At 44.7% G+C, this 44371-nt stretch carries 50 protein-coding genes, 1 other RNA gene, 1 pseudogene and 1 riboswitch (1 of these 53 running past the window's edge); of the genes and pseudogenes, 43 read left to right on the top strand and 9 right to left on the bottom strand.

Annotated elements, in window-relative coordinates; translation table 11 throughout:
• The 11 genes and pseudogenes from BM278_RS05805 to BM278_RS05750 all read left to right on the top strand — a co-directional run.
• A pseudogene (locus tag BM278_RS05805) lies at window positions 1-180 on the top strand (UPF0236 family protein); the annotation flags it as partial.
• 223 nt (window positions 181-403) lie between these two features.
• On the top strand, window positions 404-2665 hold the full coding sequence (locus BM278_RS05800) for a DEAD/DEAH box helicase (protein WP_090948425.1): 2262 nt from the start codon (window positions 404-406) through the stop codon (window positions 2663-2665).
• 14 nt (window positions 2666-2679) lie between these two features.
• Window positions 2680-3945, top strand: coding sequence for a ribonuclease H-like domain-containing protein (locus BM278_RS05795; RefSeq protein WP_090948424.1), 1266 nt, complete (start codon window positions 2680-2682; stop codon window positions 3943-3945).
• Window positions 3946-4292: 347 nt separating this feature from the next.
• Entirely contained in the window at window positions 4293-4526 is a 234-nt protein-coding gene (locus BM278_RS05785) for a CotD family spore coat protein (protein ID WP_090948423.1), read from the top strand.
• Between the two features lie 224 nt (window positions 4527-4750).
• Window positions 4751-5047: a cell division regulator GpsB gene (gene gpsB, locus BM278_RS05775; RefSeq protein WP_090948422.1), complete on the top strand. Its 297-nt coding sequence runs from the start codon at window positions 4751-4753 to the stop codon at window positions 5045-5047.
• 118 nt (window positions 5048-5165) lie between these two features.
• Window positions 5166-5566, top strand: an RNA gene (rnpB, locus tag BM278_RS05770) — RNase P RNA component class B.
• 153 nt (window positions 5567-5719) lie between these two features.
• On the top strand, window positions 5720-7447 hold the full coding sequence (locus BM278_RS05765; RefSeq protein ID WP_090948421.1) for a putative bifunctional diguanylate cyclase/phosphodiesterase: 1728 nt from the start codon (window positions 5720-5722) through the stop codon (window positions 7445-7447).
• A gap of 88 nt (window positions 7448-7535) precedes the next feature.
• Entirely contained in the window at window positions 7536-8687 is a 1152-nt protein-coding gene (locus BM278_RS05760) for a THUMP domain-containing class I SAM-dependent RNA methyltransferase (protein WP_090948420.1), read from the top strand.
• Between the two features lie 281 nt (window positions 8688-8968).
• Window positions 8969-9139 (top strand): hypothetical protein, encoded by a 171-nt coding sequence (locus BM278_RS18685; protein ID WP_167359586.1) that lies wholly within the window; start codon window positions 8969-8971, stop codon window positions 9137-9139.
• 227 nt (window positions 9140-9366) lie between these two features.
• Window positions 9367-11307 (top strand): ATP-dependent DNA helicase, encoded by a 1941-nt coding sequence (locus BM278_RS05755; RefSeq protein WP_090948419.1) that lies wholly within the window; start codon window positions 9367-9369, stop codon window positions 11305-11307.
• A gap of 94 nt (window positions 11308-11401) precedes the next feature.
• The gene (locus tag BM278_RS05750; protein WP_090948418.1) at window positions 11402-12910 is read left to right on the top strand and encodes a carboxypeptidase M32; all 1509 of its coding nucleotides are present in this window, start codon (window positions 11402-11404) and stop codon (window positions 12908-12910) included.
• A 39-nt stretch (window positions 12911-12949) separates the two neighbouring features.
• Here the strand turns inward: BM278_RS05750 and BM278_RS05745 are convergent, their stop codons facing one another.
• From BM278_RS05745 to BM278_RS05735, 3 genes are read right to left on the bottom strand one after another with little or no spacing between them, the layout of a single operon-like run.
• Complete coding sequence (locus tag BM278_RS05745; RefSeq protein ID WP_090948417.1) at window positions 12950-14599, bottom strand: b(o/a)3-type cytochrome-c oxidase subunit 1; 1650 nt, start codon at window positions 14597-14599, stop codon at window positions 12950-12952.
• Complete coding sequence (locus BM278_RS05740; protein ID WP_003250058.1) at window positions 14600-15070, bottom strand: cytochrome c oxidase subunit II; 471 nt, start codon at window positions 15068-15070, stop codon at window positions 14600-14602.
• A gap of 29 nt (window positions 15071-15099) precedes the next feature.
• Entirely contained in the window at window positions 15100-15249 is a 150-nt protein-coding gene (locus tag BM278_RS05735; protein ID WP_013400667.1) for a cytochrome c oxidase subunit 2A, read from the bottom strand.
• Between the two features lie 390 nt (window positions 15250-15639).
• A riboswitch (purine riboswitch) is annotated at window positions 15640-15741 on the top strand.
• A 126-nt stretch (window positions 15742-15867) separates the two neighbouring features.
• On the opposite strand from BM278_RS05735, the gene BM278_RS05730 reads away from it, so the two are divergent.
• Together BM278_RS05730 and BM278_RS05725 are read left to right on the top strand one after the other, a co-directional pair.
• Entirely contained in the window at window positions 15868-16455 is a 588-nt protein-coding gene (locus tag BM278_RS05730; protein WP_090948416.1) for a xanthine phosphoribosyltransferase, read from the top strand.
• Entirely contained in the window at window positions 16452-17759 is a 1308-nt protein-coding gene (locus tag BM278_RS05725; RefSeq protein ID WP_090948415.1) for a nucleobase:cation symporter-2 family protein, read from the top strand. Before BM278_RS05730 ends, BM278_RS05725 begins: the two co-directional genes overlap by 4 nt.
• A 371-nt stretch (window positions 17760-18130) precedes the next feature.
• Here the strand turns inward: BM278_RS05725 and BM278_RS05720 are convergent, their stop codons facing one another.
• Window positions 18131-19348, bottom strand: a complete 1218-nt coding sequence (locus BM278_RS05720; protein WP_090948414.1) for a S8 family peptidase — start codon at window positions 19346-19348, stop codon at window positions 18131-18133.
• Window positions 19349-19902: 554 nt separating this feature from the next.
• Between BM278_RS05720 and BM278_RS05715 the strand changes: the two genes are divergently transcribed.
• The 13 genes from BM278_RS05715 (at window position 19903) to BM278_RS05655 (ending at window position 28827) form a co-directional block, all read left to right on the top strand.
• The gene (locus BM278_RS05715) at window positions 19903-20976 is read left to right on the top strand and encodes a type III polyketide synthase (RefSeq protein ID WP_090948413.1); all 1074 of its coding nucleotides are present in this window, start codon (window positions 19903-19905) and stop codon (window positions 20974-20976) included.
• 8 nt (window positions 20977-20984) lie between these two features.
• Window positions 20985-21542: an isoprenylcysteine carboxyl methyltransferase family protein gene (locus tag BM278_RS05710; RefSeq protein ID WP_425272963.1), complete on the top strand. Its 558-nt coding sequence runs from the start codon at window positions 20985-20987 to the stop codon at window positions 21540-21542.
• 90 nt (window positions 21543-21632) lie between these two features.
• Complete coding sequence (locus tag BM278_RS05705) at window positions 21633-25316, top strand: dynamin family protein (RefSeq protein WP_090948411.1); 3684 nt, start codon at window positions 21633-21635, stop codon at window positions 25314-25316.
• Between the two features lie 178 nt (window positions 25317-25494).
• The gene (locus BM278_RS05700; RefSeq protein WP_090948410.1) at window positions 25495-25686 is read left to right on the top strand and encodes a hypothetical protein; all 192 of its coding nucleotides are present in this window, start codon (window positions 25495-25497) and stop codon (window positions 25684-25686) included.
• Window positions 25679-25957: a YpbS family protein gene (locus tag BM278_RS05695; protein ID WP_090948409.1), complete on the top strand. Its 279-nt coding sequence runs from the start codon at window positions 25679-25681 to the stop codon at window positions 25955-25957. The genes BM278_RS05700 and BM278_RS05695 overlap by 8 nt, the downstream gene beginning before the upstream one ends.
• A gap of 113 nt (window positions 25958-26070) precedes the next feature.
• On the top strand, window positions 26071-26211 hold the full coding sequence (locus BM278_RS18680; RefSeq protein WP_090948408.1) for a hypothetical protein: 141 nt from the start codon (window positions 26071-26073) through the stop codon (window positions 26209-26211).
• A 91-nt stretch (window positions 26212-26302) separates the two neighbouring features.
• Window positions 26303-26818, top strand: coding sequence for a peroxiredoxin family protein (locus BM278_RS05685; RefSeq protein ID WP_090948407.1), 516 nt, complete (start codon window positions 26303-26305; stop codon window positions 26816-26818).
• A 127-nt stretch (window positions 26819-26945) separates the two neighbouring features.
• Entirely contained in the window at window positions 26946-27077 is a 132-nt protein-coding gene (locus BM278_RS05680; RefSeq protein WP_082798099.1) for an FbpB family small basic protein, read from the top strand.
• Between the two features lie 55 nt (window positions 27078-27132).
• Window positions 27133-27276, top strand: a complete 144-nt coding sequence (locus BM278_RS05675; RefSeq protein ID WP_090948406.1) for an acid-soluble spore protein N — start codon at window positions 27133-27135, stop codon at window positions 27274-27276.
• A gap of 44 nt (window positions 27277-27320) precedes the next feature.
• Window positions 27321-27554 (top strand): small acid-soluble spore protein Tlp, encoded by a 234-nt coding sequence (gene tlp, locus BM278_RS05670; RefSeq protein ID WP_090948430.1) that lies wholly within the window; start codon window positions 27321-27323, stop codon window positions 27552-27554.
• Window positions 27555-27671: 117 nt separating this feature from the next.
• Window positions 27672-28088: an acyl-CoA thioesterase gene (locus tag BM278_RS05665; RefSeq protein WP_062755979.1), complete on the top strand. Its 417-nt coding sequence runs from the start codon at window positions 27672-27674 to the stop codon at window positions 28086-28088.
• A gap of 14 nt (window positions 28089-28102) precedes the next feature.
• The gene (locus tag BM278_RS05660) at window positions 28103-28426 is read left to right on the top strand and encodes a hypothetical protein (protein ID WP_090948405.1); all 324 of its coding nucleotides are present in this window, start codon (window positions 28103-28105) and stop codon (window positions 28424-28426) included.
• Between the two features lie 20 nt (window positions 28427-28446).
• Window positions 28447-28827: a hotdog fold thioesterase gene (locus BM278_RS05655; RefSeq protein WP_208601756.1), complete on the top strand. Its 381-nt coding sequence runs from the start codon at window positions 28447-28449 to the stop codon at window positions 28825-28827.
• Between the two features lie 113 nt (window positions 28828-28940).
• On the opposite strand, the gene BM278_RS05650 is transcribed toward BM278_RS05655, so the two are convergent.
• Window positions 28941-29228 carry a HesB/YadR/YfhF family protein gene (locus BM278_RS05650; protein ID WP_090948403.1) on the bottom strand — a complete coding sequence of 96 codons (288 nt, stop codon included), beginning with the start codon at window positions 29226-29228 and terminating at the stop codon, window positions 28941-28943.
• A 140-nt stretch (window positions 29229-29368) separates the two neighbouring features.
• Between BM278_RS05650 and BM278_RS18675 the strand changes: the two genes are divergently transcribed.
• The 3 genes from BM278_RS18675 to BM278_RS05640 all read left to right on the top strand — a co-directional run bounded on the left by BM278_RS18675 (window position 29369) and on the right by BM278_RS05640 (window position 30721).
• On the top strand, window positions 29369-29506 hold the full coding sequence (locus BM278_RS18675) for a hypothetical protein (RefSeq protein ID WP_167359585.1): 138 nt from the start codon (window positions 29369-29371) through the stop codon (window positions 29504-29506).
• A 114-nt stretch (window positions 29507-29620) separates the two neighbouring features.
• Entirely contained in the window at window positions 29621-29761 is a 141-nt protein-coding gene (locus tag BM278_RS18670; RefSeq protein ID WP_167359584.1) for a hypothetical protein, read from the top strand.
• An 18-nt stretch (window positions 29762-29779) separates the two neighbouring features.
• A complete protein-coding gene (locus tag BM278_RS05640) occupies window positions 29780-30721 on the top strand; it encodes a magnesium transporter CorA family protein (RefSeq protein WP_090948401.1) in 942 nt (313 codons plus the stop codon).
• Window positions 30722-30741: 20 nt separating this feature from the next.
• On the opposite strand, the gene BM278_RS05635 is transcribed toward BM278_RS05640, so the two are convergent.
• On the bottom strand, window positions 30742-31335 hold the full coding sequence (locus BM278_RS05635) for a DUF502 domain-containing protein (protein ID WP_090948400.1): 594 nt from the start codon (window positions 31333-31335) through the stop codon (window positions 30742-30744).
• A gap of 180 nt (window positions 31336-31515) precedes the next feature.
• Here BM278_RS05635 and BM278_RS05630 point away from each other — a divergent pair, with 180 nt between their 5' ends.
• The 5 genes from BM278_RS05630 (at window position 31516) to BM278_RS05610 (ending at window position 36239) form a co-directional block, all read left to right on the top strand.
• Window positions 31516-32955, top strand: coding sequence for an NAD(P)/FAD-dependent oxidoreductase (locus BM278_RS05630; RefSeq protein WP_090948399.1), 1440 nt, complete (start codon window positions 31516-31518; stop codon window positions 32953-32955).
• 246 nt (window positions 32956-33201) lie between these two features.
• The gene (gene bioB / locus BM278_RS05625) at window positions 33202-34197 is read left to right on the top strand and encodes a biotin synthase BioB (RefSeq protein ID WP_090948398.1); all 996 of its coding nucleotides are present in this window, start codon (window positions 33202-33204) and stop codon (window positions 34195-34197) included.
• A 112-nt stretch (window positions 34198-34309) separates the two neighbouring features.
• Window positions 34310-35215, top strand: a complete 906-nt coding sequence (locus tag BM278_RS05620) for an NAD(P)/FAD-dependent oxidoreductase (RefSeq protein ID WP_090948397.1) — start codon at window positions 34310-34312, stop codon at window positions 35213-35215.
• Between the two features lie 278 nt (window positions 35216-35493).
• Window positions 35494-35712: a YozE family protein gene (locus BM278_RS05615; protein ID WP_090948396.1), complete on the top strand. Its 219-nt coding sequence runs from the start codon at window positions 35494-35496 to the stop codon at window positions 35710-35712.
• A 341-nt stretch (window positions 35713-36053) separates the two neighbouring features.
• Window positions 36054-36239 (top strand): YozD family protein, encoded by a 186-nt coding sequence (locus BM278_RS05610; RefSeq protein WP_064551763.1) that lies wholly within the window; start codon window positions 36054-36056, stop codon window positions 36237-36239.
• A gap of 18 nt (window positions 36240-36257) precedes the next feature.
• On the opposite strand, the gene BM278_RS05605 is transcribed toward BM278_RS05610, so the two are convergent.
• Window positions 36258-37268 (bottom strand): DUF2515 domain-containing protein, encoded by a 1011-nt coding sequence (locus tag BM278_RS05605; protein WP_244151102.1) that lies wholly within the window; start codon window positions 37266-37268, stop codon window positions 36258-36260.
• A 214-nt stretch (window positions 37269-37482) separates the two neighbouring features.
• Here BM278_RS05605 and BM278_RS05600 point away from each other — a divergent pair, with 214 nt between their 5' ends.
• From BM278_RS05600 to BM278_RS18665, 4 genes are all read left to right on the top strand, one after another.
• A complete protein-coding gene (locus BM278_RS05600) occupies window positions 37483-37668 on the top strand; it encodes a hypothetical protein (RefSeq protein ID WP_090948394.1) in 186 nt (61 codons plus the stop codon).
• Between the two features lie 2 nt (window positions 37669-37670).
• Window positions 37671-38501, top strand: coding sequence for a serine/threonine protein kinase (locus BM278_RS05595; RefSeq protein ID WP_090948393.1), 831 nt, complete (start codon window positions 37671-37673; stop codon window positions 38499-38501).
• A gap of 75 nt (window positions 38502-38576) precedes the next feature.
• Entirely contained in the window at window positions 38577-38894 is a 318-nt protein-coding gene (locus BM278_RS05590; protein ID WP_090948392.1) for a YodL domain-containing protein, read from the top strand.
• A gap of 114 nt (window positions 38895-39008) precedes the next feature.
• A complete protein-coding gene (locus tag BM278_RS18665) occupies window positions 39009-39167 on the top strand; it encodes a hypothetical protein (protein ID WP_167359583.1) in 159 nt (52 codons plus the stop codon).
• A gap of 148 nt (window positions 39168-39315) precedes the next feature.
• Here the strand turns inward: BM278_RS18665 and BM278_RS18660 are convergent, their stop codons facing one another.
• Window positions 39316-39474, bottom strand: a complete 159-nt coding sequence (locus tag BM278_RS18660; protein ID WP_167359582.1) for a hypothetical protein — start codon at window positions 39472-39474, stop codon at window positions 39316-39318.
• Between the two features lie 107 nt (window positions 39475-39581).
• Between BM278_RS18660 and BM278_RS05585 the strand changes: the two genes are divergently transcribed.
• From BM278_RS05585 to BM278_RS05575, 3 genes are all read left to right on the top strand, one after another.
• The gene (locus tag BM278_RS05585; protein WP_090948391.1) at window positions 39582-39983 is read left to right on the top strand and encodes a hypothetical protein; all 402 of its coding nucleotides are present in this window, start codon (window positions 39582-39584) and stop codon (window positions 39981-39983) included.
• Between the two features lie 434 nt (window positions 39984-40417).
• Window positions 40418-41125, top strand: a complete 708-nt coding sequence (gene deoD / locus BM278_RS05580; RefSeq protein WP_090948390.1) for a purine-nucleoside phosphorylase — start codon at window positions 40418-40420, stop codon at window positions 41123-41125.
• A 150-nt stretch (window positions 41126-41275) separates the two neighbouring features.
• Window positions 41276-42088: a M15 family metallopeptidase gene (locus BM278_RS05575; protein WP_090948389.1), complete on the top strand. Its 813-nt coding sequence runs from the start codon at window positions 41276-41278 to the stop codon at window positions 42086-42088.
• Between the two features lie 471 nt (window positions 42089-42559).
• On the opposite strand, the gene BM278_RS05570 is transcribed toward BM278_RS05575, so the two are convergent.
• A complete protein-coding gene (locus tag BM278_RS05570; protein ID WP_090948388.1) occupies window positions 42560-42808 on the bottom strand; it encodes a hypothetical protein in 249 nt (82 codons plus the stop codon).
• A 331-nt stretch (window positions 42809-43139) separates the two neighbouring features.
• On the opposite strand from BM278_RS05570, the gene BM278_RS05565 reads away from it, so the two are divergent.
• Together BM278_RS05565 and BM278_RS05560 are read left to right on the top strand one after the other, a co-directional pair.
• Window positions 43140-44018 carry a cation diffusion facilitator family transporter gene (locus BM278_RS05565; protein WP_090948387.1) on the top strand — a complete coding sequence of 293 codons (879 nt, stop codon included), beginning with the start codon at window positions 43140-43142 and terminating at the stop codon, window positions 44016-44018.
• Window positions 44019-44110: 92 nt separating this feature from the next.
• Window positions 44111-44371: the 5' portion of a magnesium transporter CorA family protein gene (locus BM278_RS05560; RefSeq protein ID WP_090948386.1), read on the top strand. The gene runs 684 nt beyond the window's last position; 261 of the gene's 945 nt are visible here — the first part of the coding sequence; it begins with the start codon at window positions 44111-44113; its stop codon lies off the right edge, out of view.

The raw sequence follows: 44371 nt of genomic DNA, 5'->3' as shown, positions 1-44371 counted from the left end.
GGAGAAGAATCGTCGCATCCAGCGGAGGAAACGGCATCCACCAAACAGACGATCGTGAACAAGGCGAAACAACATGTCCGCCGTCTTCTTCCGGAGGTAACGCGGAATAACGTGCCATATTTACAGCAATCGTCCGGGACACCGATCTATCATGCCCTGTCTGAACTCAAGGGATGGTAAAAAAAGGTATACATATTCGTCTGTCATGACAAGGGATGAGAGTTCGAAAGCGCTTACGGATGAAATTCAAAAAAATGGTTCGCCAACCTATGACTTACACCTGTTTTTTAGCGAACCAAAAAAGTTCCCACAAAATCTTGACTGACTCGCTTTTTTATGGTGATTTTTCTTGGCAATGCCTCTATTATAAAATAGAGAGAGGAAATCATTGAGGTGAACGATCATGAAGAAAAAAACGTTACGCGAATTGGTAGAACAATTGCGCGATGATCCGAATGTGGTATATTGGCACGAAATCGAACCGCAAGAAGCGAACACGGTCCCGATGCCAGAGCATCTTGATTTGCGTTTGCGAACAGCGCTTGAAAAACGCGGCATCGCTTCTCTTTATACACATCAGGCGTCTGCTTTTGAGGCGGTGCGAAACGGAAAGCATATCGTCGCTGTCACTCCGACCGCCTCGGGGAAAACGCTTTGTTACAATTTGCCTGTACTGCAAGCGATCGCAGAAAACGAACATACCCGGGCGCTTTATTTATTTCCGACAAAGGCGCTCGCGCAAGATCAAAAAAGCGAACTGCATGAAATTATTGAGGAAATGGGTGTTCCGATTCATAGTTATACGTATGATGGCGATACGCCGCCGAGCATTCGCCAAAAAATCCGCAAAGCCGGCCATATCGTCATGACGAATCCGGATATGCTGCATTCTGCGATTTTGCCGCATCATACGAAATGGGTGGCGCTATTCGAAAATTTGCGATATGTCGTCATCGATGAACTTCACACATATCGCGGCGTGTTCGGAAGCCATGTGGCAAACGTCATCCGCCGCTTGAAGCGCATTTGCGAGTTTTATGGAAGCCGCCCCACTTTTATTTGTGCTTCTGCGACACTTTCCAATTGCAAAGAATTTGCGGAACGCTTAACCGGCGAAGAAATGACGCTGATTGATAACAACGGGGCGCCGCGGGGACGCAAACATTTTGTTTTTTATAATCCGCCGGTTGTTCATTCATCTCTTCATATTCGCAAAAGCGCTACGGCCGAAGTGAACAGGTTAGCAAAACAGTTTTTGGAAAACGGCATTCAAACGATTGTATTTGCCCGTAGCCGTGTGCGTGTCGAGCTGATCTTAAGCCATCTTCAAGAGCTGATTAAAGATCAATTAGATCGAAAAACGATTCGTGGCTATCGCGGCGGTTATTTGCCAAAAGAAAGACGGGAAATCGAAAAAGGGTTGCGCAGCGGGGAAATTATCGGAGTTGTTAGCACGAACGCGCTCGAACTCGGCGTCGATATTGGCCAGTTGCAAGTATGTATTATGACTGGGTATCCCGGTACGGTCGCAAGCACTTGGCAGCAGGCAGGGCGAGCCGGCCGACGCCATGGCGATTCCCTTGTCATTATGGTGGCGAGCTCCAATCCGATTGACCAATATATCGTACAACATCCGGAGTATTTTTTTCAGCGCTCTCCGGAAACGGCGCGGATTAATCCCGACAATATCCTTATTCTCGTCGACCATTTGAAATGTGCCGCATATGAACTTCCGTTTCGCCAAGGCGAGAAGTTTGGCGGCGTGGAAGTTGACGAAGTGCTTGAATTTTTAACAGAGCAAAAAGTATTGCATCACCGTGCCGGCAAATGGTACTGGATGAGCGACGCGTTTCCAGCGCATGACATTAGCTTGCGTTCCGCATCGCAAGAAAACGTCGTCATTATCGATATTTCCGAAACCGGCAATCACCGCGTCATCGGCGAGATGGACCGGTTCAGCGCGATGACGCTATTGCACGAAGAGGCGATTTACCTTCATGAGGGCGTGCAATATCAAGTGGAAAAACTCGATTGGGAAGAAAAAAAGGCATACGTCCGCGAAGTGAACGTCGAATATTTTACGGATGCCAATTTAGCTGTACAGCTTCATGTATTGGAAGAAGACCGCAACGAACAAAGACCGAAGCTGAGCCTGCATTACGGCGACGTTTCGGTGCGCGCGATGGCGACCATCTTTAAAAAAATTAAATTGTCTACGTTTGAAAACATCGGCTCGGGGCCGATCCATTTGCCGGAAGAAGAGCTGCATACGACGGCGACATGGATCGAACTCGGCGAAGAGCTGGCGCAAATGGACGCGCCGCTCGTGGAACAAGCGCTTGTTGGCATTTCCAATGTGCTTCGCCATCTCGTACCGATATTTGTCATGTGCGACCGCACCGATATTCACGTTGTGCCGCAAATGAAAGCACTACATTCCGGAATGCCAACGATTTTTTTGTACGATCGTTATCCGGGCGGCGTTGGTTTATCGGAAGCGGTTTTTGAGCGGTATGATGAAATCATGAAAGAAGTGAAACATTTCATCGAACGCTGTCCGTGCGAAAATGGCTGCCCTTCTTGCATCGGGGTAATTGAAGCGGGCAATCATTCCGTGAAAAAAAACGTGATCGCATTTTTGCATAAACTGTTAGCAAGCGAGTGAAGGGATGAAATAAGATGTCCATGAAGTCAAAATTAGCAAGATGGAAAGAGCAGTTGGCATCCCGTGCTTCCGTTCAGGAAAAACCGCCCAGCGCGCCCCTTGAGGAGCAACGAGAAAAAGACGTTCCGTTTCTTGATGAGTGGCGGCGGAAAAATGTGCAACCGTTCTTTTTTGACGGGGACTATTGCTTGGTTCGCGAAGTAGTATATCCATTGGATTATCAGCATGGGCGGTATCGGCTCGGGGAGCTTCATCATATTCATGAACGTTGGCAAGACGCTTCTTTCGCGCACCCATTGTCAAGCAAAGGGCATGAAGCGTGCGATTTATTTTTCTTTGATACGGAGACGACCGGGCTTAGCAGCGGGACGGGCCATTTCATTTTTTTGCTTGGCCATGCCCGCGTATACGCTGACCGGGTTGTCGTCCGCCAGCATTTTTTGCCGCATCCGGGGGCGGAAGTGGCGTTGTATCAAAGTTTTTTGTCGGAAGTCGATTATACGACGCTTGTTACATATAACGGAAAAGCGTTCGATTGGCCGAAAGTCAAGACGCGCCATACGCTCATTCGCGATGCTGTCCCGAAATTGCCGGCGTTCGGCCATTTTGATTTATATCATGCGGCAAAGAGAATGTGGAAACAAAAATTGGAGTCAGTTCGCCTTTCCAACGTCGAAAAAGAAATATTGCAAATTGAGCGCGAAAAAGATGTTCCTGGCTTTTTGGCGCCGATGATGTACATGGATTTTTTATCAACACCGCATCCTGACCGGATTTTCCCGGTGCTTCGCCATAATGAACTTGATGTGTTGTCATTAATTTGCCTCTATATTCATTTATCGAAACAGCTGCTAGAAGCGCCGCAGCTAAAAGATGCATCGGAGCAGCTGGAGACAGCTCGTTGGCTTGAGACATTGGGAGAAACGAACGCCGCGAAAAGCGTGTATGAACGTGTGATCGAAAAAGAAACAAAAGAAGCTTGGCAGGCTAAATGGCAGCTCTCGCTGTTATATAAAAAAGAAAAACGGTATAAAGATGCCGTGGAAATATGGGAACAATTATGGCAGCATGGCAATGATACTTGGAAAATAAAGGTCGGAATTGAACTCGCAAAAGCGTACGAACATCATTTCCGTGATGTCCATGCAGCTCATCGCTACGCCATTAGCGTATATGAACGTTGGAAAGCATTGTCCCGCTCCTACAAGCAACGGGATGATGCGCAGGAGATGGAGTTAATCAAGCGTATCGAACGACTCAAGCGGAAATTAAGTCATTAAAATATTTCCGTGGAAAGCGCAGGATGTGACAAAAAATAAAAAAGTTTTTATTTTTCTATTGCGAATCTTGTAGAAAAGATGAAAAATATGTACAATTGCTTCGGGATAGATAAAAAACAAAAGCGATGGCGGGGAGAAAACGATGCGGAGCATGTACAAAAAAATTTTCTATTTGTTTTTTATCATCATCTGCTTGACGTTTGTTGTTTTTACAAATTTGACGTAATTTAGCAGCTCGTTATAGACGAGTATGGAAAAATGGGTATCTACACTAGTACATGTCCGCTCCTTTCATCATAGGCTAGTATTGTAAAATATAAGCCTATGAAAAGAAAGGAGAATGGGATATGCATTGCATACCGCATGTAGTGGGGCCGATTGTTCATCCACCGAGATGTTATGTGCAGCACCATTTCCAAGCAACGGTCGTACCACACGTTCATCCATCTCATACGACACATGTCAACCATCATCTTTTCCAACATCAGCATTATTTCCCGCATACGGAGTCAGTTGTCAACCAAGTAGCGAACCAGCAAATTTTTTGCGGAGGCCCCGGTCCGTTTCCATGGGGGTATTAACCGTGGCAAAACAGGAACCGTCAAGGCGGTTCCTGTTTTTTAAGGATTCTGATATATGTTAGAAGTTGCAAAAAGAAAATTGCGCCGTTTTTCCCATTACGTTTTTTGATTTACAAGCTATTATAGAAGAAGCGCGAATCCGTGAAGCGCAAATTGACAATCGATTGGATTTCTGAAAAAATAAAGTAAAGACAATAGCGGAATGTGAAATTGAGGTGAAAGCGATGTTAGCCGGTCGTATTAAATTAACGCCAAAAGATATTTTAGAAAAAGAATTTAAAGTGAGCATGCGGGGGTACAATCAAGACGAAGTCGACCAATTTTTGGACATCATTATTAAAGATTATGAAACGTTTCAACAAGAAATTGAGCAGTTGCAACAAGAAAACGCACGTCTGAAGCGGCAAGTGGAAGAACTGCAAAAACGACCGCCTGTGCAGGCAGGAACGACAAATTATGATATTTTGCGGCGATTATCCAATTTGGAAAAGCACGTATTTGGCGATAAATTATACGATTGATTTTTTATGAGGACGAATGCAAAGTAATGTTTATTGATGAAATACATATAGGAAGAAAATTTTCTATTGAAATCACTCGCAAAATAAACTATACTACAATGTGCACAAGACGTTAATAATGTTCGGGTAATCGCTGCGGCAGCGTTGCCGTAGAGGAAAGTCCATGCTCGCACGGTGCTGAGATGCCCGTAGTGTTCGTGCCTAGCGAAACCATAAGCTAGGGCAGTCTGGCGCAACGCTGGGCTGACGGCGGGGAAAGAACCTAAGTCCCGCTTGCGGGATATGGTTCGATTACCCTGAAAGTGCCACAGTGACGCAGCTCTAAGGGAAACCTTAGAGGTGGAACGCGGTAAACCCCACGAGCGAGAAACCCAAATGATGGTAGGGGCACCTTCCCGAAGGAAATGAACGGAGGGAAGGACAGATGGAATTTTTTCCATCTGTAGATAGATGATTACCGCCGGAGTACGAGGCGACAAGCCGCTTGCAGTACGAAGGTACAGAACATGGCTTACAGAACATTATTAACGTCTGGATATTTCGTAAAAAGCTCTCCTTTCGTAAAGGAGAGCTTTTTTATATTTTGCTTTCATATACCATGCAAAAATCGCTATAATCACAATATGAATACGTTTTATATTGCTAGTAGCGATAAAAGGGAGAGGGATCAAAGTGTATGATCATTATCAAAAGCTAATAGATATACATACATTTGCCGGAATCGCCAAAAACATTCTCGAATATTCCAGCGAAAGCATGATTGTTACGGACGCGCAAAATAACATTTTATTCGTTAATCCGGCATTTGAAATCGTTACCGGATACAGCGCCGACGAAGTCATTGGCAAAAATCCGCGCATTTTGCAATCGGGAATGCATGATAAACAATTTTATGAAAAAATGTGGAATGACATCAAACAATATGGGGTGTGGAAAGGGGAAATATGGAATAAGCGGAAAGATGGGGAATTGTATCTGGAATGGTTGACGATTAGTGCAGTAAAGGATCAAAAAGGGAATGTGACAAATTATGTGGCGATTTTTTCTGACATTACCGAACATAAACGAAATATGGAACAATTGACGAAACTCGCGCTTTACGATCCATTAACAAACGTGCCGAACCGCTATTTGCTAGAAAAGCGATTGGAAAGCATTATTCGAATGTCCAAAAAACATAATCAGTCATTTGCGTTATTATTTTTAGATTTAGATCGCTTCAAAAACATTAACGATACGTTAGGCCATCGCATGGGAGATATGTTATTGAAAGAAATGGCGCAACGACTTAAAGGGATGTTGCGAAAACAAGATACGATCGCGAGATTTGGCGGGGACGAATTCGTTATTATTTTACCAAACTTAAAACATATTCGCGAAGCGGTATATATGGCGGAAAAAATCATTGAATCGTTAAAAAGGCCGTTTTATTTTAACCATCAAGAAGTATATATATCGACTAGCATCGGCATCAGCGTTTATCCATATGACGGAACGGACAAAGAAACGTTGATACGCATGGCGGACCGCGCAATGTACCAAGCGAAAAAGAACGGAAGAAACCAGTATGCGTTATATCATGATGGAATGGGAAGCGATGGAAAACATTTATTTCAACTGGAAACGGCATTGAGGAAAGCGTTTGACCGAGGAGAATTTGAACTTTACTATCAGCCGCAACTAGACATGAAAACAAAACAAATTCGCGCGGTAGAGGCGCTGATTCGATGGAAACATTCAGGAAAAGGTTTTATTTCTCCGGGAAAGTTTATTCCGCTTGCCGAAGAGTCGGGGTTAATTACGCCGATTAGCGATTGGATTATGATGCAAGCATGTGAACATTTGAAACAGTTGCAATTGCATTTTCCTTATGTGAAAATGAGCGTGAATATTTCCCCGATCTATTTTCAACAAATCGATTTTTTGGAGAAATTGCAAAAAACGATAGAATCGGTAAACGTGAATCCGCGCTCGATCGAACTGGAATTGACAGAAAGCGCCGTCATGCCTCACGCCGAACAGTCGGTGGCAAGGCTTACCACGCTAAAAACGATGGGAATCAGCATCGCAATCGATGATTTTGGAACGGGATTTTCCTCATTAAGCTATTTGCATCGTTTCCCGATTGATGTATTAAAAATTGACCAAAGTTTTATCAAACCATTATCTCGATACCAAGAAGATTTGGCCATTGTCAAAGCGATTATTATGATGGCGCACAGCCTGCAAATTCAAGTGGTGGCGGAAGGGGTGGAAACAGAGAAACAGTATCAAATATTGGAAGAGCAACGTTGCGATTTTGTCCAAGGATATTATGTATCCAATCCGCTGTCCATTGGTGAGTTATATGAATTTTTAGAGATGTGGAATGATTTTTGCGAAAAAGTGCCAAACGAATGAGAGGAGCAGGTTTGTCTATCTGTGCAGAAAAACGTTTTCATTCGCTATTGTTTAATGGTTTTCGATAATAAAGAACAGGAGGAACATCATGGGTTCGATCACATTAATCGCTACGGCGGCGATGGGCGTGGAAGCGATCGTTGCCGATGAAGTGCGCCGCCTCGGCTATGAATGTCAAGTCGAAAACGGCAAAGTGACGTTTCAAGGAGACGAACTGGCGATTTGCCGCGCCAATTTATGGCTGCGCACCGCAGACCGCGTGAAACTAAAAGTCGGGGAGTTTCAAGCGACGACGTTTGAGGAGCTGTTTGAACAGACAAAAGCGCTGCCATGGGCTGATTACTTGCCGGTGGACGCGAATTTCCCCGTTGTCGGAAAATCAGTCAAATCAAAGCTTTTTAGCGTTTCCGACTGTCAGGCGATCGTGAAAAAAGCGGTGGTGGAAAGTTTAAAAAAACATTACCATGTTTCATGGTTTGCGGAAACAGGACCGCTTTACCGCATTGAAGTGGCTTTGCATAAAGATATAGCGACATTAACGATCGACACGAGCGGCGCAGGATTGCATAAGCGCGGCTACCGCATTGCCCAAGGGGAAGCGCCATTAAAGGAAACGTTGGCAGCGGCGCTTGTGCAACTGACGAATTGGACGCCTGATCGCCCGTTTGTCGATCCGTTCTGCGGGTCAGGAACGATTCCAATTGAGGCGGCGTTGATCGGCCAAAATATCGCGCCGGGATTTAACCGCGATTTCGCTTCTGAACAATGGGGATGGATTGGCGAAAAAGCGTGGGAGCAAGCAAGAGAGGAAGCGGAGGACCTTGCTCATTACGATCAACCTCTTGATATATCCGGGTTTGACATTCATCACCGCATGATCGACATTGCTAAAGCAAACGCGTTGGAGGCGGGATTGGGCGATTTGATTACGTTCAAGCAAATGCAAGTGAAAGATTTCGCTTCGAAAAAACAATATGGTGTAATTGTTGGAAACCCGCCGTATGGGGAACGTCTCGGGGAACGAAAAGAAGTCGAAACCATGTATAAGGAAATGGGAAAAACGTTTTCCAAGTTGGATACATGGTCGGTATACATTTTGACGGCGCATAAACAGTTTGAGAAATATTACGGTAAAAAAGCGACGAAACGGCGCAAACTGTTTAACGGATTTATCGAAACGCATTATTACCAGTTTTGGGGGCCGCGGCCGCCAAGGAACGCAGATGTGTCGAGGGTTTGAGCGATTTTTTATTGTCGTTTCAAGAAAAAATATCTGTCCACATTTTAAATCACACTTTCTTTTTCAGATAGAAAAGGAGGTGTGGCTTTTTTGCTTTTACAATTTTCTTGAAGGTTGAAAGCTGAAAATTTTCCACGGCTCCAAGTTCGCTGGACTTAGAGCGGAATTTTCCACGGATTTGATCGAATCGCCATATGTTGTCTAGTAATGAATGAGAAACTCCCTTCCTGCATATAATACGGATATTATGAACGATCACTTAAGCAAGAAGGGGATATGCGATGAGACATTCTTCCATTGACTGGATCAAAATTGCAGAAGCGCTTGACAATGCGTATGAATTTTTAGTGCAGCAAAACGTTGCCGATGAACATCTAAAACAAATCGAAGCAGCGAAAAAAATATGGAAGCAGGCTTTTGCGTACCGCATATCTAGTTCGCTGAAAGCATAAAGTAAAAACAGTTGAAGGTTGCGCTCGGCTCATTTCTTATTTATTGACTTCTGTTGCGCGATCAATCATAATAATATCTTGTTAGACTTTTTCGCAAGGTCGTTGGCGCGCGGAGAAAAAGCGTCGCGCGCTGTAAAAAGCAAAACAAAAAACGAAACAACAAGCTGCAGCGAGCGGATTTGGATAGATGGGAAAGTCTGATTATATTTTTGGAGGGTTTTTGGAAGATGAGCCGAGGGCGCTATCCTTTTACGTTAGAAAAAAACGAAAATTTTTTTGATAAACTAGGGGAATGGATCGGCGATGTCTTTTACGACATTTTGCCAGAAGCAGGTTTTGAACTGCGCGATGAGCAAATATATATGGCGTTTCAGCTTGAACGCGCGTTTAGAGAGAAAAAAGTGATGTTTGCCGAAGCGGGAGTCGGCACCGGAAAAACGATCGTTTATTTGCTTTATGCGATTTGCTACGCCCGTTATACAGGGAAGCCCGCCATTATTGCTTGTGCCGATGAAACGCTCATTGAACAGCTTGTCAAAAAAGAAGGGGATATTGCGAAATTATCGAATGTGCTAGGGTTGCAGATCGACGTCCGCTTAGCGAAATCCCCAGATCAATATTTATGTTTAAACAAACTCGATGAAATCGTCATGTATGATGACAAAGATATCGAGCTTTACGAACAAATTTACGACGAACTTCCGGTGTTTGTTCACGATAATAAACCGTTGCAAGCGTTCTATCATTATGGCGATCGCAAAGAGTACGCCCATTTAAGCGATGAACAATGGCAAAAAATCGCGTGGGACCCGTTCCAAGACTGCTTTACGTGCGAAAAGCGCCATCGCTGCGGGCAAACATTATCGCGGGAATATTACCGGAAAGCGACTGATTTAATCGTCTGCTCGCACGATTTTTACATGGAACACGTTTGGACGTATGAAGCGCGCAAACGCGAAGGGCAGCTTCCGCTTTTGCCAGAGGCAAGCTGCGTCGTCTTTGACGAAGGGCATTTGCTGGAGTTTGCGGCACAAAAAGCGTTAACCTATCGGATGAAAGAAACGACGTTAGAAACGCTGTTGACGCGGCTGTTGGAAAATGATATACGCGAAGAGCTTGCTTATTTGATCGAAGAAACGTTACAAATAAGCGTACGATTTTTTGATGAGTTGAAAACATGTTCGAAAGAAGTGGCCGGTTCGAACCGCCAAGAAATTTCGTTTTCGCCGAAACTGCTTCGCCTCGCCAAACAATTGCATGCGAAAATCGTTGAGATTGGCAACGAGCTTGTGTTTGAAAGTGAAACGTATACGATTGATCATTATCAATTAAACATTGTTGATGAATATTTAGATCAAATTGAATACTCGCTTGATTTATTTATGAATAACGCGGATGCCATTACGTGGTTGGAGTCGTCCTGTCAAGAAACGACCCTTGTCGTGATGCCGCGCACCGTGCAGGAAGTATTGCGGGAAAAAGTGTTTAGCAAGCGCATTCCGTTTATTTTTTCTTCTGCGACGTTATCAAACCGCAAATCGTTTCAATATATTGCAGAAAGTCTTGGAATCGATGAGTATTTATCGTTTAGCGTAGAATCGCCGTTTGATTACGACAAGCAAATGACGATTTTTATGCCGACGTTTGCGAATGATGAAACGTTATTTGCGCAAAAATATGAATACGCGCTTCGGAAAATTCGCGAAACAGAAGGGCGAGCGCTTATATTGTTCCCGTCAAGACAAGAGTTGCAACAATTTAAAGAATTAGCGAGCGGTGAGAAACAATTCACCTTTTTGTTTGAAGGGGACAAAGAAATTAGTGAGCTCGTCGCGACATTCCAAGCAAATGAGGAAACGATATTATGCTCGGAGCATTTATGGGAAGGCTTGGATATTCCGGGACCGTCGCTGTCGAACGTCATTATTTGGTCGCTGCCATATCCGCCGAACGACCCGGTATTTCAGGCGAAGCGAAAGGCGTATGACGACCCGTTTTGGGGCGTTGATGTGCCGTATATGTTGCTACGGCTCCGCCAAGGAGTGGGCCGCTTGATCCGCACGCATGAAGACCGCGGCATCGTCTCGATTTTTGTGACAGATGATGAAGACAAGCGGGTGATTGAAGCAATTAAGGAGGTACTGCCGACAAAAGTGAGGGAAGAATAATTTCTTTCCTCCTTTTTTATCGCAAAAAAAGAGGAAATCGGCCCTTGATCATGGAAATATTATCAATGCAACAAAAGATACAGGGGGAAACAAAATGATCAAAAAAATAGAAGAACAGTTTTTGCAATATGTAAAAAAAATGATGAGCTATAATGAAGCGATTCAATTAATGTATTGGGATTTGCGAACAGGCGCCCCGAAAAAGGGAGTGGAACAACGTTCGGAAGTGATCGGCGTTCTTTCGCAAGAAGTGTTTAAAATGTCGACATCGGAAGAAATGGCCGCTTTTATTGCCGAATTGTCGCCAAAAAACGCGTATGAACAGCTTTCGGAAATCACCCGTTATACGCTGGACGAATGCAAAAAAGAATACGAGCGAAACAAAAAAATTCCGGCAGATGAATATAAAGAATATGTTGTGCTGCAATCCAAGGCGGAAAGCGTATGGGAAGAAGCGAAGGCAACGGCGGATTTTGCCATGTTTCGCCCGTATTTAGAAAAATTAGTGGAATTTAATAAACGATTTATTGAATATTGGGGATATGAAGGCAATCCATACAATACGCTTCTTGATTTATATGAGCCTGGCATGACGGTGGATGTGCTTGATGAAGTGTTTCGGAAGCTGCGCGAACATATTGTCCCGCTTGTGCAAGCAGTTGTCGCGTCTCCAAACAAGCCGGAAACGTCGTTTTTGTTCCATCCGTTTCCGAAAGAAAAGCAACGCGCTTTCAGTCTCGAGTTATTGCGGGAGCTTGGCTATGATTTTGCGAAAGGCCGGTTGGATGAGACGGTCCATCCGTTTGCGATCGGCCTCAATCCGAACGACGTCCGGATTACGACGCGGTATGATGAGCGCGATTTTCGCACTGCCATCTTTGGAACGATTCATGAATGCGGACACGCTTTATACGAACAGCATATTTCAGAAGCGTTGATCGGCACGCCGTTATGTACGGGTACATCGATGGGCATTCATGAATCGCAGTCACTATTTTACGAAAACTTTATCGCCCGCCATTATGCATATTGGAAACGCAATTATCCGCGTTTGCAGCGATATGCTCCTGATCAGTTTTCCGGCGTGCCTCTCGACGCGTTTTATCGCGCGATTAATGAAGCAAAACCGTCGCTTATCCGCATCGAGGCCGATGAATTGACGTATCCGCTGCATATTATTATTCGCTACGAAATCGAAAAAGGATTGTTCAATGGAACGGTCGAGGTAAAAGATTTGCCGGAGATTTGGAACGGTAAATACGAGGAATATCTCGGCATCCGGCCAGACAATGACGCGGTCGGCGTTTTGCAAGATGTCCATTGGTCTGGCGGCAGCTTCGGCTACTTCCCGTCTTATGCGCTCGGCTATATGTATGCCGCCCAGTTCAAGCACGCGATGTTAAAGGATTTGCCGCATTTCGACGAATTGCTTGAAAAAGGGGAATTGTCGCCGATTCGCGAATGGCTGACAGAGCGGGTGCATCGCTTCGGGAAAACGAAAAAACCGCTGGAAATTTTGCGAGACGCAACGGGCGAAGGATTAAACGCCGACTATTTGATTCGCTATTTAGAAGAAAAATATAAAGCGATATATCAGGTATAAACAAATCCCCCTCCTGTTTGCAGGAGGGGGATTGTTTTATTACCATAGCTTATATCCTTTTGATCCCGGCGGTGCGTTTTGAATCATATCGACAAACGGGATCGTGTATGCGATCAAAATGAGCGCCACGGTAATCCCAATCCATAGCTTCCAGTTTTCCATCGCAAGCGCTGTGCGTTCCGCCGGTTCTGCCGCTTCAGCGACCGGAAACTCTGTTTCTCCTTTTGGCGCGAAAAACGCTAAATTCGTGACAATGACAAGCACTAAAATAATGCCGATAAATAAAATCGTTCCGCCAACCGCTTGGGCGATTTGATATGGAATCCACTCAAGCGCTTGCGGCGAGTTTCCGTAGGTGGAAAATGCCGAACGGCGCGGCGCCCCAAGCAATCCGGCAAAATGCATCGAACCGGACATAAACGTCATGCCGATCGCCCATACGACCGTTTGAATAATGGCGAGGCGGTTCATCGCTTTTGTCATGACGCGGCCGCTTAGATGTGGAATGAGCCAGTATGCGGCGCCAAAGAACGTCAGCACAACCGTTGTTGCGATGGTTAAATGGAAATGCCCTGTTACCCAAACTGTATTATGGACGACTTGGTCTAATTGGTGGGAAGCGTTAATAATTCCGCCGGCACCTCCAGGGATAAAGAACAACATTCCGACAAACGGCGCGAAAAAGCGTGCATCTCCCCATGGAAGTTTGCGAAGCCAGCCAAACAGCCCTGTCGCGCCCTTGGATCGACCATATGATTCAAATGTCGCGAACATCGCAAACGCAGTCATTAACGATGGAATGACAACCATAAATGTTAAGATAACTTGCACGTATTTCCAAAACGGCGTAATGCCCGGTTCAAGCAATTGATGGTGGAAGCCGACAGGAATCGAGAAAATTAGGAACAATATAAATGCCAAACGCGCTAACGAATCAGAGAAGATTTTCCCACCGATCACTTTTGGAATGACGACATACCAAATCATATAAGCTGGAAGCAGCCAGAAATAGACGAGTGGGTGCCCGAAATACCAGAACAACGTCCGGCTGACTAAAATGTTGATTCGGTCAGTGATGCCGAGCGACCATGGTAGCAACTGAAACAAAACGGTTGCAGCAACACCTAACGTGCAAACAAGCCATAAAATCATATTTGTTACAGACATAAATGTAAGAAGCGGGCTTGCTTTGCCAGGGTTCTGTTTTTTCCAACGAGCATAATGAGCAAAAATGGCAAAGCCGCTAATCCAGCTGCCAACGACAACGAGCGTTAAACCAAGATAAAAGCCGGCATGTGCTTGTAATGGTGCATAGAATGTATAAAGGACAGCAGCTTGCCCGGTTAAAATGAAAAACGCCGTCATTGCCGTGCCGATAGTCATTGTCCAGAAGCCAACCCAGCCCCAAAAACGGACACGATCGGAAAACGCTCCGGACGTCCGGCTTACTGCGGCAAATTGGAAACCGATAATAAAGAATGTTGTTAAGACAAGGCCAAGCAATACGCCATGTGTCGTTAAAATCGTATAATAGCTGATGCCTGCCGGCAAATTAAATTTTCCCGAACGCACTAATGTTTGCAATAATCCTGCCAATCCGCCCAATGCGAGCGCGATAAATGCGACATAAAGATGCGCTAGCGTCAATTTTGCGTCACGACGGTCTACTTTCATTGTTTCTCCCATCATTTAATCCACCACCTTAATTCGTCCAGTCATCATATGGTGACCGGCACCGCAATATTCATTGCAAAGGATCGTATATTCGCCTGTTTTATCGAACGTTTTTGTTAGCGTGTTAATATAACCAGGCTCCACCATCATATTGACGTTGGTGCCAGCTACTTCAAAACCGTGGATCACATCTTTTGATGTCACATTGATTGTCACTTTTGCCCCTTTTGGAATTTCAATTTGGTTTGGCGTAAATGCGAAGGCAGATACGACAATGTTAAGTTGATATTCATTATTCCCGGTCTTCACTAATCCAGGTTTGTCAAACGGCGGTGTTTGATCTACCTTTTCCGGATCGATGGTCGTCAAACAGCTTGGCGGCTGATTGCCTTCGGCGAATGCGCTTACGCCGATGACGGTTAAGAAGACGAAAAGACAACCGATTCCGAACGCAAGCCAAATTTTCTCGTATTTATGCAGATGCATTCGATATCCCCTCCTTTATAAATCCCCACTTATAAGCGGTGCAAGAATAAGAAATAAACGCTAACCCATGAAAAAATAATGAAAAATCCGAGCAAAAACACGGAGGCGAGCGTGCCTTTTAGCGGCGGCTCTTTCTCTTTCATTTTTGGACTTGTTTGTTGTAATTCCGCTTTGGCCATTTTTATCCCCCTTTCCAAAATGCTCTTCTCACTTTCATCATACAAAATCGTTTGGAAAATGGTAGGAGTATTTTACTAGTTCACAAATTGTTCATTCCTTACTTTTTCACTATGATAATCTAAAAAAATTGATATAACAGTGATTTTCGTCACATGCGGCAGAAAAAATGTGAAAATATTGTGAACACCGACATTTCCAATAGGATTTTTTGACAAGTTTCTCCACTTTTTATTGCCATCTGCCACGGGGAAGCATGGAGGAAAAACAGTGATTGTCGGACGGTGTTTTCGTTCACTATGTCCGAACAATAAAGTTTTTTTATTTTAAAATGTTCGTGAATATATGAAAACCGCTTTTCAAACGGAAAAAATCATGCTATACTGCTAATAACTTTATATTGCTGACTCACTCATATAATTGCAGGAATATGGCCTGCAAGTCTCTACCGGCCGACCGTAAATCGGCCGACTATGAGTGGCAATGTCAGAGCGGCATGACTAGGCGAAAGCCAATGGCATTCGTCTTGGCTGTTTTTTGCTTAAAAGACATTGCCTGACTCATTTGATGGGTGAGGCCAGTGTTTTTTAAGCTTTTTTATTTTTAAGGAGGAACACGGTATGCGCGAGTTAATGAAAAAGATTGTCGAAGAAGGAAAAGTGCTTTCCGAACATGTGTTAAAAGTGGATCGCTTTTTGAATCATCAAGTAGATCCTCAACTGATGAAAAAGATTGGCGAAACGTTTGCCAATGCGTTTCGCCATGAAGGAATTACCAAAGTGCTGACGCTCGAGTCATCTGGCATTAGCCCTGCCCTGATGACAGCTTATGAATTAGGTGTCCCGTTATTAGTGGCACGTAAACGAAAGCCGGTAACACTTTCGGAAGATGTGTATACAGCAAAAGTGTATTCATTTACAAAACAAGAAGAAACGGAAATTTTCGTTTCCCAGTCGCTTCTCCGCCGCCAAGATCATGTTTTGATCATTGATGATTTTTTAGCGAATGGCCAAGCGGCTTTAGGCCTTACGAACATCGTCCAACAATCAGGCGCTTCTGTGGCCGGAATTGGCATTGTGATCGAAAAGGCGTTCCAAGATGGCGGGCAATTGCTCCGCTCGCGCGGATTTCGCGTCATGTCACTAGCGCGAATTGCGTCAATGCGAGATGGAAAGGTCCAATTTGTGAAAGAGGTGATGTACCAATGAAAACAGTTCAATTGGGCTCATTAGGGATTCAACATGTACTCGCCATGTATGCAGGCGCGATCATCGTTCCGCTTATTGTTGGAGGGGCGCTGCAGCTTACGAGCGCCCAGCTGACATATTTAGTGGCGATCGACTTGTTTACGTGCGGAGTGGCGACACTGCTTCAAGTGTGGAAACATAAATTTTTCGGCATCGGTTTGCCTGTCATGTTAGGATGTACGTTTACCGCGGTCGGCCCGATGATTGCGATCGGCAAGCAGTATGGGCTGTCCGCGGTGTATGGGGCGATTATCGCAGCGGGGCTGTTCGTTGTTATTATTGCGAAGTATTTTAGCAAATTGCGTGTTTTGTTTCCGCCGATTGTTACCGGATCGGTCGTTACTATTATCGGCCTTACGCTAATTCCGGCAGCGATGAATAATATGGCAGGCGGGCAGGGAGCCAAGGATTTCGGGGATATCCACAATATCGCGCTTTCATTTGGAGTGCTTTTATTCATTGTTGTTTTATACCGGTTCTTTACGGGATTTATCCGTTCGATTGCTATTTTGTTAGGGATGGTCGCCGGAACGATCGCGGCAGCATTGATGGGAAAAGTGGATGTCAGTGCGGTCACGGAAGCTTCGTGGGTTCACATCCCCCATCTTTTTTACTTCGGCGTTCCGACATTTAATGGGACAGCCATTTTGACAATGGTGCTTGTAGCGATCGTCAGTCTCGTTGAATCGACAGGAGTTTATTTTGCGCTCAGTGATATTTGCAACCGAAAATTGTCGGAAAAAGATTTGGCCAACGGTTATCGGGCAGAAGGGTTGGCGATGATCATCGGCGGTTTGTTTAACGCGTTTCCGTATACGACATATTCGCAAAACGTCGGCCTTGTCCAGCTGTCAGGAGTGAAGACGCGGAAAGTCATTTATGTCGCCGGAACGATGCTGATTGTGCTCGGATTGGTTCCGAAAATCGCCGCGTTAGCAACCATTATCCCAGCACCAGTGCTTGGCGGAGCGATGCTGGCGATGTTTGGCATGGTCATTGCCTACGGAATCAAAATGTTAAGCCAAGTCGAGTTTGCCTCGCAAGAAAACTTATTTATCATTGCCTGTTCGGTCGGCATGGGGCTTGGCGTCACGGCAGTTCCTAACTTATTTGCCGAACTGCCGGCAGGCGTTCGCATTTTAACAGACAGCGGCATCGTTGCCGGCAGCATCACAGCCATTGTGTTAAATATATTATTCAATGTGTTGCCGGCGAAAAAAAGAGTCGAATCTGTTCCATCACTCCATGAACAACAAGTGTCATAATCCCTTTTCAATGATCCAACTAGAGAATACCCTATCTTCTTCTTTTGATCTAGTAAATTTATACATCATCGCTCCATCAAAAATCGATATGAATAATGTTCGTCATTGGTGGAAGTATGAGAATAATTGATTTGACTTTAATCGTCCAGATTTTCAAGGTTTTGTAGAAGGTGAAGATATTCTTGTTGATACAGGAGTATTATTAGCTTTTTATAATCCATATGATGCTTATTATTCAACTGTAAATCAGTTGTTTGATAAGCATATATTACATAATGATCAGAGTACCCGTGGTGCTAGTTGAGCGTTAAAACTCAACTAGCACCACAGGTTTGATATATATCAATAGAGGATGAGCCAAAATATATGTTTCATTTAGTCAACCAATATGTCACTGCATTATAAGAATTGATTCTTCCATATTTGAAGTATGTGCCAGTTCCGGAGATTTTGTCTGCTGTTTGCTCGATGGCTTGGCGGATTTCTACGTTATTCCGTCCTTGACTCGCTAATAAGGCTGCAAGACCAGCTACATGAGGGGATGCCATGGAAGTTCCCGACATATAGGCATATCGGTTGCCAGTAATAGTTGAGGCAATGTCTACACCTGGAGCTACGACGTCTACCCATGTTCCATAGTTCGAGAATGACGCTAACCGATCATATTGATCTACTGCGCCAACTGCAATGACATTTTCATAAGAAGCCGGTTCAAATGTTGCAGAGGATCCATCATTTCCGGCTGCGGCAACTACTACAGATCCCTTATTCCATGCATAGTTTACAGCATTCTCTAATGTAGTTGTATGACAATCACAACCAAGCGACAGGTTAATGACTTCAGCGCCTGAATCAGCAGCATACATGATCGCATCGGCAATATCACTTAGAGTGCCACTGCCGTTTCGATCTAAAGCGCGCACAGCCAAAATTTTTGTGTTTGGGGCCATGCCGGCAATACCTGTAGCATTATTTGTTTCCGCAGCTGCTATTCCAGCTACGTGCGTACCATGATTATTCAAATCCATTGGGTCGTAATCATTATCTACGAAATCATATCCTTTAATGACTTTTCCATCTAAATCAGGATGTTTATAATCTACACCCGTATCAATAACAGCAATCTCTTGGCTGCTACTACCTTTTGTAACATCCCAAGCATAATCGGTATACGTATTTTGTGGACCATATTGATAACCCTGATAGTACGTATCATTTGGGGTCCAAGTTGCTTTAAATAAGTAGTTTGGCTCCGCGTATTCTACTAACGGGTTATTATTTAATGCTTTCACAGCAGTTTCCACATTTCCTACCTTTAACACATGAAATTTAGATTTGACTCGATCATTATCTGAAACCGCCGTTGCTCCAACTCCTTTTAATACCTTCGTCTTTTCTGCAGCACTTACTTGTTCTTTAAATTGGACGATGACTTCTCCTTGGACATATTCTCCTTTCCCATGAGACACGTTAAATTCGGAAACGGTTTTTGGTGGTTCTACTTTCTCATTAGAGGCTGCTTCCACAAGAAATGGAAAAAATGAAATGGAAACAGCGAGGGACAAACTAGCAATTTTTTTAAACTTCATGAAAATATTCCCCCTTTAAATGGAATTTCGGTATTAATTTTACGTTGAGGAAGGGGGAGGAATGAAAAATTTTTTCTAAAAAATTCCGACATTTATTTTAATATAATTTTTATAAAATGGTGGCATTTAATTGGGGGTTTTTAGCTATTTTTAATATGCTAAAACATTGCTGCTGCCTCGGTTGTTATTTTTCAAATACTTAAGGAGGGTTCAATGTACGATAAAAAGGTATTAGAATATCATGAGCAAATTTTACTCCCCATCCAGTCATAAAAAATAACAGTTCATAAATCTGTTATTTTCGTAGAAAAATTACAGTAGAAAAGAATATCATTTTGTTTTATGCTAATCACTCCATTATATTTGGTCAAGTCCTAATTATTGTGTAAAATTCCATTACAGTACAGTAAATTTGGATTACGAAAAAAACAAAATCGCCTTTTACCGTTTTGTTTTTACACAATTTTCTGGACTTCATCTATCAACGGAATAAACGCAACGATTGGTAACAAGATAACAATAAAAGGAAAAGCGAAAAAAATCGAGGTGTTTTGATGCCGGCAATCTTATCTGTTGGAATCGCGGAAATGCCTTATCAAGTAAAGCAAGAAGAAACAAAACGGTATGTAAAGCAGTTATTTGCCCATTCGTTTTCCTGCATCGACAGGCTGTTAAACGTGTTTGAAAACGGAGAAATCCGATCGCGGTCATTCGTCCGGCCGCTTGAATGGTATAAAGAGAAACATCGGTTTTCGGAAAAAAACGATGTTTATATAGAAAGTGCGATTCAATACGGATGTGAGGCGGTCCGAAAATGTTTGCACCATCCAACCTTTTTGCCAAAACCGATCGCGTACGAGGAAATAGACGCGATTTTTTATATCTCCACGACAGGTTTAGCGACTCCGAGCATAGAAGCGCGCATGATGAACGTGCTGCCGTTTTCGCCGCATACGAAGCGGATTCCGATTTGGGGTCTAGGATGCGCGGGAGGAGCGGCGGGCATTGCTCGCGCGTATGAATATTGCTTGGCGTTTCCTAACGCGAAAGTGCTGGTGATTGCGGCGGAATTTTGCAGCTTAACGTTTCAGGAAAATGATCATACGAAAAGCAATTTAATTGGGACTTCGTTGTTTTCCGACGGCGTGGCATGTGTATGCATTGCGGGGGACGAGGCAGCAGATGCGGGAGTTCGCCCGCGCGTGATCGCAACGCAATCGGCGCTTATGCCCAACTCGGAAGAAGTGATGGGTTGGAAGATTCGTGACGACGGCTTGTTCGTCGTTTTTTCCAAACATATTCCTTTCTTGATTCGGTCGTGGTTGAAATCGCAAGTGCAATCGTTTTTGCGACAACATCGCTTGTCGGTAAGCGATATTTGCCATTTTATCGCCCATCCAGGCGGGAAAAAAGTCATCGATGCATACGAAGAGGCGTTTGGGATCGATAAAGAAAAGACAAATGTATCGTTTCAAGTGCTTCAGGAATTTGGCAATATGTCATCCGCGACGGTGTATGTGGTGCTGGAGCGATTTATGGCGCAACCGATTCCGCCCGGCGACTATGGATTGCTTGTTGCGCTCGGTCCGGGATTTAGCGCGGAAATGATTTTGTTCAAGTGGGAGTGATGAAGGAAATGTTTTATCTTTTCTTTTTGTTGATTGTCATTGAGCGCCTCGTCGAACTAACGATAGCAAAGCGGAATGAACGAACATTAAAGGCAATGGGGGCAAAAGAATTCGGCGTTCGCCATTATCGTTGGCTCGTCATCATGCATGTATTGTTTTTGTTTTCATTCGCCGCCGAGTCGCTGGCAAAAGGAGCGGAACTTTCCCCATGGTGGCCGCTTCTTTTCGGTTTGTTTGTTGCTGTGCAAGGATTGCGGTTTTGGACATTGCGGTCGCTCGGGCGGTTTTGGAATACAAAAATTTTAGTGTTGCCGAACGCGAAAGTGGTTGCGAAAGGACCGTACCGCTGGCTGCGCCATCCAAATTATCTCGTTGTTGTTCTTGAAATGTGGCTCATTCCGTTGATGTTTCAAGCGTATGGGACGGCGCTTATTTTTTCCGCCGCTAATGCGGTCATGTTGGCGATTCGAATAGATGTGGAAGAAAAAGCGCTGAAGTCATTGACCAATTATGCCGACCAATTTGATGAGCGCCCCCGCTTTTTACCGCTTCGCCCCGTCAAATAGAGGACGGGATTTTTTATATTTTTTGTATTGGGAAAAGTGCGTAAATACAGTAAAATGGTTGTATATGATATAAACGCGAGGGGTTTGGATATGGGATCAGTTACTCAGCAAACATCGTTAACGCCATGGCTAAAAAAAATAATCGATGTGTATGATCTGTTTATCGCTCACGGCGATGAGGCAAACGCGAAAAAAGCGAAGCAGCTGCTGGAAAAAACGGCGAACAAACAATTTGCCATCGCTTTTTGCGGCCATTTTTCCGCAGGAAAATCGAGCATGATTAACGCTTTGCTTGGCGAACCGTTATTGCCGTCTAGCCCGATTCCGACAAGCGCCAATCTCGTGAAAGTAAAATCAGGGCAGGAATACGTCCGGGTGTTTTATAAGCATGAACCGCCGGCGGAATATGAACCGCCATATGATTTGGAGCTGATTCGCGCGCAATGCAAAGACGGGGATGTGATTGAATGGATCGAAATAAGCCGACAAACATCCAGCATACCAAACGGAGTCGTCATTATGGATACGCCGGGAATCGATTCGACTGATGACGCGCACCGGCTCGCCACCGAATCGGCGCTTCACTTGGCGGATGTCGTATTTTATATGATGGACTACAACCATGTGCAGGCGGAATTAAATTTTCAATTTACGAAAGAATTAACAAGCTATGGAAAAACGTTATACCTTATTATTAATCAAATTGATAAACATCGCGACAATGAGCTGCCGTTTCACGAGTTTCGCCGCTCTGTCGAGGAAGCGTTTCAAACGTGGGACGTCAAGGCGGAACGCATATTTTTTACTTCCTTGAAAGCGGCGAATCATCCGCATAATGAATGGAACGAGCTAGTAAAATGTTTTCAAGAGATTTTCCATGCAAAAGACGAACGCCTTTTGTACGGCGTGGAAATCGCGCTGAAGCGGCTTATTGACGAGCACGTTCGCTGGCTTGCCGAGAAAGATGCGGAGGAAGAAGCGGCGATTCGCGCCCGACTTGCCGCGCTTGGAAGCGATGAAACGGAAAAAGAGCAAATACGAAAGCGCCTCGACCGGATGCAAGAGGAACTTAAGCAGCTGGAAGCGATACATATCAATTTGGAAACGGAATTTCGCCAAGAATTGGATTCTCTTTTGGAGAACGCTTACATTATGCCGTTTGAAACGCGGGAACTCGCGAAGGCGTATTTGCAGGCGATGCAGCCGGATTTTAAAGTCGGGTTTTTGTTTGCCAAAGCAAAAACCGCGCAAGAGCGGGAAAATCGGCTGCAGGCGTTTTATAAAAACGTAAAAGAAAAGGCGGTTTCGCAAATCGAGTGGCACATCCGCGAACTGCTGATCCGCTTCCTTAAAACGCACGATATCGAGGATTCCGCCTTATTGCACCGCTGCCAGCAATGGACGGTCGATTGGGAAGCGGACGTTTTAAGCAGACTTGTAAAAAAAGGAGCAGGAGCAGCTGGCGAAGCCGTCCTCCATTATGCGGACGATGTTGCTTATGAACTGAAAAAGCGATATCGAAATGCGGCGATGCAGCTATTTAGCCAATTATTATCGAAATGGCGGGAGCAAACGGAAGAAAAGCGCCGTCGGCTTGAAGGCGAAATCGCGTCGGAAAGCGAAAAATATGAATGGATTCAACGGCTTGATCGCCTGCAAAAAGCGCGCAAACAGGCGCATGAACAGCTTGTTCGCTTGCTGGCGTCCGAACGCGTTTTCGAAGAGGAGGATCATAAGCGGATTGCGGCGTTGACGGCTCCGCCTGTAATGAGAAAGCTCAAACATTCATCACTAACGGCTCCTTCCAAACAAATTCATGAAAAGAAACATCCGCGCATCCAAGAGCAAGCGTTCAGTCGGGAAGAGCCGGCGCGGCAAACATTGCAAAAAACGGCGGAACGCCTGCGAAAAGCTGCAAATATCGTCGCTGGATGCAATGGGATGAATCGGTTCGTCCGCGAATTGACGGAAAAGGCCGAACGCTTGGAGCACCGAACATTTACCGTCGCGCTTTTTGGAGCGTTTAGCGCCGGGAAGTCGTCATTTGCCAATGCGCTGATTGGGGAGAGGGTGCTGCCGTCATCGCCCAATCCGACGACCGCGACGATTAATAAAATTGTCCCTCCGACCGAAGAATGTCCGCACGGCACTGTAATTGTTCAAGTTAAAAGCGACAAGCAGCTTTTTTCCGACGTTCAAGCTTCGCTCCGCCATTTTCGGATGAAGGCGGAAACGTGGGACGAAGCAATGGCGGCGTGCGAACAGATAGCGGGCATGCAGGCGAATGCCGCGCATGAAAAACCGCATCATTCTTTTCTGCAAGCGGTTCTTTCCGGCATGGAGCGCATGAAAGGTGATCTCGGCCGCAAGCTTCGCATCGGGCTCGATGAATTTGCCCAATACGTTGCTGAAGAAACGACTGCTTGTTTTATCGAATCGGTCGAACTGTATTATGACTGTGCGCTGACTCGCCGGGGAATTACGCTTGTTGATACGCCCGGAGCCGATTCGATCAACGCCCGGCATACGGGGGTTGCGTTCGAATATATAAAAAATGCGGATGCCATTTTGTTTGTCACGTATTATAACCATGCGTTTTCAAAGGCGGATCGCGAATTTTTAATCCAGCTCGGGCGCGTCAAAGACACGTTTGCGCTAGATAAAATGTTTTTTATCGTCAACGCTGTGGATTTGGCGCATTCGCCGGAGGAGCTCAACGCGGTGTTGGCGTATGTCGAAGAACAGCTCGCGCAATTCGGCATTCGCTTTCCGCGCCTTTACGCGCTTTCGAGCCGTTTCGCCCTCGATGAAAAAACAGGAAGAAAAGCGGATGAAGGATACGGCTTCTTAACGGAATCGGGGCTTCGGCCGTTTGAAGAAGATTTTACTCGTTTTATTGGCGAAGAGCTAATGGAAGTGGCGATTCAAGGTGCATATGCCGAAATGAAGCGCGCGCATCAGACGCTTCTCGATTATATCGATGCCGCGCAGCGAAGCAATGAGGAAAAAGCCGCCAAACAACGCGCGCTTTCGCAAGAGAAAACGGCGATTCGCGAGCTGCTTGGCTCCGTCGCCATTGACCATGACATTCATGCTTTGAAACAAGAAATTGCCGAGCTCGTTTATTACGTAAAACAGCGCGTGTCGCTCCGCTTCCATGATTGGTTTAAAGAATCATTCAATCCGGCTGCGTTGCGCGACGACCGCGATATTCGCCAGTCGCTCCGCGCTTGTTTAGAAGAATTGTTGCATTCTGTCGGTTTTGATTTGGCGCAGGAAATGCGCGCGACAAGCTTAAGAATCGAACGGTTTTTAAAAGAACGCCTTCACGAACAATTTGTCGATCTACGCGGCAAAATCGAGCGGATTCATAAAGGAGTGCCGCTGTCGCCGTTAGAATCGCTTTCGTTTCCTACTCCAGAATTTCCAAACGGCTTTGCGCAAATCGATGACGCCAGATTTTCCAAAGCGCTGTCGATGTATAAAAACGCGAAATCGTTTTTCGAGCGCGATGAAAAACGTTATATGAAAGAAGAAATCGAAAAACAAATACAAGGGCCGATCAGCGATTATGCGGCGGAACAAGAACGGCGTATGTTTCAGTTTTACAACGAGCAATATGCGGCGGCGGTCCAAAAGTTGGCCTCATTTCTTTTACATCAAGCCGATGATTATTTTTCCGGTTTGCAAGCAACATTATCGGCGGAAGTGGATATGGAACAATTGCATCATTGCGAACGGCAGCTGGCGAGTTTATTGAAGGAACAACAATAAATGAAACGAATTTCCGCCGCTTTCGGCGGCTGGATAAAGCTGATGGGATGGCTTGCAAATAATTTATTTGCGTCGTGTTGTTGCGCAAAATTTCATTCTTCGCTAGAACGCTTTGCATTCATTTGTGTTTTGGCGAAGGAGCGATGGATTCGCGCCGCCGCCAAAAAGGGGAGAGACGATGACTCGGTTTCACGCGTGTGCCACTTGTATTCATTACGGGATTCAAAAAACGGATAAAGGGCTTTATACTTATTGTCAGCGGCTAGGTTACGAAACGAAGCCATATTATCAATTTCGCTGTTGGACGCCAAAGCCGCACGTCCGCATGTTAATGGAAAAGGAAAAGAGAAAGGAAGATGATGATGAGTGAAGTTCATGAAGCGATTACTGCCCACATCCAAAAACAGCATGCGATCATTAAGCGTTTTGCCCAATTAGAGGCAGAACGGGAACGCTATATTGATGAAGCCGTCGCGCTTTGCCAAAAGGGGTTGCCGTTTACTGTCGACAAAATTAATCAAGTAACGAAGGAAATGAACGAATTGGCAAAGCACGGCGTTGTGCCGCAGCGAAAATATGTGACGGCCGAAATGGTAAAAGAATATGTCGAGCGTTTAGCAAAGCGTAAGGAAACGAGATAAGCGGCACGTTTTATGCGGCGGTTTTATGATGCGACAGGGAAAAATGAACAATATTAATTTTTCGCCGTTTGCCTATACTATTTGTGTACCTTTTTTGCAAAGGAGGAAGGCGAATGGAACGCACGAAGTTCGGCAACGCCAATGCGCAACGCAACAATAACGCCAAGCAAAAAAACGGCTTTAATCATGAGTTTGCTTCTTATGCGGAAGTGGAAACGGAAAAAATGAAAAACGAACATAAAAATATCCGCTAATCGATCGATGGGGTTGTCTTATTGACACCCCTTTTTGCTTTTTTTCTTTATGATTTTATGCTTTAATAAAAGCGGAGCGGGAGGGAAATCAATGAAAAAATTTATTGGCGTTATCTTGCTGCTTGCTATTACCGCATATGGTATTTGGAATGCGCTTGCCGCTGAAAAAGCAAAGGAAGTCGGCCTTTCTGTAGGCAACGTTGCGCCGAATTTTTCGTTGCGGACGCTCGATGGCCAAACGGTGCGTTTATCGGATTTTCGCGGAAAGCCGGTCATCGTCAACTTTTGGACGACATGGTGCCCGCCATGCAAAAAAGAAATGCCTGATATGGAAAAATTTTATAAATCCTATCATTCTGAGGTGGCATTGCTTGCTGTTCATTTAACGTCGCAGGATACTCGCGAAAATGCAAAGTCGTTCGTCAACAAATATCAATTATCGTTTCCGGTCGCGCTTGATGAAAAACAGAAAGCGCTAAAGCTGTATCATATTCAAACGATTCCGACATCGTATATCATTGACGGAAATGGGGTCATTCGCAAAAAAGTTGTCGGTCCGATGACGTACAAACAAATGGTGGAAATAACGGCGGCGCTCCGCGAATAGAAGCATCTTTCCATAGAAAGGTGCTTTTTCTTATTTTGTGCGCATTATTTTTCAAAAAGTTGTAATAATTTTTATCTATTTCGGGAATTAATGAAATTAAAATAATAATTGAGGGGAGGGTGAAAAAATGAGAAGAACCCGTAAAATGACATTTCAAGAATTAATTATGGAAAATAAACGTCAATTGCTGAATGACCGTGAAGCAATGGAGAAAATTGAAAAAAAATTAGAAGAACGAATGCTAAAAAAAGCAGAATAAGCCGTGCATAGCGATCATCCGGGCGGACAAACTAGATGGTGAGGAGGCGAAGCGCATGAGCAATCCGAAAGGAAGCCGCAAACATTTCGTTCCGAACCATCTAGGCACCCAACCTCGTGCCGCTGGAGGGAATAAAGGAAAACAAATGCAAGATCAGTCTGGTCAACATGCTCAAGTGATGCAAACAAAAGGCGAGTAATGATGAAAGAGCGTATGACCGACCATAAAGAAGGAGGAAATGTGATGGCACATCATCGCCCGAACCCGGATGATCGTAGCGACAACATCGAAAAACTGCAAGATATGGTACAAAATACAATTGAAAATATCGAAAAAGCAGAGGAAACGATGCAATTTGCTTCCCCAGAAGAACGGGAACAAATTCGCGAAAAAAATAAACGCCGCGAAGAAGCGATCGCGGCGATGCGCGCCGAAATTAAAGACGAAGCAGCAGCGCGCGAAAACGGCTATCGGTAATGTCGAAAACGGAGTGATCCTCATCGTGGGATGACTCCGTTTTTTTATAATAAAACCATAGAGTATGGTAAGATATAGTTGTTATATACGGTGAAGATGGTAACGGAGGGAGAACGAATGAAAGTCGCTGAAAAACAAATTGAAGTGCGTTATGCGGAAACCGATCAAATGGGGGTTGTTTACCACGCCAATTATCTCGTCTGGATGGAAGTCGGGCGTACGGAGCTGATCAAACAGTTGGGCTTTCATTATGCCGATATGGAGAAGGAAGGAATTATTTCTCCCGTTGTCGATCTGCAAGTTTCCTACAAAAAACCGCTTCATTATGGGGAGACGGCGACTGTCCGCACATGGATCGACGCTTATGACGGCATTCGCGTCACATATGGGTACGAGATTTTAACGCCGGACGGAGAAATCGCCGTGACGGGAAAATCGCAGCACGTTTGCGTCAAGCGCGATACGTTTCGCCCGATTGTCATTCGCAAATATTTTCCAGACTGGCATGAAGCGTATGAGCGCGCGAAAAAGTAAAGGAGATACATACGATGGCTTTCGGCATTCGCAGGCAGGAATTAATCGAATGGAAGGAGAAAGTACAAAAAGGGGAAATCGCGTTCTTAACCCACTATTGGTATGACGAACGGTTTCCGCAATATACGACGGTGACAAAAGTCGGCTGTTCAGACATCGAAAAACTTGCCGCATGGGGGGAAAAATACGGATTGCGCCGCGAATGGATCCATAAGCGCATTTGGTTTCCGCATTTTGACTTGCTTGGAGAAAAGCAAATCATGATTTTGCGGCAAGAGGGATTGGTTGATCATCTAAAGCGGTTTCGCTTAGAAAGTAAAGGGGAGGGAGAAAAGTGAATTTGGCTCATTTAAAAGAAATGGGGAAAGGAACGCTGTTAGAAGCATTAGGCATTGAGATTACAGAGCTAGGCGAAGGGCGTGTTGTAGCGACGATGCCGGTCGACCACCGCACGCATCAGCCGTTTGGAATTCTTCATGGCGGCGCTTCTGTGGCCCTAGCGGAAACGGTGGCGAGCGTCGGCGCATATGCGCTTGTCGACCAAGAAACGGAAAACGTCGTCGGTTTAGAAATAAACGCCAACCATATCCGCGCCGTCCGGAGCGGCACGGTTACCGCTACAGGCACCGTCCTTCACCGCGGCAAAACGACGATGGTATGGGATATTAAAATCGTCGATGAACAACAGCGGCTCGTCTCTGTTTCGCGTTGTACGATCGCTGTGATTAAAAAAAGCTAGCCTTTGCGAAAAAGCTAGCTTTTTTATTCTTCAGCAATCAGCAACGATGGAAAAACGGCGGGATTGAACAATTCCCGATCCGTCTTTTTCCATGGAACGCAGGCGAGAGAAGTTTATTCGATCATAAACACCGGCTCATTTGCCTGCTCATTGAAATCGATGACTAAATTATGGCCATCAAAATACCATATGTCGCGATCTTCGACAAAAAAGGTGATTCCATCGATCGTTGTTTGCGCCCCCGGTTCGATAGGCTCGTCTTTGGCGACACCGAGGGAAAATCCTTTTTGTACGGTGCTGCAGCCGCCGTAGCGCGCGAAAAAGCGGACAGCATCGCCTTTTTGTAAATGAAGTTCTTCCTTATACCAAGCGAACGCTTTTGGCGCTAAAATAATTTCCATGTTCACACCCTCCTTGTCTTTTATTATAAAGGGAGAAAGCGATCCGATGTACAAAGTTAGTGAATATCTTATGACATTTTTGACTAAATTGCGTTTCATTGGCAAAAAGTAAAGAGAGAGGCGAAAAAAGGAGGGGGAAAATGGAGAAAAAACAGCCGTTTCCGCTGAGCTACGAATCCGATGGAGTGATGGGAAACAAACAGAAAAAACGATCCAATCGCGGCAAGGCAGAACAAAATCAACGCGATTTTTTCAACACGACGCCATCGAGCGAATAAAGTAAAGTAGCCGGCAGGCTGCTTTTTCTTTGGAAAACCACTATACAAATGCGTCATTCAACGTTATTATTAATCGAGGAATATTTTTTTGCGAAAGGAGTGACGTTTTCGTATATGAGTAGTCGAAGTTCGAGTGAGCCAGAGCCGGAATATAGCGGGGGAGCGCCGTCTTCTTCTTTTTCGATCACCGAGCTACTCATCGTACGAAAACGGGCTCCGATCGAAAAAGGAGAAGCGCAAACTTCCTCGCGATGAAAAGGAGGAAGGATGCGTATGATGAAAATGTATTTATCTGATGCCAACGGAAAAATGGCAGAAATTAATGAAATTAAAAATGGCTGCTGGATTAATTTAGTGGCGCCGACGGAAGAAGAAATCCGCTATATCGCCAATCATCTTGATATTCCGATCGATTCGATCAAAGATGCGCTAGATGACGAAGAGCGGTCGCGCGTCGAAAAAGAAGACAATCACGTATTGATTATCGTCGATATTCCGATCGCCGCCAATGATGAAGTCGATGGGCCAATGTATGAAACGATTCCGATCGGCATGATCATCACCGATACGTGTTTTATTACCGTTTGCCTGCAAGAAAATCCGATTTTTGAGGAATTTTCCAACAATAAAATTAAAAACTTTTACACGTTTATGAAAACGAGATTTGCGCTGCAAATGTTATATATGATTGCGACATATTATTTGCGCTATTTAAAACAAATTAACCGGAGAACGAGCGAAATTGAAAAAGAACTGCATCAGTCGATGAAAAATAAAGAGCTGTTTTCGCTTCTCAGCATGGAAAAAAGCTTAGTATATTTCATGACATCGCTCAAAGCGAACAATATTGTGATGGAGCGCTTGTTGCGCCTAAACTACTTGCGCATGTACGAAGATGACCAGGATTTGCTTCAAGACGTCATTATCGAAAATAAGCAGGCGATTGAAATGGCGGAAGTATACAGCAGCATTTTAAGCGGGATGATGAATGCGTTCGCTTCGGTCATCTCCAATAACTTGAACATTGTCATGAAGTTTTTAACGGCGATCACGATCGTTATTTCCTTGCCGACGATGGTGGCGAGCTTTTATGGCATGAACGTGCCGATTCCGTATCAGCATTCCCCATATGCGTTTATGGTAGCGATGTTGATCGCTGCTTTGTTGTCAACAGTTACCGCGTTTATTTTTTGGAAAAAGCGATATTTTTTATGATGTGTCAAAAAGGCTGCCTTTTATTCAGGCAGCCCTTTCTTTTTAGCTGAAGCCATTCCTCCGGAAAGAACGAATTTCATCGCCTCTTCTGGTTTCATATCAATGATTTGCACTTGTTGTTTCGGAACTAAAAAAGTGATGCCCGCAACTTGGAACGTTTGCGGAATATAGACGGCGACATGATCTTTCAGCGGACTAAGCCAGTTTTCGACCTCCTCTGACGTGATAAAGCCGAGGCATTTCATTCCGGTGTTAGGTAATTCCACAAGCACTACTTTGGAAAATGACCGCTTTTCGCCGACAAATGAAGTAATCGTATCTTTTATTACTGAATAAACCGTTTTAATCAATGGGATGCTTTCTAACAGGCGATCGATCAGGCGAATCACGCGCCCGCTCACGTATTGCGTTGACAGCCAGCCAAGAACGGTAATGAGAATGATCGTGCATAATATTCCGATTCCCGGTATGTAGTCTTCTTTTAAATACGGGCGTACGTAGCGGCCAAGCAGCCCGTCCAAAAACGCAAACACTTTATAACAGACGTATACCGCCAAAATAATCGGGACGATCGTAATCACACCGTTAATAAAATTTTTCACGAAAAATTTCATCTGTTCACACCCCTTCTTTTTTGCTACTCTATCAACTTATCAATTTTATGATCGAAAAACAAGCGATTAAAAACGAACGTTTTTTATATTAAATCATAAAAAAGTTCGTATTTTATATTGACGAGACAAAAAATACTTAGTATAGTTACAAATGGAATACGGAAAATGGGGGATGGACAGATGAATAACCGTTACGATGTAATCGTCGTCGGCGCAGGGCCGGCGGGAATTTTTACGTGCTATGAACTAACGCTGAAACTTCCGGGAGCAAACGTTTTATTGATTGATAAAGGACATGATATATATAAGCGGAATTGCCCGATTCTTCAGAAAAAAATCGAGAAATGCCCGCCGCCGGCCGGCAAAAAAGATTACTCCGGCTGCGTGCCAGCATGCTCGATCACGAATGGCTTCGGCGGGGCCGGCGCCTATTCGGACGGCAAATTTAATATTACAAGCGAATTCGGCGGCTGGATGACCGATTATTTGCCGGCGTCTAAAGTGCTGGAACTCATTCGCTATGTTGACGAGATTAATCTAAAACACGGGGCGACGACATCGATTACCGATCCGATGACGGAGAAAGTGAAAGAAATTGAGCGCCGCGCTTACGCCGCTGGGCTGAAGCTGCTTCGTGCCTACGTCCGCCATTTAGGAACGGAACAAAACTTAGAAATTTTAAAAAGCATTTTTGAATATTTGCATGAGCGGATTGAGATGCGTTTTAAAACGGAAGTCGACGATATTATAACGGAAAAAACGAACGATGGGCATCGTGTGACAGGAGTAGTCCTGAAAAACGGCGAAACGCTGATGGCGGAGAAAGTCGTCATCGCACCGGGGCGCGATGGGTCGGTGTGGTTGAGCAAAATATTGCGGAAACGCCGCTTGCGCATGATCAACAACCAAGTGGATATCGGCGTGCGTGTCGAAACGTCGAACATTGTCATGGAAGAGATTAATGAACATTTGTACGAAGGAAAATTTATTTTCAACACGTCGGTTGGTACGCAAGTCCGCACGTTTTGCAGCAATCCGTCAGGACATGTCGTCGTTGAAAACCATTCCGGCATTATGCTCGCCAATGGCCACGCCTATAAAGATCCGGAACTTGGCAGCAATAACACCAACTTTGCGCTCCTTGTATCGCACAAGTTTTCCGACCCGTTTGATAAGCCAAATGAATACGCCCATGAAATTTCCCGGCTTGCCAACGCGTTATCAAACGGCGGCATCATCGTGCAAAAGTACGGCGACATTTTAAAAGGAAGACGCTCTACGGAAAAACGGATCAAAGAAGGATTTATCGAGCCGACGCTGAAAGAAGCGGTTCCCGGCGACTTAGGCCTTGTTCTCCCGTATAATACGATGAAAAGCATTATCGAAATGACGGAAGCGCTCAATCACGTCACTCCGGGAATTGCTTCCGAGCATACGCTTTTTTACGGGGTTGAAGCGAAATTTTATTCCGCCCGCCCAAAATTAAACGACCGATTTGAGACGGAAATTTCCGGCTTGTACGTCGGCGGCGACGGCGCCGGCATTACGCGCGGGCTCGCCCAAGCGAGCGCTTGCGGCGTATGGATCGCCCGCGATATTGTCAAAAAATTAACGGAATAAATGGAAGCAGTATCCATGTTAATTCATGCGCTGGTCGCCGCTTCTTCTGACCCTTGGATCAAAAAATATGAAAAAGCGTTAGTTTTTTACGCCGACCATCTTGATGAAATATGGGATTAACGGGGAATAGACGCTTATTTGCAACTTGATCATAGATTAACCGTTAACCTAAAAAATATTTTGGTTGACAATATAGCTCCTCTTCCGCTACGATAAATGTAATCATATGGAAAGGGGAGAGAAAGAATGCCAAATTGGTTAGCATTGGCCGATCGCGTTATTGCAGGGCATGAATTGACCGATGAAGAAGCGATGGCGATTTTAGACTGCCCTGATGAGGAGCTGCTTCTGCTGATGCAAGGCGCGTACAACATTCGCCGCACATATTACGGCAATAAAGTAAAGCTGAATATGATTATTAACGCGAAATCGGGGCTTTGTCCGGAAAACTGCGGATATTGCGCGCAGTCCGCCGTTTCGACGGCGCCGATCAAAACGTATAAAATGGTCGATAAAGAAACGCTCATTCGCGGAGCGGAAGAAGCGTACCGCCTGCGCATCGGCACATACTGTATTGTCGCGAGCGGACGCGGCCCGAGCGAAAAAGAAATCGATACAGTCGTTTCCGCCGTCAAAGAAATTAAAGAACGCTTCGGCTTGAAAATTTGCGCATGCCTTGGCATCTTAAAGCCGGAACAAGCGGCGCGCCTGAAAGAAGCGGGAGTCGACCGCTATAACCACAACATTAACACATCGAGAGAACATCACCCGAACATCACGACTTCCCATACATATGATGACCGCGTCAGAACGGTGGAAACGGTGAAACAAGCTGGCATTTCCCCTTGTTCCGGCGTCATTGTCGGCATGAAGGAAACAAAGCAAGATGTCATTAACATGGCGCGGAGTTTGCGCATTCTTGATGCGGATTCGATTCCTGTCAACTTTTTGAACGCGATTGATGGCACGCCGCTAGCAGGAACGAATGAACTCGATCCGCGCTATTGTTTAAAAGTATTGGCATTGTTCCGCTATATGAATCCAACAAAAGAAATTCGCATTGCCGGCGGGCGCGAAGTCAACTTGCGCTCGCTCCAGCCGCTTGGCTTATATGCGGCCAACTCCATTTTTATCGGTGACTATTTAACAACAGCTGGTCAGGAAAAATCAGAAGATTATCGGATGTTGGAGGATCTTGGCTTTGAAATTGATTTTGCTGAGGAACAACAAACGGTTTATTAACGGCTAGATTGCGCCGTCTCTATTTATGGAGGCGGCTTTTTTTTTGTAAAGTGCATGAATACGAGTCAATAACGAACAATACAAAATAAAAGCAGACGGGAGGTGATATACGATGTATGAGTGCATCATTATCGGGGGCGGCATCGCCGGATTGCAGGCGGCGATTCAGCTCGGCCGCTACCATCATCGCGTTCTTGTGATCGATGCGAACAACGGCCGTTCCACGCTTTGCCGCGCGTATCATAATTTGCTCGGCTGGCCTGACGGCGTGAGCGGAGAAACGCTGCGCGCGCTTGGCAGAAAACAAGCGGAACGATTCGGAGTGCATTTTGTCGATGATGAGGTGACGGCTGCGGAGAAAAAAGGCGAGCGATTTGTTCTGTTTGGCCAAAGCGGAAAAACGTATGAAAGCAAACGGCTGCTGTTAGCGACAGGAGTGAAAGATCGAATTCCGCCCATTCCTAATCTCATTCCATGTTTAGGAACGAGCGTTTACGTGTGTCCGGACTGCGATGGATATGAAGTAACAAACAAAAAAGTGATCATACTCGGTGCGGGAGTCGCTGGGGCGAGCATGGCAATGACGCTTTTGTATTGGACAAAGGATATTATTTACGTTAATCATGATGGCGAAGAGCTATCGGAAAAGTGGCGGAAGCAGCTGTCTGAACAAGGCATCCGTTACATTCGCGACCCGATTGAGTCTGTGCTAGTAGAGGAAGGGCCGATGTTTTGCGGCATCCGTTTGCAAAACGGTACGGAAATTTTCGGTGAGCGCGGATTTATCGCATTTGGCCATAACAAAGTCAATACAGAGCTTGCTAAACAGCTTGGCGTGGAACGGTTAGAAAATAAGCATATTCCCACTAACCCGCGGACGAAACAAACGAACGTCGCGAATATTTGGGCGGCAGGAGACATCGGCGTTCATTCAGAGCAAGTCACGATCGCCATGGGGGAAGGGGCGCAGGCGGCGATTTGGATCCATAAAAGCATTGTAAATGAACAAGGCAATTGAAACCTTATGAACTGAATGGAATTTCTTTCGCTTTCATTAGACCACGTTACGCCGATTAGAAAAGGCATAAGATAAAACATTATGCGAAATTTCCGGCTAGGTTCCTGCATGCGAAAGAGATTCTTCCATGCCTATGCGTGGTGATGAGCATGCTTTTTCATTGTAAAAAAAGGGAGCGGAAGCATTTGCATGTGGAATGTTTCAATAAGCACTTCACAAAACCGTGCAAACTCATTAAAATAACAACAAAGAAAAAAATAGAAAGAGGATGAAAGGCAATGGCGCGTTCGTTTTACCATTATTTATTAAAATTTCGCGACGGAAAAAAAGAAGACCCGTTCGTCCGGTTTGCGAATGGGGCATATTTGGATCACGGGTTTCCGAAAACGTCAACCGATTATGATGAAATTAGCCGGTACTTAGAGTTAAACGGCGATTACTTAGATAGCATGACGATATTTGACGAGCTATGGGAACAGTTTTTACAGGAGGCGTAACGTCTTCTCATCTCTTCTTTTTTGAAAACGCTAACAAAAAACGTTTTTTCTTAATAGGCAGCGTCTACTCGCTTGCGTCGAAATGTAGCATCATAAGGATACAAATGAGCGAAGCTTTGTTGTACGGAACGGTTGGCGCGATGGAGATGCGATGTAATGATAGATGCTTACAACGGTTTCTTTTGTTTTATCGGTGATGGATGAATGTTTGTCCATGATCATATTTTCTTTTTTCTACTAATGTTTGGGCAGAAAGGGAAAATTAGTACATAGATCAGCAAATTCTTTTGACATAAAACGGTGTCAGCGCACATAAAACATTACAAAGGGGGCGAGATGTGGTGAAGGAAATTGAAGTGGTCATTGATACGGAAGAAATTGCCGAATTTTTTTATCGCGAATTAATCCGCCGCGGTTTTGTGCCGACGCAGACAGAATTAGAAGAACTAGCGGATATTACGTTTGATTATTTATTGGAAAAATGCATCATTGATGAGGAACTTGACATCGGAGACAGCGACGAGTGACCACCGCTCGTCGTTTTATTATGGAATCGCTGAGGCGGCAATTTTTAGTGTTTGCATGTGATGCATATAGCTTGTCGTCATATCTTTTTCCTTTATAACAGGGATCGTTTCCATCATTTTGATAATCGTTTGATCGGTAAACCAGTCACGGCGGTCGGAAAACGGATGAGGGATGTTCGGCCACACTGCTTCCAAGCGGGGACTGTAAATGCGAAAAGGATCGGTTTTTTCAGGCGAAAATAGCTGCGGCCAAAAATCGGCGCGTGAACCGGTATGCGCCGTTTGCGACGCAAATTGGCAGGCGCGCTTTGCTAGCGGTTTTTGGAAAAACAATATGCTGTAAAGCGTTTTGCCGATATGAATGCGGTGATGGACATCGGCAAAATCGCGGACGGTGGTGCCGGCAAGGCGGATGTGGCGACCAGCCTTATACGGAATGAGCACGTTGTTAAAACCGAGCCATTGCTCGGCAATAAACGGCATTGTCTCAAGCACGCGCTCTTGAAAAAATTTATTCTCAATCACTCTTTTTTGAATGTACTGCTGTTCGTTAATGATCAACGCCACGGTGATTATCGGCGAATTTTTGGTTTCAAAAAAATATTCCCAAAACGGTTTCATAAAGGAAGAAACAGAAAAACAAGGAAGTAAATGAAATAACGGTTTTTTCATTTGTTTGCTTTGTTCATATAACAATAGCTGGGGATAAGCGTCATGAAAAATAAGCGCGTTCGCCCTCTCTAAAAATAAAAACAGCGGGTGAATCGATGCGGTGGGAAGAAGACGAGGAATGACGCTTCCCCGCAAATCGGTCATATTCCATCCGCCATTCCGGGAAACGATATGCGCTAAAAGCGCCCAATGGACTTCGGGATGACGCTCGAAAAACGCCCAATAGGCCGCTGTCCGTGTAATATTGTTGCGGTTATCCCTCGCTGTTTTTTTCCAGATTTCAGCAACGAGTTGATTTTCTTCTTCGGTAATACGGGGATGCGACAGGCGCTCCCATTGTTTCGAAAGTTGATGCAACAGCGATGGGGAAGCGATATGAATATGGTGCCGGTATAAAAAATGACGGTACAGTGACTGCAGCGGATGAACGATTCGGGATAAAAAACGATATCGGTTTATGGCGCATCCCTCCTAGCACTTATTTTGCGTGAAAGTGAAACCCACGCTTGTTTTATTTCGTATATATGAGTAAATTTTGTTTAAAAAGGAGCGATTGCGATGCTGAAAAAAAATGATCAAAGCGATTTTGAAACAAAGCATGTCGCATCATCATTACCACAAAGGCCATTACAGCAGCAGCGACCATTACCATGCGTCGAATCATTATCCGCACATCCATCCTTCCCAATACGGCCATAAGCATTATAAAAAGAAACACCATAGCGGCAGCTTCTTTTCCAGCTTTTTTGGCAACTAACGATGCGTCTACCTTATTTTTTCTCTTCGTTCGCCCGCTTATTCGAACGTCGCTATCAAAAAGGCTATCTTCTTCGGCAGCGCTATCGAATTATTGAGGAGATCGGCATGGGAAGTTATGGAATTGCTTATATGGCAAGCGATTTACAGACGGGAAGGAGTGTCGTGGTAAAGCAAGGGCGGACGAAGCGGAATGTAAGCGGCGTGGTGTTTCAGAGGGAAGCGGCCATTCTGCGCCGCCTTCAGCACCCACAAATTCCGAAATTGTATGACATGTTTGTGGAAAAAGGAATTCCACATCTTGTGATGGAGTATATCGAAGGGGAGACAGTAGAGACATTGATTTTTGACAAAGGATATACGTATACGGAGCATCAATCGTTTTGTTTGCTCCGCGATGTGCTTGAAGTGGTCGCTTGTATTCACGCCAAGGGCGTCGTGCACCGCGACTTGCGCATTCCGAACATTTTGCTTTGCGATGGCGTGGTGTTTATCATTGACTTTGGTTTGGCGCGCTTTTTTGGAGAACCAATTCCTCATCTGGAAACGTATGTGCTTGAAAAGCGGCTCCGGAGGGAAACGAACGCCAAAAGCGATTTTTATGCATTAGGGCATTTCACTTTATTTTTGTTGTATTCTTCTTATGAACCGGTGACAGAGGAAGAAAGAAGCTGGGAAGAAGAATTATCGCTTTCCGCGGAGGCTCGGCGCATATTGCGAAAAATGCTGCAAATAGACCGGCCTTATGACAATATTGCCGATTTAATCAACGATGTTGATCAGTTGATCGGACGCGATATTGGCAAGCAACGAATCCATTCGACAAAACAATAGCCATTTTGCTAAAGGAATCGACATCGCTGATCACTAATATGTTTGGATAAAAGGATGACAGAAGGAGCGATGTCGATGGTACGCTTATGGATGAAAAAAATGCTTCATATCAAGCGTGAGTATGATATCACCATATTCCAAACGCCAAGTTTTGGACAAACGAAAGGATATAGGCAAGTATACAGGCTGATAATCAGCGCGGCCAATCACCGTGAAGCATTATCGCATGTTTATCGCATGTTTAACGTACCTGATTTATTGCCAAAAGATTATCAAGCCCGTTTTATGAGTACGGGAGATATCGTCTTCATTGACGAAGGATTAAAAGGGCAAGCGTATTACAAATTATGCCCAGAAGGATGGAAACAGATTAGCCGCATTCACATTCGCTAGCAAAAAAATTCGAAATATTCCATCCAGAAATAAAAAACGATGGTATAATGGAGAAAAAAGTCGAATAGTTTACGTGAATTTCGGGTATGGATATAAAGGAAAGGAGGCGGTCACTTGGAGAAGAAAAAGCTTGATAACGGGTTCCCGACAATCGCGCCGGGAATCGATGACGATGAAGAGCTAAATGAAAAAGCGACGAAAGAAGAAATTGCCCGCGGCGATTATACGAAAGTAGTGACATTATCCTTCGATGAAGTTGATCCTTCCACATAACCCTTGTTGTCATACAAGGGTTTTCCGTCATATTTATGCTTGGCGATTGGCTGATTGCTCCTCGAAAAGGCGCAAAAAGAAAACGGCGAAAAAGCAAGTTCATTATTGGACGAAGAGGGGAAATTTTATACAAAAAATCACGGTATCGTTATGAATTGGGGTTGTCGTGGTGGCCTGGCCCATTTTTTCGTCCTCCCGCAGCGGAGTATTCTTTCGCGTGCGCGATACCCTCAGCAATTAACGCTTCTTTTGGAATATGGTTATTCTTTTTTTGACCGTTAATGCGGTTTCGGTGTTTTTTACCCATAACAGCTTCCTCCTTTGTTATTGTGTCATTGTTAGTTTGTACGGTTTCGGCAGATTCATTGGCGGAAAATTTTTGTAGTTGGATGTAAAGGGGAAGGGGAAACGGTGATGGCCGCGCTTATTGTTTCGATGTTGCTTAGCGTCGTATCCGTCGTTGTTTTGCTATTTGTCAAAGAGCAGATAGAACGAATCTTTTTTCGCTGGAAAGACATACCTTTTTTGCATGTGGTCAATGTGCTCATCGCCGGGCTGATTGTGGCGGTTTCCTATTACACGTTCAGTGATATCGATGTACAGCTGGCGAAAATAAAATGGACGAAACAGTTTTTATACGTTTATGCGGGAGCGATAGAATTAGTTCTTCCGATGTATATACTCGGTTATTGGCTTGTTCGCAAACGAAAGGAACGGGAGAAAAAATATACGCGAAGCAAAGATAAAAAGGTGCTGTATATTAATGAGAAGTATTTGGCGCGCCGCCGCGATGACTATCATTCCAAGACGTCTTAAACGGGAAAGGGAGAAAGTTTCTCCCTTAAAATTTTGTTTTTTCTTTTTTCGAAGTGGACGGTTGGTTATTGGAGCGGGATGACGGATTGGTTTTATTTGCGTATTCCACCGCTTGTTCCAATTTCTTTTTCATCAGTGATCGCCCTCCTTTCAAACGCTGCGACAGGAGTGTCATGAAATTGCTAAGATTTCGCCAGCTTGTTATTCAGTATGCCCATAACGATGATCGTTTACGCATAACGTTTTGCTAGATGATGTCCCGAAAATTGTAAACAAGAAGCTGATAAAAAGCAATTTTGTTTTCCAACGAGCGAAGTTCATTGGCGGAGAATAGTGCTTGATCTTTTACTGCCATTTCCAATGAATGTGTGATATGATAAAAAGGGCAAACATAATGCCAAAGAAATTGTTGTCGAACGAAGGAGGTATATTGCTTGAGCATCCATATCGAGGCGAAGCAACAAGAAATTGCCGAGAAAATTTTGTTGCCGGGCGATCCGCTCCGCGCTCAATATATCGCGGAAACGTTTTTAGAAGGAGCGACATGCTACAATCGCGTGCGCGGCATGCTTGGTTTTACTGGTACATACAAAGGGCACCGCATTTCCGTGCAAGGGACAGGAATGGGAGTTCCTTCGATTTCGATTTATGTCAATGAATTAATCCAAAGCTATCATGTACAGACACTCATTCGCGTTGGAACGTGCGGAGCGATTCAAAAAGATGTAAACGTTCGTGACGTTATTTTAGCGATGAGCGCATCCACGGATTCGAACATGAACCGTTTGACTTTCCGCGGACGGGATTATGCGCCGACAGCAAATTTTGATTTGTTGCGGACCGCTTATGAAGTCGGCGTCGAAAAAGGGCTTCAGCTAAAGGTCGGCAGCGTCTTTACCGCTGATATGTTTTATAATGATGAGCCGAACTGGGAGACGTGGGCCCGCTACGGCGTTTTAGCCGTTGAGATGGAAACGGCGGCATTATATACGCTGGCGGCAAAATTCGGTCGAAAAGCGCTTTCGGTGCTGACAGTAAGCGACCATATTTTAACAGGAGAAGAAACAACGGCACAAGAACGGCAGACGACGTTTAACGATATGATTGAAGTGGCGCTAGAAACGGCGATTCGCGTAGAATAATCGCGCAATGGAACGATATGAATGAAAACGCGTTGCTTTTTGTGCTAGGAGTGCTGCGATGCAATCGCATTGCGCGCAGGAAGGGAAAACTTTTTTGCACCCAAGAACGCACCGGCTTTCGCCGTGCAGAAACGTAGAAAAGGTGAAAGGATGAAACAGCTATTTCGATGGATGGCGGTTGCAACGCTTTTTTTATTTAGCGGATGCAGCCAACTAAACCATTTTTCGAGTGAAAAAACAGCGGACAAAATAGATAAAATAGATGAGCATGCGGCAACTGATAAAAATGAGCAGAGGAAACCGGCTACCGATCCGGAGCTATTGCTCGAACCGGAATATTGGAATATTGTCAAAGTGCAAAATGGCATAAAAGTCATTATGAATCCAAGCAATGTATTGGCGCTTGTGAACAAAGAACAATCGCTGCCAGCTACGTATAAGCCGGATGATTTAGTGGTTCCGCGCGTTCCGTTCTCGTTTTCCGAAACGAACGTGGATAAACGGTATATGCGCGCCGAAGCGGCAAAAGCGCTTGAAGCGTTATTCGCTGCTGCGCGTCAAGACGGCATTCAGCTTGCCGCCGTATCCGGCTATCGTTCCTATGAGCGCCAAAAAATGATATTTGCGGAAGAAGTAAAAGAAAAAGGGAAGGAAAGGGCGATTCATGCGGTCGCGCTGCCGGGGCAGAGCGAACATCAAACGGGATTGGCGATGGATATCACAAGCCCGACGGTTGGATATCAATTGACGACCGCTTTTGGAGAAACGAAAGAAGGAAAATGGGTTGCCCTCCATGCTCATGAGTACGGGTTTATTATTCGCTATCCGAAAGGGAAAGAAGCGATCACTGGATACCAATATGAACCGTGGCATCTTCGCTATGTCGGCAAAAAAGCGGCGAAAGTAATGTTCGAAAGAAACATAACGCTGGAGGAATATTTCCGCATTGTGAAAAAGATGTAATGGGAAACCACGAAAAGGAGATATAATCAAGACCAAAAACGCCTTCTTTCATGTTGCAAAACATGGAAGAAGGCGTATTTTATTGTCTAAAACAAAAATGAAATCAATTCGTTGATTATCACGTAAGCCAATTATGTAGTTTCTTGACTCATTTCCACTTCTATTTCGGAAATTCTAGGCAATGACCGAAGCTGTTTTGAGGTTAGCCAATTCAGACTAATAAAGCTATCATGAATCCATTGATAAATAAAATATTGGTTAGTCCCATGAAATCCAAAATGGATATGGTTAATAGTAAAATAAATTGGCAAATTGTTGGAAAAATAAGAAGTTTCTTTTTATCGGAACGGTCAATGATAGGTCCATCTTTTGGTGATGGACGAAAATATTTCAAAAGGATAAAGAAAAATGCAAAAAGTGGCCTTACGCTGTTGCTAGCGGGCCACTTTTTGCATCATGTAGGGGAAATTTTCACCAAAACAAAGCAATTAGCGCGATCGCGGCGATGGCGGCGAGCGCGATTCCATATCCGTATCCCCATCCCCAGCCAACAAACGCGTAGCCAAACCCGCCAAGGTTTCGCGCCCCGACTGGCGCAATATAGACGCGGGTTGGCGTGACACGTATGATCCGTCCGATATGAACATTGCCAAATTTATCATGGATACGTACGACTTTACCGCGGTAGCGGCAGCAAACATGATACCAATGCGGTGACATTTGTCCGCCTCCTTTTGTCATTGCTCATGGTAGTGTATGTGAGAGAGAGTAGCCCTGTTTGTATCAATGACTATGTTGAACAGGAAAATAGACGATAGCCGAATTTATGCCCAATGCGACGACGATGCCATGAAAACCTTCAGTGAGTATTGTCGATTCCTAATTTTTTATATGATTGAACTTGACGCAAGTTTGGTTTTATCCAAAAAAGTTACCTTAATAGGAAAAAATTTGCCCGATTCTATACTCCTTCCAAAAGCCAATTTTGTTGCTATAGACTCACACGTTTTTGTATTGGTACACTTATAAATGCAGAAAGGACAATGCTAGGTTGGTGAAGTATGTGGAAAAGAAATGGAAAGCAGAATTAGGGGCTTGGGTCAGTATCGCAAGCTACATCGCATTAGCGATAAGCAAGCTGACCGTCGGCTCCATTGCCCATTCTGACGGCGTCAAAGCGGACGGATGGAATAATTTCAGCGATATTATTGCTTCTGTTGCAATTCTAATCGGAATTAAAATTGCGAAAAAACCGCGCGACCATAATCATCCGTATGGTCATTCGCGGGCGGAAAATATTTCGTCGTTAGTTGCGGCGTTCATGATGATGTCGATCGGCATCGATGTGATCATTGAAGGAATTTCTTCCGTTTTTCATCCCGAAAACGAAAGCGCTCCTGAACCGCTTGCCGCGTTTGTCGCTATCGCATCCGCTCTTGCCATGTTAGCCGTATATTCTTTTAATAAGCGGTTAGCGAAGCGGACGAATAGCCAAGCGCTTGCCGCAGCCGCAAAAGACCATTTGTCCGATGCCCTTGTCAGCATCGGGACGGTCGTCGGGATTGCTGGAGCGCAAGTGCATCTATTGTGGCTTGATCCGCTTGTCGCTGTGCTGATTGGTGGAATGATTTGTAAAACCGCTTGGGGAGTATTTATGGAAACGACCCATGCGTTAACCGATGGGTTTGACGAACGTGTATTGACGACATACAAACACGAAATCGCCACTGTTGATGGAGTAAAAAACGTTGCCGATATCAAAGCAAGAATGTTAGGAAATTATGTCGTCCTTGACGTGACGATACACGTCGATCCGCATTTAACGGTTGTCAAAAGCCACGAAATTGCCGATGAAGTGGAACGCCTAATGAAAAAGCATCATAATATTGAAGCGACGCACGTTCATATTGAGCCGGAAAAAATTCCTTAATCGCTTTCCAAAAGCGGTTAAGGTTTTTTTGCGAGAAAAACGCCAACACTATATATGGTGATGAAATAACTGCGTAAGAAAGGAAATGTGTGATGCGATATGATGACGTGATTGCTAACATCGATAACGATTATGCACCGGCTGGAAAAGACGCGTGTTGGCTGCATTTTACGAAAGCTTCCAAAACAGACTTGGAGCGGCTATTGCGGACCATTTCCGTTCATCCGTTAGCAAAGCAGCGGTTGTTATACGGAACGGACATACCAATGGTCGATGAGTATGAACGATGTTTATTTATTTCGCTTTTTATCGTTCGCCCTCAGCTGCAGATAACGAAAATACGAATGATCGCT

The organism is Parageobacillus thermantarcticus, from assembly GCF_900111865.1.
In the GTDB taxonomy this organism is placed as follows: Bacteria; Bacillota; Bacilli; order Bacillales; family Anoxybacillaceae; genus Parageobacillus; species Parageobacillus thermantarcticus.
Note: the sequence above shows the minus strand (reverse complement) of the source record. Positions and strands in the feature narration are given on the sequence as shown.

Coding starts and splice junctions, on each gene's coding strand:
- BM278_RS05755 (WP_090948419.1), top strand. CDS start 9,367: ATGAGCCGAGGGCGCTATCCTTTTACGTTAGAAAAAAACGAAAATTTT.
- BM278_RS05700 (WP_090948410.1), top strand. CDS start 25,495: ATGACTCGGTTTCACGCGTGTGCCACTTGTATTCATTACGGGATTCAA.
- BM278_RS05680 (WP_082798099.1), top strand. CDS start 26,946: ATGAGAAGAACCCGTAAAATGACATTTCAAGAATTAATTATGGAAAAT.
- BM278_RS18675 (WP_167359585.1), top strand. CDS start 29,369: ATGGAGAAAAAACAGCCGTTTCCGCTGAGCTACGAATCCGATGGAGTG.
- BM278_RS18685 (WP_167359586.1), top strand. CDS start 8,969: ATGAGACATTCTTCCATTGACTGGATCAAAATTGCAGAAGCGCTTGAC.
- BM278_RS18670 (WP_167359584.1), top strand. CDS start 29,621: ATGAGTAGTCGAAGTTCGAGTGAGCCAGAGCCGGAATATAGCGGGGGA.
- BM278_RS05595 (WP_090948393.1), top strand. CDS start 37,671: ATGCGTCTACCTTATTTTTTCTCTTCGTTCGCCCGCTTATTCGAACGT.
- BM278_RS05735 (WP_013400667.1), bottom strand. CDS start 15,249: ATGGCCAAAGCGGAATTACAACAAACAAGTCCAAAAATGAAAGAGAAA.
- BM278_RS05665 (WP_062755979.1), top strand. CDS start 27,672: ATGAAAGTCGCTGAAAAACAAATTGAAGTGCGTTATGCGGAAACCGAT.
- bioB (WP_090948398.1), top strand. CDS start 33,202: ATGCCAAATTGGTTAGCATTGGCCGATCGCGTTATTGCAGGGCATGAA.
- gpsB (WP_090948422.1), top strand. CDS start 4,751: ATGTTAGCCGGTCGTATTAAATTAACGCCAAAAGATATTTTAGAAAAA.
- tlp (WP_090948430.1), top strand. CDS start 27,321: ATGGCACATCATCGCCCGAACCCGGATGATCGTAGCGACAACATCGAA.
- BM278_RS18660 (WP_167359582.1), bottom strand. CDS start 39,474: ATGGGTAAAAAACACCGAAACCGCATTAACGGTCAAAAAAAGAATAAC.
- BM278_RS05785 (WP_090948423.1), top strand. CDS start 4,293: ATGCATTGCATACCGCATGTAGTGGGGCCGATTGTTCATCCACCGAGA.
- BM278_RS05730 (WP_090948416.1), top strand. CDS start 15,868: ATGCGCGAGTTAATGAAAAAGATTGTCGAAGAAGGAAAAGTGCTTTCC.
- BM278_RS05640 (WP_090948401.1), top strand. CDS start 29,780: ATGATGAAAATGTATTTATCTGATGCCAACGGAAAAATGGCAGAAATT.
- BM278_RS05630 (WP_090948399.1), top strand. CDS start 31,516: ATGAATAACCGTTACGATGTAATCGTCGTCGGCGCAGGGCCGGCGGGA.
- BM278_RS05705 (WP_090948411.1), top strand. CDS start 21,633: ATGGGATCAGTTACTCAGCAAACATCGTTAACGCCATGGCTAAAAAAA.
- BM278_RS05685 (WP_090948407.1), top strand. CDS start 26,303: ATGAAAAAATTTATTGGCGTTATCTTGCTGCTTGCTATTACCGCATAT.
- BM278_RS05575 (WP_090948389.1), top strand. CDS start 41,276: ATGAAACAGCTATTTCGATGGATGGCGGTTGCAACGCTTTTTTTATTT.
- BM278_RS05695 (WP_090948409.1), top strand. CDS start 25,679: ATGAGTGAAGTTCATGAAGCGATTACTGCCCACATCCAAAAACAGCAT.
- BM278_RS05650 (WP_090948403.1), bottom strand. CDS start 29,228: ATGGAAATTATTTTAGCGCCAAAAGCGTTCGCTTGGTATAAGGAAGAA.
- BM278_RS05570 (WP_090948388.1), bottom strand. CDS start 42,808: ATGTCACCGCATTGGTATCATGTTTGCTGCCGCTACCGCGGTAAAGTC.
- BM278_RS05720 (WP_090948414.1), bottom strand. CDS start 19,348: ATGAAGTTTAAAAAAATTGCTAGTTTGTCCCTCGCTGTTTCCATTTCA.
- BM278_RS05710 (WP_425272963.1), top strand. CDS start 20,985: ATGTTTTATCTTTTCTTTTTGTTGATTGTCATTGAGCGCCTCGTCGAA.
- BM278_RS05760 (WP_090948420.1), top strand. CDS start 7,536: ATGGGTTCGATCACATTAATCGCTACGGCGGCGATGGGCGTGGAAGCG.
- BM278_RS05660 (WP_090948405.1), top strand. CDS start 28,103: ATGGCTTTCGGCATTCGCAGGCAGGAATTAATCGAATGGAAGGAGAAA.
- BM278_RS18680 (WP_090948408.1), top strand. CDS start 26,071: ATGGAACGCACGAAGTTCGGCAACGCCAATGCGCAACGCAACAATAAC.
- BM278_RS05725 (WP_090948415.1), top strand. CDS start 16,452: ATGAAAACAGTTCAATTGGGCTCATTAGGGATTCAACATGTACTCGCC.
- BM278_RS05745 (WP_090948417.1), bottom strand. CDS start 14,599: ATGATGGGAGAAACAATGAAAGTAGACCGTCGTGACGCAAAATTGACG.
- BM278_RS05600 (WP_090948394.1), top strand. CDS start 37,483: ATGATCAAAGCGATTTTGAAACAAAGCATGTCGCATCATCATTACCAC.
- BM278_RS05800 (WP_090948425.1), top strand. CDS start 404: ATGAAGAAAAAAACGTTACGCGAATTGGTAGAACAATTGCGCGATGAT.
- BM278_RS05620 (WP_090948397.1), top strand. CDS start 34,310: ATGTATGAGTGCATCATTATCGGGGGCGGCATCGCCGGATTGCAGGCG.
- BM278_RS05740 (WP_003250058.1), bottom strand. CDS start 15,070: ATGCATCTGCATAAATACGAGAAAATTTGGCTTGCGTTCGGAATCGGT.
- BM278_RS05615 (WP_090948396.1), top strand. CDS start 35,494: ATGGCGCGTTCGTTTTACCATTATTTATTAAAATTTCGCGACGGAAAA.
- BM278_RS05795 (WP_090948424.1), top strand. CDS start 2,680: ATGTCCATGAAGTCAAAATTAGCAAGATGGAAAGAGCAGTTGGCATCC.
- BM278_RS05750 (WP_090948418.1), top strand. CDS start 11,402: ATGATCAAAAAAATAGAAGAACAGTTTTTGCAATATGTAAAAAAAATG.
- BM278_RS05675 (WP_090948406.1), top strand. CDS start 27,133: ATGAGCAATCCGAAAGGAAGCCGCAAACATTTCGTTCCGAACCATCTA.
- BM278_RS05715 (WP_090948413.1), top strand. CDS start 19,903: ATGCCGGCAATCTTATCTGTTGGAATCGCGGAAATGCCTTATCAAGTA.
- BM278_RS05635 (WP_090948400.1), bottom strand. CDS start 31,335: ATGAAATTTTTCGTGAAAAATTTTATTAACGGTGTGATTACGATCGTC.
- BM278_RS05655 (WP_208601756.1), top strand. CDS start 28,447: ATGGGGAAAGGAACGCTGTTAGAAGCATTAGGCATTGAGATTACAGAG.
- BM278_RS05585 (WP_090948391.1), top strand. CDS start 39,582: ATGGCCGCGCTTATTGTTTCGATGTTGCTTAGCGTCGTATCCGTCGTT.
- BM278_RS05590 (WP_090948392.1), top strand. CDS start 38,577: ATGGTACGCTTATGGATGAAAAAAATGCTTCATATCAAGCGTGAGTAT.